General features: G+C 68.7%; 53 protein-coding genes, 1 pseudogene and 1 riboswitch (2 of these 55 running past the window's edge). Of the genes and pseudogenes, 27 read left to right on the top strand and 27 right to left on the bottom strand.

Annotated elements, in window-relative coordinates:
* Positions 1 to 1507, top strand: the 3' portion of a protein-coding gene (locus ABW16_RS16420; protein ID WP_047320256.1) for an AAA family ATPase. 686 nt of this gene lie to the left of the window's left edge; the window shows 1507 of its 2193 coding nt (coding positions 687–2193); its start codon lies beyond the left edge, outside the window; its stop codon occupies positions 1505 to 1507.
* Positions 1508 to 1593: 86 nt separating this feature from the next.
* On the opposite strand, the gene ABW16_RS26920 is transcribed toward ABW16_RS16420, so the two are convergent.
* From ABW16_RS26920 to ABW16_RS16410, 3 genes and pseudogenes are all read right to left on the bottom strand, one after another.
* Positions 1594 to 2049 (bottom strand): SRPBCC family protein, encoded by a 456-nt coding sequence (locus ABW16_RS26920; RefSeq protein ID WP_047320285.1) that lies wholly within the window; start codon positions 2047 to 2049, stop codon positions 1594 to 1596.
* A pseudogene (locus tag ABW16_RS28020) lies at positions 2038 to 2394 on the bottom strand (bleomycin resistance protein); the annotation flags it as partial. The pseudogene ABW16_RS28020 and the gene ABW16_RS26920, both read right to left, overlap by 12 nt.
* A gap of 163 nt (positions 2395 to 2557) precedes the next feature.
* The gene (locus tag ABW16_RS16410) at positions 2558 to 3121 is read right to left on the bottom strand and encodes a TetR/AcrR family transcriptional regulator (RefSeq protein WP_047320255.1); all 564 of its coding nucleotides are present in this window, start codon (positions 3119 to 3121) and stop codon (positions 2558 to 2560) included.
* Positions 3122 to 3165: 44 nt separating this feature from the next.
* Here ABW16_RS16410 and ABW16_RS16405 point away from each other — a divergent pair, with 44 nt between their 5' ends.
* Genes ABW16_RS16405 through ABW16_RS16395 form a run of 3 tightly spaced genes read left to right on the top strand, consistent with a single transcriptional unit; the run spans position 3166 to position 5580 of the window.
* On the top strand, positions 3166 to 3996 hold the full coding sequence (locus tag ABW16_RS16405) for a mycofactocin-coupled SDR family oxidoreductase (protein ID WP_047320254.1): 831 nt from the start codon (positions 3166 to 3168) through the stop codon (positions 3994 to 3996).
* Positions 3993 to 4796, top strand: a complete 804-nt coding sequence (locus ABW16_RS16400; protein WP_047320253.1) for a mycofactocin-coupled SDR family oxidoreductase — start codon at positions 3993 to 3995, stop codon at positions 4794 to 4796. Before ABW16_RS16405 ends, ABW16_RS16400 begins: the two co-directional genes overlap by 4 nt.
* A 34-nt stretch (positions 4797 to 4830) precedes the next feature.
* Positions 4831 to 5580 carry a carboxymuconolactone decarboxylase family protein gene (locus tag ABW16_RS16395; RefSeq protein WP_082134155.1) on the top strand — a complete coding sequence of 250 codons (750 nt, stop codon included), beginning with the start codon at positions 4831 to 4833 and terminating at the stop codon, positions 5578 to 5580.
* A gap of 2 nt (positions 5581 to 5582) precedes the next feature.
* Here ABW16_RS16395 and ABW16_RS16390 read toward each other — a convergent pair whose 3' ends face one another.
* Positions 5583 to 6863, bottom strand: a complete 1281-nt coding sequence (locus tag ABW16_RS16390; RefSeq protein ID WP_047320251.1) for a cytochrome P450 — start codon at positions 6861 to 6863, stop codon at positions 5583 to 5585.
* 180 nt (positions 6864 to 7043) lie between these two features.
* Between ABW16_RS16390 and ABW16_RS16385 the strand changes: the two genes are divergently transcribed.
* Both ABW16_RS16385 and ABW16_RS16380 read left to right on the top strand, forming a co-directional pair.
* Positions 7044 to 7586 carry a TetR/AcrR family transcriptional regulator gene (locus tag ABW16_RS16385; protein ID WP_233424795.1) on the top strand — a complete coding sequence of 181 codons (543 nt, stop codon included), beginning with the start codon at positions 7044 to 7046 and terminating at the stop codon, positions 7584 to 7586.
* A gap of 75 nt (positions 7587 to 7661) precedes the next feature.
* The gene (locus ABW16_RS16380) at positions 7662 to 8501 is read left to right on the top strand and encodes a mycofactocin-coupled SDR family oxidoreductase (protein ID WP_047320249.1); all 840 of its coding nucleotides are present in this window, start codon (positions 7662 to 7664) and stop codon (positions 8499 to 8501) included.
* Between the two features lie 112 nt (positions 8502 to 8613).
* Here ABW16_RS16380 and ABW16_RS16375 read toward each other — a convergent pair whose 3' ends face one another.
* From ABW16_RS16375 to ABW16_RS16355, 5 genes are all read right to left on the bottom strand, one after another.
* Positions 8614 to 9252, bottom strand: coding sequence for an LON peptidase substrate-binding domain-containing protein (locus tag ABW16_RS16375; RefSeq protein WP_047320248.1), 639 nt, complete (start codon positions 9250 to 9252; stop codon positions 8614 to 8616).
* Complete coding sequence (locus tag ABW16_RS16370; RefSeq protein ID WP_230987363.1) at positions 9252 to 10442, bottom strand: glutamate--cysteine ligase; 1191 nt, start codon at positions 10440 to 10442, stop codon at positions 9252 to 9254. The genes ABW16_RS16375 and ABW16_RS16370 overlap by 1 nt, the downstream gene beginning before the upstream one ends.
* Positions 10399 to 11109: a superoxide dismutase[Cu-Zn] gene (gene sodC / locus ABW16_RS16365; protein ID WP_047320246.1), complete on the bottom strand. Its 711-nt coding sequence runs from the start codon at positions 11107 to 11109 to the stop codon at positions 10399 to 10401. The genes ABW16_RS16370 and sodC overlap by 44 nt, the downstream gene beginning before the upstream one ends.
* A 9-nt stretch (positions 11110 to 11118) precedes the next feature.
* Positions 11119 to 11589: a LytR C-terminal domain-containing protein gene (locus tag ABW16_RS16360; protein ID WP_047320245.1), complete on the bottom strand. Its 471-nt coding sequence runs from the start codon at positions 11587 to 11589 to the stop codon at positions 11119 to 11121.
* Positions 11590 to 11654: 65 nt separating this feature from the next.
* On the bottom strand, positions 11655 to 11963 hold the full coding sequence (locus tag ABW16_RS16355) for a DUF3263 domain-containing protein (RefSeq protein WP_024440118.1): 309 nt from the start codon (positions 11961 to 11963) through the stop codon (positions 11655 to 11657).
* Between the two features lie 176 nt (positions 11964 to 12139).
* Between ABW16_RS16355 and ABW16_RS16350 the strand changes: the two genes are divergently transcribed.
* The 6 genes from ABW16_RS16350 to ABW16_RS16325 all read left to right on the top strand — a co-directional run bounded on the left by ABW16_RS16350 (position 12140) and on the right by ABW16_RS16325 (position 19972).
* Positions 12140 to 12733: a peptide deformylase gene (locus tag ABW16_RS16350; RefSeq protein ID WP_047320244.1), complete on the top strand. Its 594-nt coding sequence runs from the start codon at positions 12140 to 12142 to the stop codon at positions 12731 to 12733.
* Positions 12734 to 12743: 10 nt separating this feature from the next.
* Positions 12744 to 13730, top strand: a complete 987-nt coding sequence (locus tag ABW16_RS16345; RefSeq protein WP_047320243.1) for an N-acetylglutamate synthase, CG3035 family — start codon at positions 12744 to 12746, stop codon at positions 13728 to 13730.
* An 18-nt stretch (positions 13731 to 13748) separates the two neighbouring features.
* A complete protein-coding gene (locus tag ABW16_RS16340; RefSeq protein WP_047320284.1) occupies positions 13749 to 14552 on the top strand; it encodes an exodeoxyribonuclease III in 804 nt (267 codons plus the stop codon).
* A 107-nt stretch (positions 14553 to 14659) separates the two neighbouring features.
* The gene (locus ABW16_RS16335; RefSeq protein ID WP_047320242.1) at positions 14660 to 15148 is read left to right on the top strand and encodes a hypothetical protein; all 489 of its coding nucleotides are present in this window, start codon (positions 14660 to 14662) and stop codon (positions 15146 to 15148) included.
* A gap of 40 nt (positions 15149 to 15188) precedes the next feature.
* Positions 15189 to 19700, top strand: a complete 4512-nt coding sequence (locus ABW16_RS16330; protein WP_200900676.1) for a cation-translocating P-type ATPase — start codon at positions 15189 to 15191, stop codon at positions 19698 to 19700.
* Complete coding sequence (locus ABW16_RS16325) at positions 19697 to 19972, top strand: hypothetical protein (protein WP_047320241.1); 276 nt, start codon at positions 19697 to 19699, stop codon at positions 19970 to 19972. Before ABW16_RS16330 ends, ABW16_RS16325 begins: the two co-directional genes overlap by 4 nt.
* A 2-nt stretch (positions 19973 to 19974) precedes the next feature.
* Here ABW16_RS16325 and ABW16_RS16320 read toward each other — a convergent pair whose 3' ends face one another.
* Positions 19975 to 20178, bottom strand: coding sequence for an Rv1535 family protein (locus ABW16_RS16320; RefSeq protein ID WP_047320240.1), 204 nt, complete (start codon positions 20176 to 20178; stop codon positions 19975 to 19977).
* 229 nt (positions 20179 to 20407) lie between these two features.
* Positions 20408 to 20576, bottom strand: a riboswitch (M-box (ykoK) riboswitch).
* 211 nt (positions 20577 to 20787) lie between these two features.
* The gene (locus ABW16_RS16315) at positions 20788 to 22545 is read right to left on the bottom strand and encodes an MFS transporter (RefSeq protein WP_047320239.1); all 1758 of its coding nucleotides are present in this window, start codon (positions 22543 to 22545) and stop codon (positions 20788 to 20790) included.
* A 247-nt stretch (positions 22546 to 22792) separates the two neighbouring features.
* Here ABW16_RS16315 and thiC point away from each other — a divergent pair, with 247 nt between their 5' ends.
* The 3 genes from thiC to ABW16_RS16300 are packed head-to-tail and all read left to right on the top strand — an operon-like array spanning position 22793 to position 25931.
* Entirely contained in the window at positions 22793 to 24445 is a 1653-nt protein-coding gene (gene thiC, locus ABW16_RS16310; protein ID WP_047320238.1) for a phosphomethylpyrimidine synthase ThiC, read from the top strand.
* Entirely contained in the window at positions 24445 to 25284 is an 840-nt protein-coding gene (thiD, locus tag ABW16_RS16305; protein WP_047320237.1) for a bifunctional hydroxymethylpyrimidine kinase/phosphomethylpyrimidine kinase, read from the top strand. The genes thiC and thiD overlap by 1 nt, the downstream gene beginning before the upstream one ends.
* A complete protein-coding gene (locus ABW16_RS16300) occupies positions 25281 to 25931 on the top strand; it encodes an alpha/beta hydrolase family protein (protein ID WP_047320236.1) in 651 nt (216 codons plus the stop codon). The genes thiD and ABW16_RS16300 overlap by 4 nt, the downstream gene beginning before the upstream one ends.
* A gap of 11 nt (positions 25932 to 25942) precedes the next feature.
* Here ABW16_RS16300 and ABW16_RS16295 read toward each other — a convergent pair whose 3' ends face one another.
* Positions 25943 to 26944, bottom strand: a complete 1002-nt coding sequence (locus ABW16_RS16295; protein ID WP_047320235.1) for a beta-ketoacyl-ACP synthase III — start codon at positions 26942 to 26944, stop codon at positions 25943 to 25945.
* A 93-nt stretch (positions 26945 to 27037) separates the two neighbouring features.
* On the bottom strand, positions 27038 to 27217 hold the full coding sequence (locus ABW16_RS16290; protein WP_047320234.1) for a hypothetical protein: 180 nt from the start codon (positions 27215 to 27217) through the stop codon (positions 27038 to 27040).
* 106 nt (positions 27218 to 27323) lie between these two features.
* On the opposite strand from ABW16_RS16290, the gene ABW16_RS16285 reads away from it, so the two are divergent.
* Positions 27324 to 28808 (top strand): flavin-containing monooxygenase, encoded by a 1485-nt coding sequence (locus ABW16_RS16285; RefSeq protein ID WP_047320233.1) that lies wholly within the window; start codon positions 27324 to 27326, stop codon positions 28806 to 28808.
* An 82-nt stretch (positions 28809 to 28890) separates the two neighbouring features.
* Here the strand turns inward: ABW16_RS16285 and ABW16_RS16280 are convergent, their stop codons facing one another.
* From ABW16_RS16280 to thiO, 7 genes are all read right to left on the bottom strand, one after another.
* Positions 28891 to 30177 carry a TetR/AcrR family transcriptional regulator gene (locus ABW16_RS16280; protein ID WP_082134152.1) on the bottom strand — a complete coding sequence of 429 codons (1287 nt, stop codon included), beginning with the start codon at positions 30175 to 30177 and terminating at the stop codon, positions 28891 to 28893.
* 131 nt (positions 30178 to 30308) lie between these two features.
* The gene (locus tag ABW16_RS16275) at positions 30309 to 31766 is read right to left on the bottom strand and encodes a M28 family peptidase (protein ID WP_047320231.1); all 1458 of its coding nucleotides are present in this window, start codon (positions 31764 to 31766) and stop codon (positions 30309 to 30311) included.
* Positions 31763 to 33262 carry a M28 family metallopeptidase gene (locus tag ABW16_RS16270; protein WP_109519631.1) on the bottom strand — a complete coding sequence of 500 codons (1500 nt, stop codon included), beginning with the start codon at positions 33260 to 33262 and terminating at the stop codon, positions 31763 to 31765. The genes ABW16_RS16275 and ABW16_RS16270 overlap by 4 nt, the downstream gene beginning before the upstream one ends.
* A 36-nt stretch (positions 33263 to 33298) precedes the next feature.
* The gene (locus ABW16_RS16265) at positions 33299 to 34057 is read right to left on the bottom strand and encodes an SGNH/GDSL hydrolase family protein (RefSeq protein ID WP_047320229.1); all 759 of its coding nucleotides are present in this window, start codon (positions 34055 to 34057) and stop codon (positions 33299 to 33301) included.
* A 79-nt stretch (positions 34058 to 34136) separates the two neighbouring features.
* Entirely contained in the window at positions 34137 to 34898 is a 762-nt protein-coding gene (thiG, locus tag ABW16_RS16260) for a thiazole synthase (protein ID WP_082134151.1), read from the bottom strand.
* Complete coding sequence (gene thiS, locus ABW16_RS16255; RefSeq protein WP_047320228.1) at positions 34891 to 35088, bottom strand: sulfur carrier protein ThiS; 198 nt, start codon at positions 35086 to 35088, stop codon at positions 34891 to 34893. Before thiS ends, thiG begins: the two co-directional genes overlap by 8 nt.
* The gene (thiO, locus tag ABW16_RS16250) at positions 35085 to 36101 is read right to left on the bottom strand and encodes a glycine oxidase ThiO (RefSeq protein ID WP_047320227.1); all 1017 of its coding nucleotides are present in this window, start codon (positions 36099 to 36101) and stop codon (positions 35085 to 35087) included. Before thiO ends, thiS begins: the two co-directional genes overlap by 4 nt.
* A gap of 61 nt (positions 36102 to 36162) precedes the next feature.
* On the opposite strand from thiO, the gene thiE reads away from it, so the two are divergent.
* On the top strand, positions 36163 to 36831 hold the full coding sequence (gene thiE / locus ABW16_RS16245) for a thiamine phosphate synthase (protein ID WP_047320226.1): 669 nt from the start codon (positions 36163 to 36165) through the stop codon (positions 36829 to 36831).
* Between the two features lie 103 nt (positions 36832 to 36934).
* Here the strand turns inward: thiE and ABW16_RS16240 are convergent, their stop codons facing one another.
* Positions 36935 to 37396: an NUDIX hydrolase gene (locus tag ABW16_RS16240; protein ID WP_047320225.1), complete on the bottom strand. Its 462-nt coding sequence runs from the start codon at positions 37394 to 37396 to the stop codon at positions 36935 to 36937.
* Positions 37397 to 37561: 165 nt separating this feature from the next.
* On the opposite strand from ABW16_RS16240, the gene glnX reads away from it, so the two are divergent.
* Genes glnX through ABW16_RS16225 form a run of 3 tightly spaced genes read left to right on the top strand, consistent with a single transcriptional unit; the run spans position 37562 to position 42116 of the window.
* Positions 37562 to 38881 (top strand): protein kinase G-activating protein GlnX, encoded by a 1320-nt coding sequence (gene glnX, locus ABW16_RS16235; protein ID WP_047320224.1) that lies wholly within the window; start codon positions 37562 to 37564, stop codon positions 38879 to 38881.
* Positions 38878 to 39864: a glutamate ABC transporter substrate-binding protein gene (locus ABW16_RS16230; RefSeq protein WP_109519630.1), complete on the top strand. Its 987-nt coding sequence runs from the start codon at positions 38878 to 38880 to the stop codon at positions 39862 to 39864. The genes glnX and ABW16_RS16230 overlap by 4 nt, the downstream gene beginning before the upstream one ends.
* Positions 39864 to 42116, top strand: coding sequence for a serine/threonine-protein kinase PknG (locus ABW16_RS16225; protein WP_047320281.1), 2253 nt, complete (start codon positions 39864 to 39866; stop codon positions 42114 to 42116). Before ABW16_RS16230 ends, ABW16_RS16225 begins: the two co-directional genes overlap by 1 nt.
* A 55-nt stretch (positions 42117 to 42171) precedes the next feature.
* On the opposite strand, the gene ald is transcribed toward ABW16_RS16225, so the two are convergent.
* Positions 42172 to 43287 carry an alanine dehydrogenase gene (ald, locus tag ABW16_RS16220; RefSeq protein WP_047320222.1) on the bottom strand — a complete coding sequence of 372 codons (1116 nt, stop codon included), beginning with the start codon at positions 43285 to 43287 and terminating at the stop codon, positions 42172 to 42174.
* 48 nt (positions 43288 to 43335) lie between these two features.
* Complete coding sequence (gene fgd / locus ABW16_RS16215) at positions 43336 to 44346, bottom strand: glucose-6-phosphate dehydrogenase (coenzyme-F420) (protein ID WP_047320221.1); 1011 nt, start codon at positions 44344 to 44346, stop codon at positions 43336 to 43338.
* Between the two features lie 43 nt (positions 44347 to 44389).
* Here fgd and ABW16_RS16210 point away from each other — a divergent pair, with 43 nt between their 5' ends.
* The gene (locus tag ABW16_RS16210; RefSeq protein WP_047320220.1) at positions 44390 to 45145 is read left to right on the top strand and encodes an MBL fold metallo-hydrolase; all 756 of its coding nucleotides are present in this window, start codon (positions 44390 to 44392) and stop codon (positions 45143 to 45145) included.
* A gap of 219 nt (positions 45146 to 45364) precedes the next feature.
* The gene (locus ABW16_RS16205) at positions 45365 to 45760 is read left to right on the top strand and encodes a heme-binding protein (RefSeq protein ID WP_047320219.1); all 396 of its coding nucleotides are present in this window, start codon (positions 45365 to 45367) and stop codon (positions 45758 to 45760) included.
* 10 nt (positions 45761 to 45770) lie between these two features.
* Here the strand turns inward: ABW16_RS16205 and ABW16_RS16200 are convergent, their stop codons facing one another.
* Positions 45771 to 46685, bottom strand: a complete 915-nt coding sequence (locus ABW16_RS16200) for an SAM-dependent methyltransferase (RefSeq protein ID WP_047320218.1) — start codon at positions 46683 to 46685, stop codon at positions 45771 to 45773.
* Between the two features lie 25 nt (positions 46686 to 46710).
* A complete protein-coding gene (locus tag ABW16_RS16195; protein WP_047320217.1) occupies positions 46711 to 47391 on the bottom strand; it encodes a potassium channel family protein in 681 nt (226 codons plus the stop codon).
* A gap of 156 nt (positions 47392 to 47547) precedes the next feature.
* Here ABW16_RS16195 and ABW16_RS16190 point away from each other — a divergent pair, with 156 nt between their 5' ends.
* A complete protein-coding gene (locus ABW16_RS16190; RefSeq protein ID WP_047320216.1) occupies positions 47548 to 49044 on the top strand; it encodes a potassium/proton antiporter in 1497 nt (498 codons plus the stop codon).
* A gap of 66 nt (positions 49045 to 49110) precedes the next feature.
* On the opposite strand, the gene ABW16_RS16185 is transcribed toward ABW16_RS16190, so the two are convergent.
* Both ABW16_RS16185 and ABW16_RS16180 read right to left on the bottom strand, forming a co-directional pair.
* Entirely contained in the window at positions 49111 to 50223 is a 1113-nt protein-coding gene (locus ABW16_RS16185) for an alkaline phosphatase family protein (RefSeq protein WP_047320215.1), read from the bottom strand.
* 44 nt (positions 50224 to 50267) lie between these two features.
* Positions 50268 to 50792, bottom strand: a complete 525-nt coding sequence (locus ABW16_RS16180; RefSeq protein WP_233424793.1) for a hypothetical protein — start codon at positions 50790 to 50792, stop codon at positions 50268 to 50270.
* 455 nt (positions 50793 to 51247) lie between these two features.
* Between ABW16_RS16180 and ABW16_RS16175 the strand changes: the two genes are divergently transcribed.
* The 4 genes from ABW16_RS16175 to ABW16_RS16160 form a co-directional block, all read left to right on the top strand.
* On the top strand, positions 51248 to 52789 hold the full coding sequence (locus ABW16_RS16175; protein WP_109519629.1) for an acyl-CoA synthetase: 1542 nt from the start codon (positions 51248 to 51250) through the stop codon (positions 52787 to 52789).
* Positions 52790 to 52929: 140 nt separating this feature from the next.
* A complete protein-coding gene (locus tag ABW16_RS26465) occupies positions 52930 to 55905 on the top strand; it encodes a PGRS repeat-containing protein (RefSeq protein WP_052956944.1) in 2976 nt (991 codons plus the stop codon).
* A 38-nt stretch (positions 55906 to 55943) separates the two neighbouring features.
* Positions 55944 to 57128 carry an acyl-CoA dehydrogenase family protein gene (locus ABW16_RS16165; protein ID WP_047320214.1) on the top strand — a complete coding sequence of 395 codons (1185 nt, stop codon included), beginning with the start codon at positions 55944 to 55946 and terminating at the stop codon, positions 57126 to 57128.
* Positions 57129 to 57198: 70 nt separating this feature from the next.
* A protein-coding gene (locus ABW16_RS16160; RefSeq protein WP_047320213.1) for an isocitrate lyase/PEP mutase family protein crosses the window boundary here: on the top strand, positions 57199 to 57230 show its start. Its footprint extends 730 nt past the window's final position; only the first 32 of its 762 coding nucleotides appear in the window; the start codon lies at positions 57199 to 57201; the stop codon falls past the right edge of the window.

The raw sequence follows: 57230 nt of genomic DNA, 5'->3' as shown, positions 1-57230 counted from the left end.
CAAGCTCGCCGAATGGCTCAAGTTGGCGCTCGACGAGCCACAGCTGTTGAAAACCCTGCGCGCCGGAACGAATCTCGGTGTGCTGGTGTCGGGTCCGGCCGGGGTGGGCAAGACCACCCTGGTCCGTGCGGTGTGTGAGGGCCGGCGGCTGATCGAGTTGGACGGACCCGAGATCGGGGCGCTGGCCGCCGATGAGCGGCTGGCCGCGGTGCGTTCCGCGGCGGCAAAGGTCTGCGACGGTGGCGGGGTGCTGCTGATCGCCGACGTCGACACCCTGTTGCCCGAACCATCGGAGCCGGTGGCAACGCTGATCCTCGCCGAGCTGCGCAACGTGGTGGCCACCGAAGGGGTGGCGTTCATCGCGACGTCGGCGCTGCCGGATCATGTCGATCCCCGACTGCGGGCGCCGGACTTGTGCGATCGCGAGATCCGGCTGAGCCTGCCCGACGGTGCGACCCGGGCGGCACTGTTGGCCACCCTGCTTATCTCGGTTCCCACCGCGGACCTGACCTTGGGTGAGATCGCCGAGCGCACACCGGGTTTCGTGGCCGCAGACCTTGCTGCACTCGTTCGAGAGGCGGCACTGCGGGCGGCGTCGCGGGCCAGCGACAACGACGAGGAGCCCAAGCTCACCCAGGAGGACCTGATCGGGGCGCTCAGCGTGATCCGCCCGCTGTCGCGCTCGGCGGCTGCGGAGGTTTCCGTCGGCTCGGTCACTCTCGACGACGTCGGTGACATGGTGGCCACCAAACAGGCGCTGACCGAAGCGATCCTGTGGCCGCTGCAACACCCGGACACCTTTACCCGGCTGGGCGTCGACCCGCCGCACGGTGTGCTGCTCTACGGCCCGCCCGGCTGCGGCAAGACCTTTGTGGTGCGCGCCCTGGCGGGGTCTGGTCGGGTCAGCGTGCATGCCGTCAAAGGCGCGGAGTTGATGGACAAGTGGGTGGGCAGCAGTGAGCGGGCGGTGCGGGACCTGTTTCAGCGGGCCCGTGATTCGGCGCCGTCGCTGGTGTTCCTCGACGAGATCGACGCCCTGGCACCGCGGCGCGGCCAGAGCTTCGACTCCGGGGTGACCGACCGGGTGGTGGCCGCGCTGCTCACTGAGCTCGACGGCGCCAACCCGCTGCGCGACGTGGTGGTGGTCGGCGCCACCAACCGTCCCGAGCTGATCGATCCGGCCCTGACCCGGCCGGGCCGGCTGGAGAAGCTGGTGTTCGTCGAGCCGCCGGATGCCGATGCCCGCCGACAGATCCTGCGGGTGTCCGGGAAATCCGTTCCGCTGCACGAGGACGTGGACCTCGACGCGCTGGCCGCGGACCTGGACGGCTACAGCGCCGCGGACTGCGTGGCACTGCTGCGCGAAGCGGCCCTCACGGCAATGCGGCGCAGTATCGATGCTGCCGATGTCACCATGGCCGACATCGCCGCGGCGCGCGAAAGCGTCCGTCCCTCACTGGATCCCGCTCAGATCGACGCGTTGCGCTCGTTCGCCGACAACCGCTAGCCCCCCTCCCGCGAGCGTGCGTGTCCTCGGCCGACACGCCGCGCAAACTGCCGAGATTACGCACGCTCGCGCCGTAGCAGGCGGGATCACGAGTCCTCGACCAGGGTGGCCAACCGAGACAGCGACGCTGCGAGCGTATCTGCGGTGGTGGCCCGGGCACGGGCCAGACGCTTCGGGTCGGACAACGCCGACCAGTCGTAGGTGTGCGTGACTCGGGTGCGTGCCGGACCCAGCGGCTCGAGCTCCCATCTCCACAGGTGCCCCGCAGGCAGCTGGCCAGGGTCCGCCGGGCGCCAGGCGATACGCCGACCCTCCTCGAACTCCACCACGTGGTTCTCCCGGACCCCGCCCATGGTCAATGTCATGGTGAAGACGTCTCCGACAGCACGAACCCGTTGGCCGGGTGCGGCTTCGGCCAGGTTGGCGTTGCCGTCCCAGCGCGGCTGCCGTGCCGGATCGGCAATGAACTCAAAGATCCGCTTTGCCGGCGCCGCGATCACCCTGCTGGCGCTGACAGTCTTCGCCGGCAGCGGCGAGCCGATGCGGTGCAGGGTGCCTTCGGGGTCGACATAGGCGAATTCCCGGAGCTGGTAGTCGGTGTCGGTCGGTTCGACAAAGCGTCCCGGCACGCCCGAGGCCGTCCACTGGGCGTACAGCGCGTCGGCGTCGTCGACATAGAAATACACGCTGGCGGCGGTGCGCAGCGGATCGTGCTCGGCCCACTCGGAAAGGTGCAACGAGACCGAACCGCGATAAGCGAAGCCGTAACGGGCCGGTCCCTGGTAGGCGCGGGTCGTGAATCCGAGCCGGCGGTAGCGGTCCAGCGCAGCGTCGAGGTCTCGCACGGCAATGATCGGTGCGACCGAGGTGAAGGCGACATCACCCATGGCCAGAGCGTACGTCGGCGACGACCGGCGCTCAGCTCGGCGGTCGACAGCTGCCCAGCAGCGCGCGCCGCAGTTGCGACGTCGTCGATCCGTTGCAGCACGCCATGGCGCGGTTGACGCTTCGGCGGATCGCCGCGGCGGTGCGGCCGTCGGCGCCTGCCGCTTAGCCACCGCCGTTCTGGTAGCCCTGCGTGAGCCGGTAGACCGCCCGATCGAGGCTGGGCAGGATGTCGGTGATGGCGATCTCGCCGACGGCGAATCGCGCCGACAGGCCGTAGACCAGGTTGGAGACAACGACATCCAGGTCGTCGATGAACTGCTCGTCGACGTCGGCAAGCAGCGCCAGCGCGGCGGGAACCACCACATCGAGTCCGCGCCGGACCAGCGTCTCACCGCCGGGTGCGGAGCGGGCGCGAACGTAGGCCGTCAACATGGCCGGGTGTCGCTCCCATGGCTCGAAGATCGTACGGAACAAGCCCATCAGCGCCGCGTAGAGCGATTCGCCGGGGCCACGCGAATGCGGCGCGACACCGGAGTAGCGGTGCTCGGCCATCCAGGCGTCCAGCGCGGCCAGGATGAGCTCGTCGCGGGTGGCGTAGCGCTTGTAGATCGTGGCCAGCGAAACCCGGGCGCGCCGGGCGACTTCGCGTAGCTGCACGGCGTCGTAGCCCTCGGTCTCCAGGATCTCGACGACGATGCCGAGGATCCGCTCTTGCGCGCTGTCCATCGCACCCCTTGTCGCCGGTGAGTAACACGGTTACTCTACCTGCTATGGGCTCACTGGATGGGAAAGTCGCGTTCATCACCGGTGCGGCGCGCGGGCAGGGCCGCAGTCACGCGGTACGGCTGGCCGCCGACGGGGCCGACATCATCGGCGTCGACATCTGCGCCGATATCGCCTCCAGCGGCTATCCGATGGCGACCCGCGACGAGCTCGACGAAACCGTCGGGCTGGTCGAGGCCGCCGGCGGCAAGATGCTCGCCTCGGTCGCCGACGTCCGGGACTACCCCGCCCTCAAGGCAGCGCTGGACGGCGGGGTCGCGCACTTCGGGCGCCTCGACATCGTCTGCGCCAACGCCGGGATCGCCGCGATGGCCTTTCGTGAGCTGACTGACGACGAAGATCTGCAGATGTGGACCGACGTGATCGACGTGAACCTGGTCGGTTCTTTCCACACCGCCAAGGCCGCGATACCGCACCTGATCGCAGGCGGGCGCGGTGGATCGATCGTGTTCACCAGTTCGACGGCCGGACTGAAGGGCTTCGGCGGCCTGCAGGGCGGCGGCCTGGGCTACGCCGCCTCCAAGCACGGGATCGTGGGGTTGATGCGAACTCTTTCCAATGCCCTTGCCCCCCATAGCATCCGGGTGAACACCGTGCACCCGACCGCCGTCAACACCATGATGGCGGTGAACCCGGCGATGACGTCGTTCCTGGAGCACTATCCCGACGGTGGGCCGCATCTGCAGAATCCGATGCCCGTCGGCATGCTCGAACCGGAGGACATCAGCGCCGCGATCGCCTATCTGGTCTCCGACGCCGCGAAGTACGTCACCGGGGTGACCTTCCCCGTCGACGCCGGGTTCTGCAACAAGCTATGAGTGGGCGAGTAGCCGGCAAGCGGGTGCTGGTGACCGGCGCCGCCCGGGGCATGGGCCGCAGTCACGCGGTGCGGCTGGCCGAAGAAGGCGCCGACCTCATCCTGGTCGACGTTTGCGCGTCCCTGCCCGACATCGAATATCCGCTGGCCACAATCGAAGACCTCGACGAGACCGCCGGGCTGGTGCAGCAACACGGCCGCCGCGCCGTCACCCACGTCATCGATGTGCGCGACGCCGCCGCCCTGGCCGCCGCGGTCGACGACGGTGTCGCTCGATTGGGCGGCCTGGACGCCTCGGTCGCCAACGCCGGGGTGATCACCGGCGGGACTTGGGACACCACCACCGCCGAACAATGGCGAACCGTCGTCGACGTCAACCTGATCGGGGCGTGGAACACCTGCGTGGCGGCATTGCCGCACCTGGTGGAGCACGGCGGCAGTCTGGTCAACATCAGTTCGGTGGCCGGGCTCAAGGGCAGCCCGCTGCACACCCCCTACACCGCGTCCAAACACGGCGTCGTCGGCATGAGCCGTGCGCTGGCCAACGAGCTTGCCGCAGTGAATGTTCGGGTCAACACGGTGCATCCCACCGGGGTCGAGACCGGGATGCGGCCGGACACGCTGCACGCTCTGCTGCACGGTGCTCGTGCCGACCTCGGACCGATCTTTCAGAATGCGTTGCCGATCGTGATGACCGAGGCCCGCGATGTCAGCAACGCGGTGCTGTTCCTGGTCTCCGACGAGTCCCGGCACGTGACCGGGCTGGAATTCAAGGTGGACGCCGGTGTCACGATCCGCTGAGGCAGGGCGAGGCGCGCGCGCCTTCGCGGAGCTGATGACCATCCCGGCCCCCGATGCGACGCCGGCGGCCGCGACCATGCTCGACTTCGTCTTTGACCAGGTGTGGCAGCGGCCGGGTCTGAGCCGCCGCGACCGGTGGTTCATCGCGCTGCCCTGCCTGGCGGCGGCCGACACCGAGGCGCCGCTGCGGGAACACGTCTATGCCGCCCTCGGCAGTGGTGACGTGACGATCGATGAAATACGCGAAGCCGTATTGCATTTCGCGGTGTACTCAGGATGGCCGAAGGCATCGCTGTTCAACATGATCGTCGACGAGCAGTGGGCACGCATCCATGCCGAGCGCGGCGAGCCGGTACCGCCTCCGGCACCGCTGCTGCCGCTGTCCACCCCGAGCGATCCCGAGGCCCGGCTGCAGTGCGGCGAGCAGACCTTCCGCGACGTCAACTGCCTGCCCTACACACCGACCCGCGACGACCCGTACTCGGGCGCGGGCATCCTGAATTTCGTCTTCGGCGAGATGTGGCTGCGCCCCGGTTTGGGCATGAAGCAGCGGCGGCTGGTGACGGTTGCCTGCGTGGCGTTTCAGGACGCGCCGTACCCGATCATGAGCCACGTCTACGCGGCCCTGAAGAGCCGCGACGTGTCGTTCGACGAAATCGATGAGGCGGCTTTGCAGTTCGGTGCCTACTACGGCTGGCCTAAGGCGTCGCGGCTGATGCAGGTGATCGAAGAACAGAAGCAGCGCGTCACACAGGAGTGGACCTGCGAGGGAAGCTCCACCTAGCGCTAGCTCACCGGGTCGAATTCAATGTGCAGCTCGGTCAGGCCGCGCAGCAAGAACGTGGGCTCATAGGAGTAGCGCCGCTGGCCGGCGGGACCGTGGTGAGCCTCACTGATCCTGATGTCACGCATCCGATCCAGCATCCGGTGAACCGTGATGCGGCCTTCGACCCGGGCCAGCGGGGCGCCGGCGCAGGTGTGGATGCCGCGGCCGAACGCGATGTGCTCGCGCACGTTCTTTCGGTCCAGCCGGAACTCGTCGGGGCTTTCGAACTTGCGCGGGTCCCGGTTCGCCGCACCCAGGCACAGCATCAGCACGGTGCCGGCCTTGATCGATACCCCGCCCAACGTGGTGGTCTTGCGGGCGAGGCGAAAGTCGATCTTGGTCGGACTCTGAATTCGCAGCGCCTCCTCGATAAATGCGGGGATCAGCGCGGGGTCCTCCCCCAACGTCTGCTGGAGCTCTGGTCGATCACCCAGGGTTTGCACGGCCGCACCCAGCAGCTTGGTGACGGTCTCCTGACCGGCGCCGAACAGGAAGGTGGCCGGGTGAACCACCTCAAGCAGCTCCGGCGTGGACCCGTCGGGGTAGGTCGCGGTGGCCAGGCTGCTGAGAACGTCCCCGCGAGGCTGGCGCCGCCGCTCGGCGAGATAGCCACTGAACTTTTCGTCGAGGTAGTGCAGGGGATTGAGCCCCACCGGTGTCCCGTCCAGGGACCCGACGTGTTGTCCTTCCCGATGCCCGGCGCCCAGCGCACTGCGGAACTCGGCGCGGTCCTCCTCGGGTACCCCGAGCAGATCGGTGATGGCCAGGGTCGCATACGGTTTGGCGTAGTCGAAGAGGAACTCACAGCGGCCGTCGGCGATGAATTCGTCGAGTTGAGTATCGGTCAGTTGCCAGATGAACTCCTCGTTCTCCTTCAGTCGCTTCGGGGTGAGCAGCCCGCTCAGCAGCGAGCGGGCCCGAGTGTGCGCCGGCGGGTCCATCACCACGACGTGTTCGAAGATCGGGAACTCGTGGCGGTGCGCTTCGATCTGCTCGGTGATGTCGTCGCCCTCCGGCTCGAACGGCAGCGGCGGGAACGGCCCACCGATGGCGTTCACCGCAGAGAACGCATCGTGGTTTTTGAACGCGGCGAGCACTTCGTCGTAGCCCGTGACGGTGACGACACCGTGGTGCGGCTCGGCGAACACCGGCCCGCGTCCGCGCAGGTATTCGTAGTAGGCGTAGGGATCCTGCGTGACGGCTTCGTCGGAGAAGTAGTCGACCGCCGCGAGATCCACCATCACCCGATCCGCCCTTCGCTCGCGCCACGACCTCATCGCGCTGATCGATCGATCAAATTGCTAGAATGCGTCATGCCTACCATGCGCGGCGCCGGACGGTCAAGCAATCGCAACCCGGGACTGGCCTGAATGGCGGCTCCGCGCAAGGCCAAATCGGCCGACAACGCCACCCGGCGCCGGCTGATCGAGGCGACGGCGCGACTGATGCGCGACGAAGGCTACGCCGCGGCGACGTCGCGGCGGGTCGCCGCGGAGGCCGGGGTGCGGCAGGCGCTGGTCTACTACTACTTCCCCACCATGGATGACCTGTTCGTCGAGGTGCTGCGGGCCGGCGCCGACGTCGCGCTGGACCGGATGCGCGCCGCCCTGACCGACGACGATCCGCTGCGCGCATTGTGGGCGATCAACAGCGATACACGCTTGACCAGCTTGAACACCGAATTCATGGCGCTGGCCAACCATCGCAAGGCCATCCGGACCGAACTCAAGGCCTATGCCGAACGAGTGCGCGACATCGAAACAGCGGCAGTCACGGTGGCCCTGCGCGCCAACGGCGTCGACCTGGAGGAATATCCCCCGGTCGCGGTCTCGATGCTGATCGCGCAGACCGCCCGCAACCTGTGCAACGAAAGCGCCGTCGGTGTCACCCGCGGGCACGAGGAACTGCGCGGACTGATCGATCGCCAACTGGGCCGACTGACACCCCCGACAACCGCTTCCTGACCCTCGATGGTTGACAACGCGGCCCCTTGGTGCCACCGTTGCTGATCGATCGACCAATAAATCGGAGGTGCGGACATGAGCGGAAGAGTCGAGGGCAAAGTCGCCTTCATCACCGGCGCGGCGCGCGGCCAGGGCCGCAGCCACGCCGAACGGCTCGCGCAGGAGGGCGCCGACATCATCGCCGTCGACATCTGCGGCCCGATCAGTGCCAACAGTCCGATCGCACCGTCCACACCCGACGATCTCGCCCAAACCGTGGACCTCGTCAAGGGTTTGGGCCGGCGGATCGTGGCCGAGCAGGTCGATGTGCGCGACTTCGACGCCCTGCAGGCCGCGGTGGACAACGGCGTTGAACAGCTGGGCCGACTGGACATCATCGTCGCCAACGCCGGGATCGGCAACGGCGGCGCGACCCTGGACAAGACCTCCGACGCCGACTGGACCGACATGATCGATGTGAACCTCTCGGGAGTGTGGAGGACGGTGAAAGCTGGTGTGCCACATCTGCTTTCGGGAGGGCAGGGCGGATCGATCATCCTGACCAGCTCGGTGGGAGGACTCAAGGCCTACCCGCACACCGGCCACTACATCGCGGCCAAGCACGGCGTGGTCGGGCTGATGCGCAGCTTCGCCGTCGAGCTGGGGCAACATTTCATCCGGGTCAACTCGGTTCATCCCACCAACGTCAACACGCCGATGTTCATGAACGAGGGGACGATGAAGCTGTTCCGCCCCGACCTGGAAATCCCCGGCCCCGACGACCTCAAGGCCGTGGCGCAGTTCATGCACACACTCCCGGTCGGCTGGGTCGAGCCGGTGGACATCAGCAACGCGGTGTTGTTCCTGGCCTCAGACGAATCCCGTTACATCACCGGGCTTCCGCTGACCGTCGATGCCGGCAGCTGCCTGAAGTAGGCAGGTCCCCTATCGCGAACGTGCACAGTTGCACGTCAGGAAGCGGCGTGTCGTGCGCAAACACGCACGTTCGCGCGAGGGGGGAGCGCGAGGGGGGAGAGGGGAGGGCAGATCAGCGCGGGATGTCGAATTCGACTCGGGCCGCGACGGTCTCGATCGCCTCGTGCAGCGCCGCCATGCGGTCGGACAGCGACGGCGCCGCCAGCACCGCGTAGCGGTCGGCCTCCCCCATCGGGACCCGGCAGGCCAGCGAGTACAGCCGCTGCACCGGATCCAGCGAGCGCAGCCGCCGGCCACCCAGCAGGCTGTTGCGCCCCGGCACCACCCACTGCCGGCGGGCCTGGGCCATCCGCTTGTGCAGCGCCACAATGCGGTCTTCGAGCGCACTGAACTGCTTGTCACTCACCGGTTCTGACGGCTCGTCGGGCCACACCTCTACGATCGCCCGCGGGTAGGGATCGTCGGCGAGCCAGTCCCGCACCCGGATCCGCTCCCCGGTCAGGCAACGCAGCGCGTACCGGCCCGACCCGAGTTCAGCGCACTGGGTGATGCTGGCCATCGCGCCGACGTCGTTGCGCTGTTCACCGCCGCCCACCTCACGGCCGCGGGCGATCAGCACCACCCCGAAGCGGGGATCGCCGCTGCGCATCAGGTCGCCGACCAACACGGTGTAGCGCAACTCGAAGATCCGCAGCGACAGTTCCTCGCCGGGCAGCAACACCCACTCCAGCGGAAACATCGGCAGTTCCATCACGAGATATCGAGTTCGGCCACCAGTGCATCGACCACGGCACGCAGATCGCCGTCGTGTTCCTCGGCGACCCGGCGCTGGCGCTGGTACGACGCGCCCGTTCGGTATATGTCGGCGACAGCCGCCAACTCGTCGGCGCAGTGCAGCCGCGCGGCGACCGGTTCGAGCCGGTTGAGCAGGTCATCGAGGTCCTCGGTGACCAGCCGCTCGTTGCTGTCGGCGTCCAGGATGATCTCGGCATCCAGACCGTAGCGGGCCGCCCGCCACTTGTTCTCCTGCACATGCCAGGGCGGCATGGTGGGCAGAGCTTCATCGGCTTCCAGCCGCCGGTCCAGATCGACGATCAGGCAATGCGTCAACGCCACCAGGGCACCCAGCTCGCGCAGATTGGACACCCCGTCGCAGACCCGCACCTCGATGGTGCCCAGATGCGGTGACGGCCGGATGTCCCAACGGATCTCGTTGGTGTGGTCGATGATCCCGGTCTTCTTCTGGTCGTAGACGAAACCCTCGAACTCCTGCCAGGTCTGGAATTGGAATGGCAGACCCGCGGTAGGCAACTGCTGGAACATCATCGCGCGGTTGCTGGCGTAACCCGTGTCGTGACCGTCCCACCACGGCGACGACGCCGACAACGCCAGCAGGTGCGGATAGTGCTGCAGCAGCGACGAGATGATCGGCATCACCTTGTAGGACGAGGAGATACCGACGTGGACGTGCACGCCCCAGATCAGCATCTGCCGACCCCACCACTGGGTGCGTTTGATCAGTTCGGCGTAGCGCGGCGCGTCGGTCAGCTTCTGTGCCGACCACCGCGCGAACGGGTGGGTGCCGGCGCCGAACAGCTCCATGCCCCGGGCGTGCACGATCGGCCGGGCCGTGGACAGCGTCTGGCGCAGGTCCTCGATGGCCTCGCCGGTGTTGTCGCAAATGCCCGTGACGAGCTCGACGGTGTTGCGCAGCAATTCCTTGTGCACGCGCGGGTTTTCACCCAGCTCGGACAGGACCGCGCTCGCTTCGTTGCTCAGATCGCGCGTCTGGGCGTCGACGAGAGCCAGCTCCCACTCCACGCCGAGGGTGGGACGGGCGCTGCGAGCGAACTCGATTCGGGCTTCGGATCTCGCGGAAGCCCTGCTGTTCGGCGGGCTATCCGGCGCCGATGACACCACACGCAATCCGCTTCCCGGCATCTCCGGTGGTCAGCGTGGTCTGATCCGGGCCGGGCGTGCCGTTGACCTGGGTGTAGCGGTCCGCCGGGATGTTGGCGAAGTTGTCGTCGTCAGCGTGGATGATGATCGAGGTCCCGTCACCGGCAAGCAGTTCAGCTTTGGTGAACGCGTCGGTGGTGGTGACCAACAGCCCACTGCCGTCGGAGCGCACCTGCAATGACGTCAGGTCCCCACTCTGCGGGTGCTCGCTGTGGCCGGGCGCCTGGAAGTGCCCGCCGGCCGACAGGAAGCCGCCCGGCGCCCCACCGGTGGGGGCCACCGACTCGCCCTCGCATTTACCGATGGCGTGGATGTGCAGGCCGTGGAAACCGGGCGACAGCACACCGGTGCTGGTGGTCCGCACGGTCACGGTGGCGAACTCCTTGCCGCCGGCTTTGCTGAACTCGAACGTCGCGGTGGCGACCTGGCCGCCATCGGGGGTCGTCAGGTGCGCGACGAGACTGTCCGAACCACTCGAACCACCCGACTCGGACTCCGAGGCCGACGGCGCCGCCGACCCGGTCCAGATGGCCGGCGTGGTGCCGGGCGCGTCGGAGGGCAGCTGGTTGGGGGGACTGCATGCCGCGAGCAACGCAACCGGGGTGGCGAAGACGACGGCGGTAAGAGCTCTGCGGTGACCTGTGACCATGCGAGGAGCTTAACCCGCGACCACCACGATGACGCCCGGTGGTTGCTCGGCCACGTCGGGGATGCGCGGCTCGACGGCGGCTCCCAGCACCTGGGCGACCGAATGGGCCGCGTCCTGCTCTCCCTCGGCGTCGCCGAAGTAGACGGTGGTCTGGGTGACCTCGGGCAGTTCGAGGTTGCCGATCTCGGTCACGTTCCACCCGGCTTCGCGCAGCCGGTCGGCGGTGTGCCCGGCCAGCCCCGCCTGTTCGGAGATGTTGAAGACCCGCACGTCGGACTTGCGGGCGGGGCGTTCGGGCTTGGCCGGCGCCGAGGCGGTGGTGACGGGTTGGGCCGTCGTCGAGTGATCGGCGTCGTCGTCGGTACCCGAGGATCCGAGGGCTTGAAATCCGACGAGCAGGAAGACGGTGCCCAAGAACAGCAGCACCATCACCATGGCCCGGAGCGGGAGTCGGGAGGAGTCAGGAACGTGGTCGTTCATTGCGCCCACTGTATCGAGGAGCGGGCCATAACCTATAAACGCCCAGCAATCAAGGTGTCCGGCAATCAGGTGATGTCGAAACCGAGCCGGCGTGCGGCGCGCGCCTTCTGGCGACTGGACCGCAGCCTGCGCAGTCGTTTGACCAGCATCGGGTCGGCGGCCAGGGCCTCAGGCCGGTCGACAAGCGCGTTGAGGACCTGGTAGTAGCGGGTCGCCGACAGTGCGAAGCGCTCCTTGATGGCCTCTTCTTTGGCGCCCGCGTACTTCCACCAGTCCCGTTCGAAGGACAGGATGTCGTGTTCGCGACGGCTCAGGCCGTCGGTGGGTTCCGAATCGTCCCCTGAGCGATTCGCCTGCGCCATGGCGCCGTCCATATCGTTTCCTGGACCCTTCCGGAAAGTTCTCTCGCTGCAAACGTTCGCTTGTTTTCGGCGGCCTGCTCCTGAGCGAATATTGAATCACGGCAGGCTGTGTTGAACCGGGAGCCGGCCCCGCGAGTCGCCATGGCCACTGCACTTGACATCGAACGGCCACTTTAAGCTTTTCGGTCATGGCCGTCCTACCCATCCGCATTGTGGGCGATCCCGTCCTGCACACTCCGACCAGCCCGGTGCCCGTCGGCGATGACGGCTCGTTGCCGGCTGACCTGGGTGAGCTGATCACCACGATGTACGAGACCATGGACGCCGCGAACGGCGTCGGCTTGGCCGCCAACCAGATTGGCGTGGGGCTGCGGGTCTTCGTCTATGACTGCGCCGACGACCGCCGCTCCACCACGCGGCGCCGCGGCGTGGTGGTCAACCCGGTGCTGGAGACCTCCGAGCGGCCCGAAACCATGCCCGACCCCGATGATGACGACGAAGGCTGCCTGTCGGTGCCCGGCGAATCGTTTCCGACCGGCCGGGCGCAGTGGGCGCGGGTCACCGGACTGGACGCCGACGGCAACCCGGTCACGTTGGAGGGCACCGGGCTGTTCGCCCGGATGCTGCAGCACGAGACCGGCCACCTCGACGGGTTGCTCTACCTGGACATGCTGGTGGGCCGGCACGCCCGCGCCGCAAAACGGACGGTCAAGGCCAACGGCTGGGGGGTCCCCGGCCTGTCGTGGACGCCGGGCGACGTACCCGACCCGTTCGGTCACTGACGAGCCGTTGATGTCCCAACCGCCCGAACTCCCCGCGATCGGGGTCCGGGTGAGCCTGCGCTACCTGCGTCCCCCTGGTTCCGAGCCGCCGATGGGTGACGTGATCGGGCATCTGGTGGCGGCCGGGCCGCTGGTACGGGTCCGCTCGGCCGACGGGGTGACCCATGAGTGCCGGCACGCCGACGTGTTGTACGTGCGCCGGCTGACCGACCGGCCGGTGAAGAACTCAACGATTCGCTCCGTCGAGCATGCCGCCGCGCTGGCCTGGCCGGGCAGTGAACACCGATGGCTGGACGGCTGGTTGCTCCGGGCGGGCCCTGGCGCCGGCCTCGCGGCCAATTCCGCTGTGCCCCTGGACATGTTCGCCCACGCGAACACCATTCCGGCGATCACCGACTGGTACGCGCAGCGCGGTCTACCGCCGTACCTGGCGGTGCCGGAGCGCCTGCTGCGGTTGCCGGAGGACATCCCGACGCGATACGAGACCCGCACCCTGGTGGGCGAGGTGACCGCCGGCCCGGCCCCGGGCGACGTGCTCACGGCGGCCGAACCCGACGCCGACTGGCTGGCGGTGTTCGGCCAGGACGTGCCTGTCGAGGTGCTGACCGCGGTGGTCGACGGCGCGGTGGTCTTTGCCTCGATCCCCGGAGTGGCGGTCGGTCGGGGCACCGTCACCGAGGGCCAGGACGGCACCCGCTGGCTGGGGCTGACGGCGGTTCGGGTGGCCGACGACCGCCGTCTGCAGGGCTACGGGCGCGCGATCTGCGCCGCGTTGCAGGCCTGGGGCGCCGACCGCGGCGCGACCCGCGGCTACGCCCAGGTGTCGACCGGTGGTTCAGCGAGCCTCGACGAAGGAGAGGCGAGGCTGGGACCGCCGTTCAGACCCGCCGACCCGGCGGCGTTCGAGTTCTTCGAAGCGGTCGGATTCGCCGGCCAACACCGCACCCGCTATCTCGATGCCCGATCGCTTTCCGGCGGGTCGCCGCCGTCGAACTAGGGTGGCTGCGTGACTGCGCTGCGACTGGCCACCTGGAATGTCAACTCCATCCGCTCTCGGGTGGACCGGGTGACCGATTGGCTGGCTCGCGCCGAGGTCGACGTGCTGGCCATGCAGGAGACCAAGTGCAGCGACGCACAGTTTCCGACATGGGCGTTTCACGAGCTGGGCTACGAAGTGGCGCATGTGGGCCACAACCAGTGGAACGGGGTGGCGATCGCCTCACGGGTCGGCCTGGACAACGTCGAGGTCGGGTTTCCCGGCCAACCGGCCTGGGCCAAGGCTGACGCCGATCCCACCGTGGAGGCGCGCGCGCTGGGCGCCACCTGCGGCGGGGTGCGGGTATGGAGCCTCTACGTGCCCAACGGACGCGCCCTGAACGACCCGCACTACACCTACAAGCTGGATTGGCTTGCGGCCCTGCGCGATACCGCCGAAGGGTGGTTGCGCGACGATCCGTCGGCGCCGATCGCCCTGGTGGGCGACTGGAACATCGCTCCGCAGGACGACGACGTATGGAGCATGGAGTTCTTCGAAGGTGCGACGCACGTCTCGCAACCGGAGCGCATGGCGTTCCAGGCGATGGCCGACGCGCAATTCCTCGACGTGGTACGGCCCTTCACGCCCGGCCCCGGCGTCTACACCTACTGGGACTACACCCAGCTGCGGTTCCCGAAGAAGCAGGGCATGCGCATCGATTTCATCCTGGGCTCCCCCGCGCTGGCGACGCGGGTCGCGCACGCCGAGATCGTCCGCGAGGAACGCAAGGGCAAGTCGCCGAGTGACCACGCTCCGGTGCTGGTCGAGATCCAGCAAGACTGACTACCCGCGGTTCTATGAATTCGGTGTGGATTTCGGGCCCGATCGCGAAATCGCGCATAAGATAGGCGGATTATCCAATTTGCTCATTTGAAGGGCAGGGAATACCCATGAACGCCGTCGCAGGGACGGTAAGGAAAGTGGCCGGAGCGGCGAACCGCGCGGTCACTATGACCACTGAAGCGGCCGGAGCGATCGGCGGTGCCGCAGTCAACGGGGTAATCGGCGGCGTGAAAGGTGCGGCCGGCGGCGTGCAGCGTGGGCTGCGCACCGGCAGCCACTCCACCCCCGCGGCCGCACTGACCCTGGGCGCCCTCGGCGTGGCCGGGCTGGTCGAGTGGCCGGTGCTGGTCGCGGTGGGCGGCACCGCACTGGTGCTCAAGCAACTGACCAACCGGTCCGATGACAGCAAGGCGCCGGCCAAGGCTCCAGCCGCGCCCGCGCGGCCCCTCAAGGCGGCGCCGCCGGCGAAGGCGACGAAACCGGTGAAGTCGACGAACTCCTCGACGTCGTCGCGTCGCAGCGCGCAGCCGAAGAAGACCGCGGCACGGCAATCACGAAGCGGCGCCAGCAGCACCCGCACCCGCACCCGCCACTAATCGGGTACGAGTGAGTTTAGGACGTGCCATCAGGCACTCTTTGCCGCTGCGCGCAGCGAGTTTCGGTGTCCAACTGACCTCAGCGCTGATCGATGCCTCGGTCCAGACCGCTGCCGGGGTGGCCGGCGCGATCCTGCCGAACGGCGACGGCGGCCCGGTGCTGTCCCGGCGGTGTTTCCGCGGCGAGGGCCGAGCCTGGGTCGAGATCCGTGGGCTCGACGGCCCGGCCGGCGCCGAGCTGGCAACCGCCGTACTGGGTGCTGCCCGGGCGCTGCCCGGCGTGGTCTCGGTCCGCTTGAACCACCCGTTGTCGCGCCTGGTGGTGGGGCTGGACCCCACCGCCGACGACGTCGTATCGGTGCGCGAACTGTGCCAGGTGGTGTCCGACACCGAGAGCCGGCACAGCCCGGATCGGATTCGGCGGTCCAGCTTCGACTCTCCTGCGTCGAGCCTCGCTAACCGCCGGGCGAAACCCCGCGGACATGCACCGGTGAGCCTGCCCGGTGACGGGATGACCGAGATGCTGCGCGCTTTGACTGTCGGCGCCAACATCGCCGGCTTGGGCGCGGCGACAGTGGGCCGGCTGCTGCGGCTGCCGGGCCTGCCACTGGGCCTGGAGGCCGGCGTGGTCGTCGTCGACTACCAGCCTCGACTGCGCCGACTGCTGGAAGACAGCATCGGCAAACAGACCACCGATGCGCTGTTGGCACTGGCCAGCGCCGGCGTGCACACCCTCAACACCGCGCCTACCGCGCTGGCGGTGGACCTGTCGGTAGAGGCGATGCGCGCCGGGGAGGAACGCGCCGAGGCGCGGGCCTGGCGCCGCCGAGAACCGGAGCTCGCCGAGCACGCCGAGCATCCGCCGGTCGCCGTCCCGGAGCGGCCGGCGCCGCGGCCGCCGGGTCCGGTGGAGCGGCACTTGACCCGCAGCGCCTGGGCGCAGGTCGTGGGCGCCGGGGTGATCGGTGCCGCGACCCGCAACCCGGATCTGGCCGGGACGGCCGCCGCGGTGACCGCGCCGAAGGCCACCCGCACCGCACGCGAGTCGTTCGCCGCCACCCTGGGCCGCGGCCTGGCCGATCGGCACGACACCGTCGTGCTGCGGCCGGGCAGCCTGCGTGAGCTCGACCGCGTCGACACGGTGGTCATCGATCCCCGAGTGCTGTGTGGGGAGACGCTGCGGGTGATGCAGGTGCGCGGCGCCGACGACGACGAACTGCGCGCCGCGTGGGCGCAGGCTCAGGCCCGGCTGAACGACGCCGACCTGACACCGGGATGGCATCGCATCGGCCCGCGCTCCGGTGTGCAGGCATCGTTCCAGCCCGCACTGCTGCCTCTGGCGTCCGCGGTGGTGACCGAGGCCCGCCGCGCCGACGTCGAAGTGGTCTCGGTCGAAGCCGAGGCGCTCGGCGAGCTGCGTCCGATCTTCGACGAAATCCGGCCCCTGGACGGCGCATCGATCGACCAGGCGCTGGCCGCCGCCGTCGCCGCCTACCAGGCCGACGGCCATGACGTCGCGGTGCTGTCCTCGGTGGCGGTCGAGGCCTTGGCCGCGGCCGACGTGGCACTGGGCGTGCTGCCGGGACAGGGCGTCCCGCCCTGGTGCGCCGACGTACTGCTGACCGACCTGGCTGCGGCGTGGCGGGTGCTGCATTCCTTGCCCGCCGCCCGCTCCGCCAGCCATCGCGGCGTCGAGATCGCCACCGGCGCTACCGCATTGGGCTCGCTGCTGATGCTGCCCGGGGTACGCGGCAGCGGACCGGGTCCGGTGACCACAGGCGCGGCGGCCGGCGCACTGTCGGGTTACTGGCTGGCCCGCCGGGCCGTGGACGCCGCGGTGCCCCGGCCGGCAGCCGTGCACGAGTGGCACGCGATGTCCGTCGACCAGGTACGGGCGGTGTTGCCGCCGCCGGAGCTGGCGGAGCCGGCCACGCCCCACCATGCGCCGGCCGCGGCGGCCGCGCTGGCGGCAGTGGATCTGGCGCGCCGCGGCGCCCAGCGGACCGCGCCGCCGAGAATGCTGCGGCAGTTCGCCCAGGCCGTGCGCAGTGAACTGTCCGACCCCATCACGCCGGTGCTGGCGCTGGGGGCCGCGGCCAGCGCGGTGCTGGGTTCACCCGTCGACGCGATGCTGGTCGGTTCGGTGCTGGGCGGCAACGCGATGCTGGCCGCCGCGCAGCGACTCATCGCCGAGCGCCGGCTCAACGTCCTGCTGAACGAACAGATTCCGGCGGCGCGCAAGGTCCTGCCCGACGGCAGTCACTGCGAGATCCCGGCCGAGGAGCTGCTCCCGGGAGATGTGATCGAGGTGCACGCCCACGAGGTGGTGCCCGCTGATGGCCGGTTGATCGAAGCGACCGATCTGGAGGTCGACGAGTCGTCGCTGACCGGTGAGTCGCTGACCGTGGTCAAGCAGGTTGAGGCCACTCCGGGTGCGGATCTGGCAGATCGGGAATGCATGGTCTACGCGGGGACCACCGTGGTGACCGGAACCGCGGTGGCACTGGTGACCGCGAGCGGCGGCGACACCCACGGACGACGGGCAGCCGAACTGGTGGCCGGCGATCAGTCCGCGATCGGGCTGCAGCATCAGCTGAGCCTGCTCACCAGTAAGGCATGGCGGATCAGCCTGGCCGGCGGTGCGCTGGTGACCGGCCTGGGCATGGCCCGCCGGATCGGGTTGCGTCAGGCGGTGGCCAGCGGCATCGCGGTCAGCGTCGCGGCCATCCCCGAAGGGCTGCCGCTGGTGGCCACCCTGTCCCAGCAGGCGTCGGCCCGACGGTTGACCAAAGCCGGTGTGCTGGTGCGGGTGCCGCGTTCGGTGGAGGCACTCGGCCGCGTCGACGTGGTCTGCTTCGACAAGACCGGAACGCTGAGCCGCAACCGGCTGCGGGTGTCGCAGGTGCACCCGGCGGCGGGCTTCACCGACGACGACGTACTGCGCTTTGCGGCCAGCGCGGCCCCGGTGTCCAACGGCACCCGCCACGTGCACGCCACCGACACCGCCATCGTGGAGGGCGCCGCCGCAGCGGGAGTGGCCGGTGCACCCGAGGGTCCCGCCGCGGCACATCTGCCGTTCCGCTCCGGCCGCCCGTTCTCGGCCTCGGTGCGGGGAACCGAACTGACCCTCAAGGGCGCCCCGGAAGTGGTGCTGGCGTGCACCGGGGCCGGCCCGGCCATCAAGAAGTCGGTGGCCGCCCTGGCTGCCGAGGGCCTGCGGGTGATCGCGGTGGCCCGCCGGGACTTGACCGCCGCGCAACGCATGGCGCTGGGTGCGGATCCCGAGCCCGACGAGATCGCCGAGTACTGCCGCGACGGACTGACCTTCGTCGGCCTGCTCGGCCTGTCCGACACTCCACGCGACGAGGCCGCCGAACTGCTCGCCGACCTCAAGCGCCGCCGAATTCCGGTGCGGCTCATCACCGGCGACCACCCGCTGACCGCCACCACGATCGCGCGGGAGATGGGCCTGGAGGTCGACAGCGATCAGGTGATCAGCGGTGCGCAGTGGGATGCGTTGTCCCGCAAGGGCCAAGAACTTGCGGTGGCCGAGCGCGTGGTGTTCGCCCGGATGTCTCCGGAGAACAAGGTGCAGATCGTTCAGACTCTGGAGCGCACCGGCAAGGTGTCGGCGATGGTCGGCGACGGCGCGAACGACGCGGCGGCGATCCGGGCCGCCACGGTCGGGATCGCGGTGGTCGCGCACGGCAGCGAAGCGGCCAGCACCGCCGCCGACGTGGTGCTGCTCGACGAGCGGATCGACACCCTTCTCGACGCGCTGGACGAAGGCCGTGAACTGTGGCAGCGGGTGCAGGCCGCGGTGGCGGTGCTGCTGGGCGGTAATGCCGGCGAGGTGGCGTTCGCGATCATCGGTAGCGCACTGACCGGCCGCTCACCGCTGAACGCGCGCCAGCTGCTGCTGGTCAACATGTTGACCGACGCACTGCCGGCCACCGCGCTGGCGGTCAGTTCGCTCAACGAGCAGGCCGCCGCCGGCGGGCACGGCCCCGACGAGCGTGCCCTGTGGCGCACGGTGGCCGTACGCGGTGTGACGACGGCGTCGGCCGCAGTGGGCGCCTGGGGGCTGGCCTCGGTCACCGGGCGTCCGCAACGGGCCTCGACGGTGGCGCTGGTGTCGCTGGTCGCCACCCAGCTGGGCCAGACGCTGTTGGATTCGCGGGATCCGCTGGTGGTGGCAACCGCTGTCGGCTCGCTCGGCGTGATGGGGACGTTGATCACCATCCCGGGTGTCAGCCAGCTGCTGGGTTGCACCCCGATCGGGCCGTTGGGCTGGGCTCAGGCGCTGGGGACGGCAACGGTGGCCACCGTCGGCGCGGCTGTGGTGCCCCGGATGCTGTCGGGGTTGCAGGAGAACGCGACCAGGCCCAGGGAGTTCATCGTCCCCGGGCCGCGGCCACCGAACCGCCCGCAGCCGTCCAACGGTCAGTCCGCGCCGCGGCTGCGGCTTGTGCACAATGAAGACACTGACTCTCGCCGCGGAACGGTCGCGGCCCGATCATCCGGCGATCCCTCGCCACCAGGAGGCTCATGATGGCGGACAAGCCGCGGCGCAGCGCATCCCAGCGGGAGGCAGTGGCCCACATTCGCGAGGCAGAGGGGTTCGCTGTCGAATTGCCGCTGTTCGGCAAGGTGACGGTGCCGCGGCCCGAGCAACTGGCCTACTACGGCGGGCTGGCGCTGCTGGCCGCCTTCGAGATCATCGACTGGCCGGTGGCCCTGGCGGTGGCTGCCGGCCACATTCTGGCCAGCAACCACCGCAACGAGGTGCTCGAACAGCTCGGTGAAGCCCTGGAGGATGTCTGACCTCAGTTGTTGACGGTCAGCACTCCGACGCGCCACAGGAGTGCATACATCTGGTGCAGCGGGCCACTAAGCAACCGGGTGGTCATGTCGACCAACGGGTCCGAAGCAGGCGCCACAGGCGCGGCAGGGCGGCGGTCCAGCTTCTTCGCCGTGCTGATAGCACGCGGGGCCGGAGCCGTGATGTCGGTGTAGGCGATTGCAACCATGATGGCCTCCTAGTCGCGTAACGGCGCTACGCGCTCAGCTGGGGGCCGGACTCGTGGCTCAGCTGGAGGCGGTCTGCGACCGTTCGGATGGGGACGGAACAGATGTCAGATATCGGCTCGGACTATCACCGGAACTCATTCGTCCCTCACCTCCTCTCGGTCGCGGGCGCGCAGGAGCGCGCCGGTTTCACCGCATGCTTTGGGAGGCAGCCCCGACGACTGTCGGGAGACCGCACCCCTCTCGTCAGAGCTTTGGCACTGCACGGCGTGTCCCGATACGGGAAGCCACTTGGGCTCAACCCTTAAGCCGGGAAGAGCTGTCCTGACCCGGGGCGTCTTTCGACGTTCGGGGTCAGTGGCCTATGTCCGTGCAGACGCCTCACCTAACGAGGTGCTTGCACGGTCCATAGTGCACCACCGACGGGGCGCGGTCAACTCCACCCCATTCGGGCGTGGCGAGCGCCTCTGACGTGCAACGATGCCGTCAAACCCCCTGCGCACGAGGTGTCACACCAGTCACTTTGGTACCAGAACGAGACCGTTACGGCCCGGTTCTGCGACCGACGCGCAGCGCCGGAACGAAGCCGAACAGCGCCCTGGAGACGCGGTTTAGTCCTTGAGGTTCAGCGGCTCGACGGCGTAGCGCCCCGGCGTCCGCCACGACGCGAGCGCGCCGAGCAGCATCATCACGGCCGCGGCGGCGAACACCACCGCCAGGCCGGCGTGGAACGGCCCGGAGATCAACTGCGGGAAGAAGCTGTGCCCGGTCAACGTCTCGGCGTCGACACCCGGCGCAGACAAAGCACCGGAGGGCCCCAGCAGCTCGGCGATGGGGTTGTAGCCCAGGAACGCCGCGAACAGGCTGCCCACCGGCGGGGTGTTGGCCACCTGATCGGCGACACCGGCAGAAACGCCCTGCTGCTGCAACCCGGCGCCCAGGGCCGCCGGCAGCGTGTGGGCCAGTCCGATCACCATCAGCGAGAAGAAGATTCCGATCGACAGCGACGTACCGGCGTTGAAGAAGGTGGCTCGCACGCCCGACGCCGCGCCACGCTGGTCGGCCGGGACACTGGACATCACCACGGCACTGTTGGGCGCGGTGAAAATCCCGCCACCCAGGCCGTTGAGGAAAACCAGCGCCGCGAACACCCGATAGTCGAAGTCCACCGGCAGCAGCACCAGCCCCACGAACGTCGCCGCCATCAGCACCATGCCGCCGACCGTGAACGGACGGGCACCACGGCGGTCCGACAACGAACCCGCCACCGGGCCGGCCAACAGGAACCCCGCCGTCATGGGCAGCAGATAGATACCCGCCCACAACGGCGTCGACTCGTAGCTGTAGCCGTGCAGCGGCAACCAGATGCCCTGCAGCCAGATGATCAGCATGAACTGCATTCCGCCGCGCCCGACCGCCGACAGCAGCCCGGCCAAGTTGGCCATCCCGAACGCCGGAATCGCGAAGAGCCGCACGTCGAGCAGCGGGGCGGGAACGCGCAGCTCGATGAAGCAGAACAGCACCAGCAGCGCCACACCGAGCCCCAGCGAACCCAGCACGGCCGGACTGGTCCAGCTGGTCGGCGACGAGCCGTGTGGCTGAATGCTGTAGGTGATGGCGGTCAGCACCACGGTCAGACCCAACCCGAGCGTCGCGGTGCCCGCCCAGTCCAGCTTCGCCGGCGACCGCTCACCGAGTTCGTACAGTGAGCGCAGCGACCAGACGGTGCCCAGCACTCCGATCGGCACCCCGACCCAGAACACCGCACGCCAGTCCCATTCCGACAGCACGCCGCCGATCAGCAGACCGACGAAAGACCCGGCGACCGCGGCCACCTGGTTGACGCCCAGCGCCATGCCGCGCTGATTGGCCGGGAAGGCGTCGGTGAGGATCGCCGAGGACGACGCCATCAGCATCGCCCCGCCGACACCCTGCACCACCCGCCAGGCGATCAGCCACTGGGCGCCGCGGCCCATGTCGAACGGATCGATCGACAGCGCGATCGCCGCGACGGTGAACACCACGAAGCCCAAGTTGTAGATGCGCACCCTGCCGAACATGTCGCCGAGCCGGCCGAAAAACACCACCAGCACAGCCGACACCAGCAGATAGCCCATCAACATCCACAGCAAGTAGCTGACGTTCGCGGGCTCCAGCGGGTTCAGTCCGATGCCCCGGAAGATCGCCGGCATCGAGATCAGCACGATCGAGCCGTTGATGGTGGCGAGCAGTACGCCCAGGGTGGTGTTGGACAGCGCGACCCACTTGTAGCGCGGGTGGTCGCGGTCGTAGCGCAGTCGTCGGCGAGCGGTGGCGACGGCGCCCGGGTCTTGGACGTCGGTGTTCACCTGCTCTATCTGCGCCGTCATCACTCTCCCAGCTAACTCTGCCCCGAGCACATATGTTAGCTAAGCAAACGATCAGTTACCTAATTCTCGTCGGGCACCCTCGGCGCCTTACGCCGACTGCTGTGCTGCGATAGCGTGGCAGTGCACGAATCGCCAGTGCAGAAATCACCAAGAACCGCGGGAGCGCAACCAGTGCGCTGAGAGGACGGCCGGGGCCGTCGACCGTACGAACCTGACCGGGTCATGCCGGCAAGGGAGAGGAAGAACTATGACCGACGTCTTGAACGTCCAGGTGAAGCCGCAGGTCACCACCGGGCCCATCCCCTACAGCGAGAAGGCCTACCGAGAGATCGAAGCTCCCGGCGGCGTGACCATGAAGGTGCCGTTCCGGCGCATCAACCTGACCACCGGTGAGCACTTCGACGTCTACGACACCTCCGGTCCCTACACCGACCCCCATGCCGACATCGATCTGCACCGCGGCTTGCCGCCGCGGCCGGGTGTGGTGACCGACCGCGGCACCCAACTGCAGCGCGCCCAGGCGGGCGAGATCACCGCCGAGATGGCCTTCATCGCCGCCCGCGAGGGAGTTCCCGCAGAACTGGTCCGCGACGAGGTCGCCCGCGGGCGGGCGGTGATCCCGGCCAACCACAACCACCCCGAGCTGGAGCCGATGATCATCGGCAAGGCGTTCAAGGTGAAGATCAACGCCAATATCGGCAACTCCGCGGTGACCAGTTCGATCGCCGAAGAGGTGGACAAGCTGGTGTGGGCGACCCGGTGGGGCGCCGACAACGTCATGGACCTGTCCACCGGAAAGGACATCCACGAGACCCGGGAGTGGATCCTGCGCAACTCGCCGGTGCCGATCGGGACCGTCCCGATCTATCAGGCGCTGGAGAAGGTCAACGGCGACCCGACCAAACTGACCTGGGAGCTGTACCGCGACACCGTGATCGAGCAGTGCGAGCAGGGCGTGGATTACATGACCGTGCACGCCGGGGTGCTGTTGCGGTATGTGCCGTTGACCGCCAAGCGGGTCACCGGCATCGTGTCGCGCGGCGGCTCGATCATGGCGGCGTGGTGCCTGTCGCGCCATCAGGAGTCCTTCCTGTACACCAACTTTGAAGAACTGGCCGACATCCTGGCCAGCTACGACGTCACGTTCTCCCTCGGCGACGGGCTGCGGCCCGGTTCGATTGCCGACGCCAACGACGAAGCCCAGTTCGCCGAGCTGCGCACCCTGGGTGAGCTGACCAAGATCGCCAAATCCCGTGGCGCGCAGGTGATGATCGAGGGTCCGGGCCACGTCCCGATGCACAAGATCGTGGAGAACGTGCGGCTGGAAGAGGAATGGTGCGACGAGGCGCCCTTCTACACACTGGGACCGCTGGCCACCGACATCGCACCGGCCTACGACCACATCACCTCGGCGATCGGCGCGGCGATCATCGCTCAGGCCGGCACGGCGATGCTGTGCTACGTGACCCCCAAGGAGCACCTGGGGCTGCCCGACCGCAAGGACGTCAAGGACGGGGTGATCGCCTACAAGATCGCCGCGCACGCCGCCGACCTGGCCAAGGGACACCCGGGAGCCCAGGATCGCGACAACGCACTGTCCAAGGCACGCTTCGAGTTCCGCTGGTATGACCAGTTCGCACTGTCCCTGGACCCGGACACCGCACGCGAGTACCACGACGAGACGCTGCCCGCCGAGCCGGCCAAGTCCGCGCACTTCTGCTCGATGTGCGGTCCGAAGTTCTGCTCGATGCGGATCAGCCATGACGTGCGCGACTACGCCAACGAGCACGGCCTGCAGACCCAGGACGACATCGACGCCGCGATCCAGAAGGGAATGGACGAGAAGTCAGCCGAGTTCGCCGACCACGGCAACCGGGTGTACCTGCCCATCTCCTCCTAGTGGATTTCCTGCCACTGGCCCCGCCGGGGGCGACACCGGTACGGATACTCACCGTTGCCGGATCGGACTCCGGCGGCGGCGCGGGCATTGCGGCCGACATGCGCACGTGTGCGTTGCTCGGGGTGCACGCCTGCGTCGCGGTCACCGCTGTGACGGTGCAGAACACCGTGGGAGTCAAGAGCTTTCATGAGGTTCCCGCCGACACCGTCGCCGCCCAGATCGCGACGGTGGTGCCCGACATCGGGATCCAGGCCGCCAAGACCGGGATGCTGGCGTCGGCGCAGATCATCACCGCGGTGGCCGCGACATGGCAAGAACTCGGGCTGACAGTCCCCCTGGTGGTGGATCCGGTGTCGGCCTCCATGCACGGCGATGCGCTGCTGGCGTCGTCGGCGCTGGATGCGCTGCGCGACACTCTGTTTCCGCTCGCAACCCTGGTGACACCGAACCTGCACGAGGTGCGGCTGCTGGTCGGGATCGAGGTGGTCGACGCCGCATCCCAGCGCGCGGCCGCGCGGGCGTTGCATGCCCTGGGACCGCGGTGGGCGTTGGTCAAGGGCGGGCACCTGCCCTCGGCGGAGCACAGTCCGGACCTGCTCTATGACGGCACCGATTTTCTGGAATTCCCCGGACCGCGGGTGGCCACCGGCGACGACCACGGCGCCGGCGACACGCTCGCGGCGGCCTCGGCGGCCGCGCTGGCCCACGGGTTGTCCGTTCCGGACGCGGTGGCGTTCGCCAAGCGCTGGGTGACCGAGTGCCTGCGCGCCGCCTACCCGTTGGGCCACGGGCACGGACCCGTCTCGCCGTTGTTCCGGTTGGGGCTGGACGCCTCGTGAGCCTGGAGGAAATAGCCGGTTTGGACGGGCTAGCGCATCGCCCAGACTGGGGGCACCTCCCGCTTGCGGGGGACACGCCCGCGGGAGTGGTGTTGCTGACCCACGGCGCCGGAGGCGACCGGGATTCACCGATGCTGCAACGACTTTGCGACGAGTGGTCGCGTCGCGGTTTCCTGGCGATCCGCTACAACCTGCCGTTTCGGCGGCGTCGTCCCAAAGGCCCGCCGTCCGGGTCGGGCACCGCAGATCGGGAGGGCATCACCGCGGCGATCGGGTATGCCCGCGCGTTGGCCGAGGGTCCGCTGATCGTCGGTGGGCATTCCTACGGCGGCCGGCAGACCTCGATGGTGGTGGCAGCCGGCGACGTTGCGGTCGACGTGCTGACACTGTTTTCCTATCCGCTGCACCCGCCGGGCAAGCCGGAGCGCACCCGCACCGAGCACCTGCCCCAGATCGGCGTACCGACGGTGTTCACGCACGGCAGCTCGGACAGCTTCGGCACCTGCGCAGAGGTTCGCGCTGCCGCCGCGCTGATTCCCGCGCCGCACGAGGTCGTCGAGATCACCGGTGCTCGCCACGATCTGGCGTCGAAGACGTTGGATGTACCGGTGCTGGCGGTCGACGCCGCGCTGCGAATGCTGGGCTGAACCCGCGCGGGTCAGGGCAGGACGACGACGCTGGCCGCGTAGCTCAAGCCCGACCCGTAGCCGAGCAACAGAGCCAGCTCACCGGATTTGGCGATGCCGGCGGACAGCAGCTGCTCCATCGCCAGCGGGATGGACGCCGCGGAGGTGTTGCCGCTGTTCTCGATGTCATTGGCGATGACGACATCGGAGCGCAGCTCAAGGCTCTTGGCGATCAGCGCATTGATCCGGCTGTTGGCCTGGTGCGGAATGAACACGTCGATATCGTGGGCTTGCAACCCGGCCGCCGCGATGGCGCGTTTCCCCACGTCGCTCATTTCGTATGCTGCCCAACGGAATACCACGTTGCCGTCCATGCGCAGGAAGGGCCGGGGACCGTCCGGCTGCTCGGTGTAGCTGATCCAGTCGATGTCTTGGCGGATCGCCTCACAGTTCTCACCGTCGCTGCCCCAGACCGTCGGGCCGATACCGTGCGCCGGCGCCTCACCGACGACGACCGCGCCCGCTCCATCGCCGAAGATGAAGCAGTTCGAGCGGTCCGACATGTCGATCGTCGGGGAGAGCACTTCAGAACCGATGACCAACGCGGTGTTGAGGGTTCGTGCACGGAGTAGATCGGCTGCCACCCCGAGGGCATAGCCGAACCCGGCGCACCCGGTGGCCACGTCGAACGCCGGCACGCCCCGTGCGCCGAGGCCGACCGCGACAGTGGGCGCACACGACGGGGTTTGACGGAAGTTGCTACTGGTCGCGACGATCACCGCGTCCACCCCGGACCCGTCGAGCCCGGCATGGCTTAACGCGTTGCGGCCGGCCTCGATGGCCAAACCCGCCACGGTGTCGGTCCGCTCGGCGAACCGGCGCGTCTTGATTCCGGTGCGGGAGTAGATCCATTCGTCGGAGGAGTCGATGCGCAGACAGATCTCGTCGTTGGTGACCACCCGCGCCGGGCGAGAAGCGCCGACACCGAGCAGGCCGACCGGCCGCGTTGCCGCAGGATGGCGAATCTCGCTCAAGAAGACGTCTCTCGGTGGTAGGCCAACAGCTGACTCAAACGTCTCACCATAGCGCTCCCGGTGCGCCGGAGACGGCCCCGCAACGGCGAGCGCTCAGCGGTCGTAGTCGTCCTCACCCGAGGGCACACCCTGGTGCTGCTCGACCACATCGGCGATGTCGGCGTTGTCGCCGGGGGTGATCTCGGGGCCCGGAGTCTCGTCGTCGGCCTCGACGGCAGGCACTGCCTGGCCGGCCAAGTCTGCGTCGCTGGCTTCGGCATCGCGGCTGGTCATAACGGCCCTCTCGAAATCGTGAACAGCGTGCAAGCCCCATTGTCTCCCATCGTCCGGGGGCCGAGGAGCTTCGCTGGTTACCGGTGAGTCAGGTACCTTAATTTTCATGAGTATGGAGCAGTTCGACGTCGTCATCGTGGGTGCGGGCTTCGGCGGCATGGGCGCGGCCATCGAGCTGAAGAAGCTCGGCTATGACGACATCGTGCTGCTCGACCGGGAAGCGGATCTAGGCGGAACGTGGCACGTCAACCGCTACCCGGGCCTGGCTGTCGACATCCCGTCGACCACCTACGCGTACTGGTTCGAGCCCAATCCGTACTGGTCGCGGATGTTCGCGCCCGGCGAGGAGATCAAGCAGTACGCCGAGCATGTCGCCGACAAGTACGACGTGCGCCGCCACATGCGGTTCAACACCACGGTCGCCGGCGCCCACTGGGATGAGGACGCCGAGCGCTGGCTGGTGGCCCTGGCCGATGGCAAGACGCTGAGCGCCCGGTTCCTGATCACCGCCACCGGTTTCCTGTCCCAGCCGCGCAACCCGGACATCGCCGGGATCGACAGTTTCGCCGGGAAGGTGGTGCACACCGCCGCCTGGGACCACGACTACGACTTCACCGGACGTCGGGTCGGGCAGATCGGCACCGGCGCAACCGCGGTGCAGCTGATTCCGGAGCTGGCCAAGACCGTCGCGGACCTGACCGTGTTTCAGCGCACCGCGATCTGGGTGGCGCCCAAGATCGACTTCCGGATCCCGGCGTGGCTGCAGAAACTGTTCGCCCGGGTCCCATTAACCCAGCGGGTCATGCGCTTCATCAGCGACTACCTGCTGGAGTTCATGACGGTGACCGCGGTGTTGAACTATCCCGCGTTCCGGCGGCTGTCGATCGCCGGGATGGACGCGTGCAAGATCCACCGGTTCGTCCAGATCCGCGACAAAGAACTGCGGGCCAAACTGACCCCGACCTACGACATCGGCTGCAAGCGGCCCAGCTGGTCCAACGACTACTACCGCAGCTTCACCAAGCCGCATGTGCACCTGGAGACCACCGGCATCGAGCGGATCGAGCCGGACGGCATCGTCACCGTCGACGGCCGCAAGACCGTCATCGACACTCTGGTGCTGGCCACTGGGTATGACCTGTGGGAGGCAAACTTCCCGGCGATCGAGATCGTCGGGCGGGACGGGCGCAACCTGGGCAAGTGGTGGCGGGAGACCCGGTTCCAGGCCTACCAGGGCCTGTCGATACCGCATTTCCCGAACTTCCTGAGCCTGGCCAGCCCGTACGGGTTCTCCGGCCTGTCGTTCTTCAACACCATGGAATACCAGATGCGGCACATGGGCCGGCTGTTCGGCGAGGTGCGGCAGCGCAACGCGACGACGTTCGAAGTCACCGAGGCCGCCAACACCCGGTTCCTGGACGCCATGACCAAAAGGCTGGACCACACGGTGTTCTACGCCGGGGACTGCACGACGTCACGGTCCTACTACTACAACCCCAGCGGCGAAGCGACCCTGCTGCGGCCCACCACGGTGCGCAATGCGGTGCGCGACGGCTCGCGCTTTCCGCTGGAGGACTACGAAATCGCCTGATAGATCAGGCGATTCAGCGAGGCTCGACGCAGGAGAGCCGAAGCTGGGACCGCCTCATGAACCGGGCGATTCGGCGGCCTCCTCAGTTGTCGTCGACCCCGGCGAACACGATGGACTCCATCAGCTTGCGCAGGCAGGCCTGCGCGTAACCCGGTCCTCCGGCCAGGAACCCCTGGCCCGGGATCTCGCCGCCTCGGGCAACCCGGCCCAAGTCGTCCACCAATGCCGCCAAGGCATGCACCAAGAACTTCGCGTGCATCGCGTCCAGATCCGGCCTGACCGCCATCAGCGGCCGGGCCCAGGTTTCGATGAACGCGCGCTCGGAATCGCGCAGCAGTTCACGCTCCGCCGGCGCCAGGTTCACCCGCTCGGTGTCATAGACCGACGCCAACTCGGGGTTGGCGAACACCGTGGCCACATATGCCTCGATCAACCGGCGCAGCGCTTCGTCCGGTTCGGCGAAGACACCGGCGATAGCCGCCATCTCCCCGGCTATCCGGTCCACGGCACGCTGTAGCCCCGTCGTCAAGATGTCGCTCTTGCTCGAGAAATAGCGGTAGACGCCGGATGCCGGGACACCGACGGCGTCCGCGATCTCGGTGACGCCGGTCTCGGCATATCCCTGCTTGCCGAACAACAGGACCGCCGAGTGCAGCAGCGCCTCATAGGGTCCGGCGTCCGGCGTGAAGATACGCCACACCGACGGCCGATTGACCCCGATGTCGTCGGCTCGGGGCAGTTGGGCGGCGACCACGGACTGCGACGCCCTGATGAGCAATGGCTTGATCTCATCGTCGGGGAGCTGCAGCCGGTGTCCGATGATGCTGCCGGCGACGCTGACCAGAGCCACCGTCAGGGTCCACTGCTCCAAGGAGTTGAGTTCCGGACGCATGACGCTGATCGGCCGTTTCAGGCGCGCACCGACCGTGTGCATCTGCGTCATGAGCTTGGCCTGGTCCTCAGGCTGCAGGTAGCGGCCCTGCCACCGGAACAACCCGCTGGCCTCGCGGTTGAGGATCGATGAGGTGATGAGCCCGTCGACGGCCTGTTCCAACACCGCCGGCGCGTCGCTTTGAACCTCGGCATCGGACAACTCGTCGACGAAAGCAGTGCAGTCGACCAGCTGCTGACCGAGCGAGCCGACGACGACCGAGAACATCTCGTACTTGCTGGGGTAGTGCCGGTACAGCGCCGGCGCGGAGATCCCGACCTTGGAAGCGATCGCTTCCATGCTGGTCGCGTGGTAGCCCTGTGCACTGAACGTCTCGGCGGCAGCACGCGTAATCTGCGCCTTACGGTCCTTGGGGCGCCGCTTTATGCGGGCACCAGTGCGTCCGCCAGGGTCGTTCGTGGCACCAAGCGTGGTCACCCACCCCCCCGATCAAATCAGGCCAGCTCTGTCACGTGCACAGCATTATTAACACAGCCGGGTCAACGGGCTACAGCGGCCTCAATATAAAGCCAGCCCGTCGGTATACCGACGCCCCACCCCGTGCGGGACTACGGGCCCAGCGGTGCCCGGTGACGCTTGTCGCGGGCCGGGACCCCGTTGGGACCGCCGATGGACTGCGCATAGTTTGCCACCGCAAAGGCCACCGCGGCGCCGGTTAGCGCCAATGCGTGCTGATTGATCTGTTCGACCGTGTCGCCGGGGCCGCGGTAGTTCGGGTCGAAAGCCGCGCCGGGCTTTCCACCCCACAGTCGGGCCTGGGCGGTGGTCTTGAGTTGGGAGGCCCCGGTGGTGATGCCCCCAACGGGCACGCCGGCCACTACGAACGGGCTGTAGTCGGTGTCACTGCTCAGCGGCATGTCTGCGGGCCGCACGCCCACCAGGTTGAGGTAGCCGGCCAGGGTGCGTTCGATACCGGCCGATCCCACCGGCACGTCGGCGGGGCTGATGTCACGGCTCGGCAGCGCGGACTGGTCTCCGTCATAGGTGAAGAAACCGGGATTCGGGGAGGCGAGCATGTCGAAGTTCAGGTACAGCGCGATGTCGTTGAGCTGGTCGCGGTCGAGGCCGAAGACGTAGTCGCTGGAACCACCGAGCTGTTGTTCCTCGGCGCCCCAGAACGCAAACCGGACCGCGTTGGTCACCGCCGGCTCCGGACCCAGCTGCAGCGCGGTCTCCAACACCGCGGCCACCCCGGAACCGTTGTCGTTGATCCCCGGGCCGCCCGGCGCACTGTCGAGGTGCGCGCCCACCATCACGACGTCGCTCTGCGAGCCGGTTTTCGTCTGCGCCACGACATTGCGGGACGTGACCTTCACGGTGTGGCCATCCAGGACCAGCCGCACCGTCCCGGTCGCGCGACGCAGCGCGCTGTCGCCGTCGCGGCCGGCGACGGCTACCGGCATCGTGAGTTGGTCGTAGTACTCCGGCGGGAACAGTCCGGCGGGCGCTCCGTTGCGGCTCGGCAGGCTCACCACGACCAGTGCGGCAGCTCCATGCTCGGCCGCCACGTTCTGTTTGACCACCACCGAGCAGCCGGCGTCGCTGACCACCGCGATCCCGCCACGGGGCACTTTCGGCGGGTAGTCGGCCGCCGCGCACCCCGAAGACCGCGTCGGGCGGATCACCGGGCCGCTGACCCCGCCGGCCGGAGTACGCACCAGCAGCGAGGCCTGATCGACCGGATATCCGTTCCCGGCGACGGTCAGGGTGGGCTTGCCGGCCGAGATGGTGTCCAACCGGGTGAGCTCCGGCGTCGCCACTTCGAAGCCCTTGTCACGCAGGGCGTCGGCCACGTAGTCGGCACTGGCGTCGAAACCCGGCGTGCCGTCGGCCCGATTCCGTTGGTGTGCGTCGGCGATCTCCTGCAGTCGCTGCAGGTGCCCAAGCATGGCCGCAACGGTGACCTGCCCGGCCAGCCGATTCGACAGCGGCGGCTGGACGGGTTCCGGCGAGCAGCCTGCCAGCACGCCAACAGCGACCAGCAGGGCTCCCGCCGGACGGATCATGGCTGGGTGACGACGTGGCGGGTGCGATCGTCGCGCACCGGAACTCCGTTGCGGCCGCTGATGTCCTGGGCGTACAACCCGACGGAGTAGGGCACCCCGCCGCCGTTGATGGCCAGTTCGTCGCGGTCGATGTTCTCGATGGTGTCGCCCTTTTGGTGATAGTTCGGGTCGAAGGGCTCGTCGGCGGCGCCGCCCCACAGTTTGGCCTCTTCGGGCGACTTCTTCACCTCCGCACCGGAGAACAACCCGCCGGACGGGATACCGGCCTGGGTGAACCCGTCGTAGTCGGATCGCCCGTCGAACGAGGTGTCCTGCGGCTCCTTGCCGGCGGACTTGAGGTAGGCGACCATGGTCCGCTCGATGCCGGCCGAACCTTCCGGCACCACCGGCTGGCCCCGCTTGTCCGCCGGCAGCGACTGGTCGCCGTCGTAGGTGAAATAGCCCGGATTCGGCGAACCCAGCATGTCGAAGTTCAGGTACAGCGCGATGTTCTTGAGTTGTTCCACGTCGAGCGACTCGACGTACTTCCGCGAACCGATCAGGCCGAGCTCCTCGGCGCCCCAGAAACCGAATCGCACGGCGTTGTGCACCTGCGGCGAATCTCCCAACTGCAACGCGGTTTCCAGCACCGCGGCGACACCGGAGCCGTTGTCGTTGATGCCCGGACCCTCCGGAACGCTGTCCAGGTGGGCTCCCAGCATGACCACGTTCTCGGTCGATCCACTCTTGGTCTGCGCGATCACGTTGCGGGACGGGATGTCGTCGGTGTGCGCGTCGAGCTTGACCGTCATCGCCCCGTGCCCGTCGCGCAGCATCGCGCCGTCAGCCTTGGTCACGCTCACCACGGGAACCTTGACCTCGGTCTGCTCGCCGAGGGTGCCGCCCATCTTCGGTTCGTCGACGCTGTCGGCGACCACCATCGCCACCGCACCCAGCTCGACGGCGACAGCCATCTTCTCCTTGAACGGGCAGGTGCCGCGGTCGACCAGTACGACGGCGTCCTTGACCGTCAGCCCCTGGTAGTCCTCGGCGCTGCAGCCCGGGCTGTCGTCGGCCGGCGCTGCGACCAGCGGGCCGGTGACACCGTCGGGCGGGGTGCCGACGCTGTACATCAGCGCACGGGCCTCTACGGTCTTGTCGCCCAGATGCACCGAGCCCGGTTCGGACTTGAACACCCGGGCGGTGAATTCCGGGGTCTCGACGTCGAAGCCGTGCTCGCGCAAGGTGCTGGCCACGTACTCGACGCTGGCGTCGTAGCCCGGGGTGCCGATGGCACGAGTGCCGTTGTGGGCGTCGGCGATGTCCTGCAGCTTCTGCAGGTGGGCCATCATGGCGTCGACAGTGACCTTGTCGCGCAGGCTGCTGGCGAACTCAGCGGCCGCGGCGGGATCTGCTCCCTGCTCGGTGCTTTCCGGGGTGCGACTGCAGCCGGCGCCGAACAGCGCACCGACCAACACGACGCCGAGGGCGGGGATTAACTTCGACTTGTACTCCACCGCCCCCACGTTAGTGGGTGCACGGCGGGCGCGAAGTCAGGCCCGGCCGCCCCACTGCACGGCGACCAACTCGGCGACCGCGGCCATACCGGCGGCGTTGGGGTGAAAGGGCCACGGCCGCCACGGCAACGGCAGGCCCGCGCCCACCGTCCAAGGCCGCGCCGACCACGGGTGGTGCTCCCGGCTGGCCTGTGCGGCGCGGACGAGCTCACAGCCGGTGGCTGCGGCCGCCGCGGCGGTGTGGCGCTCCAGCCCGTCGGCGACGTGACGGGCCAGCGTCACGACGTCCTCGGGCAACCGCCCGGCCCGGACCCCGGCGGGCGGCAGCAGGGTCAGATAGTCGACGAAGAGCACCCGGGCCCGCGGTGCGCGACTGCGCACCGCGGCGCCGACCGCCCGCAGCGCTGCTTCGACCTCACCCAGTGCCTGCTCGCGCTGCCCGGGATCCAGCAGGCCGGCGACGGCGGGCAGACGCCGCAAGACCCCCGGCAGCGTCGCGGCCGCCAACAGCGGCACGTAGCCGACATCATTGCCGCCGATGGTGATGGTCACCAGGGATTCCGAACCGTCGAGCGTCTCGATCTGCGGTGGCACGCCGTGTTGGCGTTCGCTCAGCAGATGGGCGGTGGTGGCACCGGAGAACGTGACGTCGACCAGTTCGAGGTTCAGTGCGTGGGCGACCAGGTGCGGGTAGTTGTGCGCCGAGCGGCCCGACGCCCGGGGCGCGCCCGCGACACGTGGCCGGATTCCGGGGCCGGCCGCCATCGAACTCCCCAGGGCGACATAGCGATTCATACCCGGCGACTTCCGCCGAGTGTGAATCTGGCGACGCGACACGCCGCCGAAGCGTCGCGATTTCCACACTCGGCGGGCATCACAGGGCGGGGCTCGACGCCTGCGCCCAGAACCGCTTCGGGATACGTCCGGCGCGCCGCGCCAGATATCCTGCGGTGACAGCGGCCGCCATGGCAGCGGCCATCGCCGGCGGGTCGGCCGCCCGGGTCACCGCGGTGGCCAGCAGCACGGCATCGCATCCCAGTTCCATGGCCAGCGCGGCATCGCTGGCGGTGCCGATGCCGGCGTCGAGTACCACCGGCACCCCGGCGGCCGCAACGATCATCTCGATGCTGTGCGGGTTGGCGATGCCCAGCCCGGTGCCGATCGGCGAGCCCAACGGCATCACGGCGGCGCATCCGACGTCCTCGAGCCGGCGCGCCAGTACCGGGTCGTCGTTGGTGTAGGGCAGCACCACAAACCCGTCGTCGACCAGTTGTTCGGCGGCACGCACCAATTCGATGCCGTCGGGCAGCAGGGTGCGCTCGTCGCCGATCACCTCCAGCTTGACCCATTCGGTACCGAGCGCCTCACGCGCCAACTGGGCGGTCAGCACCGCTTCGGCGGCGCTGCGGCAGCCGGCGGTGTTGGGCAGCGGCGTGATTCCCAGCCGACTCAGCAGATCCAGCATGCCGGTTCCGCCTTCGGCGTCGACGCGGCGCATCGCGACCGTGGTCAGCTCGGTGCCGGATGCCACCAACGCCTCTTCGAGTGCCGTCAGGCTTTGCGCCCCACCGGTTCCCATGATGAGCCGGGAGCTGAACTCCCGCCCGGCGATGGTCAGCTTCGCGTCATCAACCACCTTGCACCGCCGTCACCACATCGAGACAGGCACCGTCGGCCAGCGCGGTGGTCCAACGCGATTTCGGCAGCACCGCGTGGTCGACCGCCACCGCGATGCCGCGGTCGGGATAACCCATCGAAGCCAGCAGCGTCGCGACCGTAGTCGCCTCGGCCACTTCCACCTGCTTCTGGTTGACATTGATGATCATTGCTGTACTCCAACCGGAAGTAGTTCGGACACAACCTGTTCGGCGGTCCACGGCGCCAGCAGGAACCCGTTGCGACCGTGCCCGGCAGCGACATAGGTCCGTTCGTCGAGACGGTGCACCAGCGGCAGATTGTCCGGTGTCATCGGCCGCAGGCCCGCGGCGCATTCAGCCAGCTCGTACTCCCCCAGCGCCGGCACCAGCGCGCAGGCGTCGTCGAGCAGGTCCCGCACCCCGGAGACCGCCGGCGCGGTGTCCCGGCCGTGCTCGTACTGGGTGGCCCCCACCACCACGCCGTCGGGGCGCGGCACCAGGTAGACCGCGCGGCCGTGCACCCGGGCGCGGATCACCCGCTGCGGCGGCGGCAGGCAGCCCTTGCGCCAGCGCAGCCGCAGCACCTCCCCCTTGACCGGCCGGATCGGCAAGCCGGGCCACAGCTCCGGGGCGTCGATGCCGTTGGCGATCACCACGGCGTCGTCGGCGGCCACCTCGGCGAGATCACCCACCGGCGGGGCCCAACGCACACCCAGTTCCTCGCAGGCGTCGACCAGGGCGGTGACCACCGCGCGGTTGTCGACCGCCAGTTCGGTGGGGGCCCGGAATCCGTGCCGCACATTGCCGGCCAGCAGGGGTTCGATGTCGCGAGCGGCGGACTCCCAGACCACCGGGTGGCCCTGCGCGGACAGCCAGTCGGCGACGGTGCGCAGGTCGGCGACGTCGGCCCGGTCGGCGGCCACCACCAGCGATTCACGCGCGGTGACGACCTGGGCCGGCAGCCCGTCGAGGAAGTCGTGCCACAGCTCCAGCGAGCGCAACCCGAGCCGCAGTTGCCGGTCCTCGCCCGGCCATCCCTCACTGTGCGGGGCCAGCATGCCGCCGGCCACCCAGGAGGCGCCGTACTGGGTGGTGCGGTGGACTCGCACCGTCCAGCCGGCCCGGGCGGCCTGCCGCGCCACCGACAGCCCGATGACGCCGCCGCCGATCACGGCCAGCGAACCGAGCGAGGGTCCGGGCATGCGCTGCTCCCTTCCACCTGCTCGCGTGTCAACACACCAAGCTAGCCGCTAGCGTCGCGGTGTGCACAAACGCTCTGACCGTCTCGCCCGACTCGCTGATGCCCGGCTCTACCTGTGCACCGACGCCCGCCGGGAACGCGGTGACCTGGCCGAGTTCGCCGACGCCGCCCTGGCCGGTGGCGTCGACATCATCCAGCTGCGCGACAAGGGTTCGCCGGGCGAGCAGCGGTTCGGTCCACTCGAAGCCCGCGGCGAATTGGCGGCGTGCGAGATCCTGGCCGACGCCGCGCGCCGGCACGGGGCACTGCTGGCGGTCAATGACCGCGCCGACATCGCCCGTGCCGCCGGCGCCGACGTGCTGCACCTGGGCCAGGACGATCTGCCGCTGCCGGTGGCGCGCGAGGTCATCGGGCCCGAGGTGCTGATCGGCCGATCCGCCCACGACCGCGACCAGGTCGCCGCGGCCCTGGCCGAGCCGGTCGACTACTTCTGCACCGGGCCGTGCTGGCCCACCCCGACCAAGCCGGGCCGATCTGCGCCGGGCCTGGAGCTGGTGCGGTTCGCCGCCGACCAGCACCACCCCAAGCCGTGGTTCGCCATCGGCGGCATCGACATCGAGCGGTTGCCGCAGGTGGTGGCGGCCGGTGCCCGCCGGGTGGTGGTGGTGCGGGCGATCACCGCCGCCGAGGATCCGCAGGCCGCGGCGGCAGCGCTACGGGCGGGGCTCTGAGCCTGACCGCGCCGAACGTGCACTGAGCGCGAGATTTGCCCGGGCATTTTTCGGAATGCGTACACGTTCGCCGGGGCGGGGGGTGACCGGGTGACCGCCCAGGTCAATACCCGCGCAGCAAGTCCCAGCTGGCGGCGAAACCCGGGTGCAAGGGCAGCCCGGCAACCTCGTGTTCGGAGACCCACCGCAGTTCGGTGCTCTCCCCATTGGGCACCACCGGAAGCAATTCGTCGGCGTCGGCGACCACGGTGGTGTAGGTCCAGGTGGTGCCGCTGGCCGACGCGGTCACGACGGCCGCGCGCACGACAATCCGATCGGCGGGCAGGCCGGCCTCCTCCTGCGCCTCGCGGATGGCAGCCTCTTCCGCGGTCTCATGACTGTCGCGGGCACCGCCGGGCAGCGCCCACGTGCCGCCCTGGTGACTCCACCAGGCGCGATGCTGCAGCAGTACGGTGCGGGAGCCATCGGGGCGGGGTGCCCGCAGTAGCAGGCCCGCCGCACCGTGTCGGCCCCAGAAGCGGACGCCGGTATCGGAAAACGCCCACCCATCGCCGTCACCACGCACGCTTGGAAGCGTATCGGGGCGGGCAAGGTCTCGGTTCTGGCGAGATCACGCGACGTTTTCGACAACAACCGCTCCGAGAGGCCGCGCAGACACCACCCACGCTCTTAGAATCCCTTTATTATCGTTGGTGCCGCGAGCAGCCACAGGGATGGAGCCTGAACAGACGTGACCGTTGAGTTGGCGCACCCGTCAACCGAGCCGGCGGGGTTACGGTCGCCGACCGAACCGGCCCGACCCCGCTGGTGGTTCTTCACCACCACCCCCGGAAAAATTCTGGCCATCGGACTCATCCTGGCCGCCCTCGGCGGCATCAGCGCCTTCGCCACCGCCACCGCGATCAACAACCGGCAGAACACCCTGACCACAGTGCTCGACCACACCGAGCCGCTGGCCTATGCCGCCGGGCAGCTCTACACCACGCTGTCGGTCGCCGACGCCGCCGCAGCCACCGCGTTCATCGCCCAGGGCGAACCGCGGGCGGTGCGGGAACGCTACGAACAGGCCATCACCGACGCCGCGGTGGCGGTGACCCGGGCCTCCGGCGGTTTGGACGACGAGCCGCTGCTGCAGCTGCTGGGCCGAATCAACGCCGAGCTCGCCGTCTACACCGGGCTGATCGAGACCGCCCGGACCAATAACCGCTCGGGAGATCCGGTCGGCTCGTCGTACCTGTCGGAAGCCTCCGAGCTGATGCAGCACACCATCCTTCCCGACGCCCAGCGCCTCTACCAGGCCACTTCGGCGACCGTGGACCTTCAGACCACCGCATCGACTCGGGTGCCGGCCCCGGTGATCCTGGTGGTGGCGACCACCGTGCTGTTCGGCGCGTTCGCGCACCGCTGGCTGGCCCGGCACACCCGGCGCCGGATCAACCCCGGCCTGGTCGCCGGCGGGCTGGCGATTCTGCTGATGGTCATCTGGGTCGGAACGGTGCTGGTGATCTCCACCGCGGGCAGTCGCAACGCCAAGGACACCGGCGCTGAATCGCTCAAGGCGATCACCAACCTGGCGATCACCGCCCAGCAGGCGCGTGCCGACGAGACCCTGTCGCTGATCCGGCGCGGTGACGAGGAGACCCGCAAGCAGACCTTCTACCAGCGCATCGACACCATGCAGCAGCAGCTGGAGGGTTACCTGGACCGCGGCGACGCCGTGGACAAGGCGGACCTGGCCAACGCCGGGCAGCTGCTGGCCCGGTGGCGCCAGGCCAATGATCGGATGAACGCCTATATCAGCGTCGGCAATTACCGGGCCGCCACCCAGGTAGCGCTGGGCGGCAGCGGCGACGACTCGACTCCTGCGTTCGACCAGCTCGACGCGGCCCTGGACAAGGCCTTGCAGCACAGTCGCAATCAGCTGCGCGGCGATGTCCTCAACGCCCGCCGGGTACTGTCGGTGGCCCCGGTAGGGGGCGCGGTACTCAGCATGGGTGCCGCGATCGCGGTCGCGCTCGGGTTGTGGCCTCGACTGAACGAGTACAGATGATGAACCACCGTCGGCCTCGACTGCTGCTGTGCGCACTGAGCGCGGCAGTGGTGCTGTCCGGCCTGACCGGCTGCGGCCGCACCGAGTTCGTGACGGCGACCGCGATGCCGACGCTGCCGCCGCCCACCCCGGCCGGCATGGAGGAGCTGACGCCCGAGGCGCCGCGGCCTCCCGAACCGCGCACCGAGGACTGCGACGCCACCGCCAGTCTGCGCCCGTTCCGCAGCAAGGCCGAGGCCGACGCGGCGGTGGCCAAGATCCGCCAGCGCGGCCGGCTGATCGTCGGCCTGGACATCGGCAGCAACCTGTTCAGCTTCCGCGACCCCATCACCGGTGAGATCACCGGCTTCGACGTCGACATCGCCGGGGAGGTGGCCCGCGACATCTTCGGCACCCCGTCGCAGGTCGAATACCGAATCCTGGCGTCGGCCGAACGGATCGCGGCGTTGCAGAAGTCCGAAGTCGATATCGTGGTCAAGACCATGAGCATCACCTGCGGCCGCCGCGAGCTGGTGAACTTTTCGACGGTGTATCTGGTCGCCAATCAGCGGCTGCTGGTGCCGCGGGACTCCGCGATCCGCCAGGCCGCGGACCTCTCCGGCAAACGGGTCTGCGTGGCGCAGGGCACCACCTCACTACGGCGAATCCGCAACATCTCACCGGCGCCCATCATCGTTTCGGTGGTGAACTGGGCCGACTGCCTGGTGGCGCTGCAACAGCGCCAGGTCGACGCCGTGAGCACCGACGACTCGATCCTGGCCGGGCTGATGGCCCAAGACCCGTATCTGCACATCGTCGGGCCGAGCATGGACGAAGAGCCCTACGGCATCGGGATCAACCTGAACAACACCGGGCTGGTGCGTTTCGTCAACGGAACCCTGGAGCGCATCCGCCGCGACGGCACGTGGAACACCTTGTACCGCAAGTGGTTGACGGTGCTGGGGCCGGCGCCGGTGCCACCGACACCGAGGTATTCGGACTGATGGCCGACCGCGACGACGACGCACCGGACCAGCCCGCAACCGAGCTGGAAGACGACGGCCCGGCCACCCAGCGGGCGGACGTGCTGGCCGAATCGTCGTCGGTGCGCCGGCCGATGTCGACCCAGGCGATCTTCCGCCCCCGCGAGAGTTCGAGCTCCCCAGGCTCGGCCGAATCCCACGACACGACGGTGGTGCGCACCGTCGCCCCGCGGCGGCGGTTGGGCGGCGGACTGGTGGAGATCCCCCGGGTTCCCCCGATCGACCCCCTCGCCGCGCTCATGGACGACCCGGAAGTGGCCGAGTCCAAGCGATTCTGCTGGAACTGCGGCCGGCCGGTGGGCCGCTCCACGGGGGACGCCAAGGGCGCCTCGGAAGGTTGGTGCCCGCACTGTGGAAGCCCGTATTCCTTTCTGCCGCAGCTGAAACCGGGCGACATGGTGGCCGGGCAGTATGAGATCAAGGGCTGCGTGGCCCACGGCGGCCTGGGCTGGGTGTACCTGGCGGTCGACCACAACGTCAACGAGCGGCCGGTGGTGCTCAAGGGCCTGGTGCACTCCGGCGACGCCGAGGCGCAGGCCATCGCGATGGCCGAGCGGCAGTTCCTCGCCGAGGTGACCCACCCGTCGATCGTGAAGATCTTCAACTTCGTCCAGCATCAGGACTCCCACGGCGACCCGGTCGGCTACATCGTGATGGAGTACGTCGGCGGCCAGTCGCTCAAACAGCGTCGCGGCACCCGGCTGCCGGTGGCACAGGCTATCGCCTACATGCTGGAAATCCTTCCCGCACTGGGTTATCTGCATTCGCTGGGCCTGGTCTACAACGACCTCAAGCCGGAGAACATCGTGCTGACCGAGGAGCAGCTGAAGCTGATCGACCTCGGCGCGGTGGCACGCATCAACTCGTTCGGCTACCTCTACGGCACCCCCGGTTTTCAGGCGCCCGACATCGTCCGTACCGGGCCGACGGTGGCCACCGACATCTACACCGTGGGCCGGACCCTGGCCGCGTTGACGCTGAAGCTGCGCACCCGTGATGGCCGCTACGTCGAGGGGCTGCCCGACGACGACCCGGTGCTGAAGAAGTACGACTCCTACCGCCGGCTCCTGCGCCGGGCCATCGATCCCGACCCGCGCCGGCGGTTCACCTCCGCCGAGGAGATGTCCGCGCAGCTGATGGGTGTGCTGCGCGAAGTGGTCGCGCGCGACACCGGGATACCGCGGCCCGGGCTGTCGACGGTGTTCACCCGGTCACGGTCCACGTTCGGTGAGCACCTGCTGGTCGCGCACACCGATGTCTACCTGGACGGGCACGTGCACTCCCAGAACCTGACGGCCCGGGAGATCGTGACCGCCCTGCAGGTGCCGCTGATCGACCCGGGTGACGTCGCCGCCCCGCTGTTGTCGTCCATGGAGCTCAGCGAGCCGGTACAGACGCTGGATTCGCTGCGCGCCGTGCGGAACAGCTCGCTGGAATCCGACGGCATCGACCTGTCGGAGTCCATCGGACTGCCGCTGATGGAGGTGCGCGCACTGCTGGATCTCGGCAACGTCACCAAAGCCACCAGCAAGCTCGACGAGCTGGCCGAGCAGGTGGGTTGGCGATGGCGGCTGGTCTGGTTCCGCGGGGTGGCCGAGCTGCTCACCGGCGACTACGAGGCCGCCCGTAAGGATTTCACCGAGGTGCTCGACATGTTCCCCGGCGAGCTGGCACCGAAGATGGCCCTGGCCGCCACCGCCGAGCTGGCCGGAACAGAAGACGAGCGCGGCTTCTACGAGTCGGTGTGGCGTACCGACGACAGCGTGATCTCAGCCGCCTTCGGTTTGGCCCGCGCCCTCTCGGTAGAAGGCGACCGGACGGCAGCGGTTCGCACCCTTGACGAAGTGCCTGCTACCTCAAGGCATTTCACCACCGCACGGTTGACCAGTGCGGTGACGCTGCTGTCCGGACGTTCGTCGAGCGAGATCACCGAGGCCCAGATCCGGGACGCCGCACGCCGGGTGGAGGCGCTGCCGGACACCGAACCACGGGTATTGCAGATCCGGGCGCTGGTCCTGGGCGCGGCCATGGACTGGCTGACCGAGCACGAGGCGAGCACGAACCACATCCTCGGATTCCCGTTCACCGAGCACGGGCTGCGGCTCGGGGTGGAGATGGCGCTGCGTGCCCTGGCCCGGCTGGCGCCCACCCAGGAGCATCGCTACCGGCTGGTCGACACGGCCAACGCGGTTCGGCCGATGAGCACGTTCTGATAGTTGCTGCGATGGAGAGCCTTCACGCGATTGCAGGTGCAGCATCGCGGTTCTGCTACGCCAGGACCGCCTCCGGTTCGGTGAACGGCAGGCTCAGAGCGTCGGCAACCTGCTGATTCAACAGCGCGCCATCATGAGTGGTGAGTCCGCGCGCCAACGCGACATCGGCTTGACACGCCCCACGCCATCCGGAGTCGGCGACCCGGACCACATACGGCATGGTGGCGTTGGTCAGTGCGAATGTCGAGGTACCCGGAACCGCGCCGGGCATATTGGCCACGCAGTAGAAGAGCGTGTTGTGCACGGTGTAGGTCGGGTCGTCGTGCGTGGTCGGTCGCGAATCCTCGAAGCAGCCGCCCTGATCGATGGAGATGTCCACGACCACCGCACCCGGTTTCATCTGCGCCACAACCGAATTGGAGATCAGCTTGGGCGCTCTGGCACCAGGCACCAGCACCGCGCCGATAACCAGATCGGCTCGCTCGACTGCGGCCTCAAGGTCCAATGCCGATGAATACTGCGTGTGGACGCGGCCGTCGAAGGTCGCATCCAGCTCCCGCAGTCGCCTCAGGTCAACATCCAAGATGGTCACATCCGCACCCATTCCGACAGCGACCCGTGCTGCGTTATAGCCTGCCGTGCCGCCCCCGATCACCACGACCTCAGCCGAACGGGCGCCCGGCACACCGCCTATCAGGACGCCGCGGCCCCCAGCCGGCGTCATCAGGTAGAACGCGCCAACCTGTGCCGCCAGCCGGCCCGCCACCTCGCTCATTGGCGCGAGCAAGGGCAGCGAACCGTCGTCGGCGCTTACGGTCTCGTACGCGATTGATGTGATGCCCGCATTGAGCAACGCCGCGGTGCACGCCCGGGACGCGGCCAGATGCAGATAGGTGAACAAGACCTGGTTCGACCGCATCATCGGGTACTCGTGCTCGATTGGTTCTTTTACCTTGAGCACCAGATCGGCCTCGGCCCAGATGCTTTCCGCACCTGAACTGATCTCTGCGCCGGCGGATTTGAACTCCAAATCACTGATTGACGACCCCGCACCGGCACCGGCCTGCACCAAGACGCTGTGCCCGCGGCGGACCAGCTCCGAGACACCGGCAGGTGTGATGGCCACCCGGAACTCGTTGTTCTTGACCTCGGCTGGGATGCCGACCCGCATCAGGGGCTCCTTGTTGGTCCGTGAGTTACCACCTGCGAGGCCGCACCATCAGCCCAGCCGGCGCAGCCGCGGCTCCAGGTCGGTCTTGAACAGCTCCAGGAAACGGCGCTGGTCGTGGCCCGGAGCATGGAACACCAGGTGGTTCAGGCCCCACTTCACGTACTCGCCGACCTTCTCCACCGCCTCGTCCGGGTCCGACGCGACGATCCAGCGTTTGGCGATCTGCTCGATCGGCAGCGCGTCGGCCGCCTTCTCCATCTCGATCGGGTCGTCGATGGAGTGCTTCTGCTCGGCGGTCAGTGACAGCGGCGCCCAGAATCGGGTGTTGTTCAGCGCCAGGTCGGGATCCGGGTCGTAGGAGATCTTGATCTCGATCATCTTGTCGATCGCGTCGGCGTCTCGCTCCGCGGCGGCCGCACCTTCCAACACCGCCGGCATCAGCTTCTCGGTGTAGAGCTCCTCGCCCTTGCCGGAAGTGCAGATGAAGCCGTCCCCGGCACGCCCGGCGTACTTCGCCACCGCCGGCCCGCCGGCCGCGATGTAGACCGGCACTCCCGACTCGGGGACGTCATAGATCGAGGCGCCCTTGAGCTTGTAGTAGTCGCCGTCAAAGTCCACCCGGTCACCACGCCACAGTTCGCGCATCAGCCGCACCGACTCACGCAGGCGTCCGAACCGCTCCTTGAACTCGGGCCACTCGCCGGTGAAGCCGGTGGCGATCTCGTTCAACGCCTCCCCGGTGCCGACGCCCAGAAAGATCCGCTGGGGATACAGGCAGCTCATCGTGGCGAAAGCCTGCGCGACGACGGCGGGGTTGTACCGGAACGTCGGGGTCAGCACGGAGGTGCCCAGCACGATCTTGCTTGTGCGCTCTCCGACCGCGGTCATCCAGGCCAGCGAGAACGGGGCGTGGCCGCCTTCGTGGCGCCAGGGCTGGAAGTGGTCGCTGACGGTAGCGCTGTCCATGCCGTGCGCTTCGGCGGCGACGCCGAGCTCCACCAGTTCCCGCGGTCCGAACTGCTCCGCCGATGCCTTGTACCCGAGTTTTAGTTCCGCCATTCCACCTTTTCTACTCTCCCGCCGCCTTTCTAAACTCACGGGCATGGGTGAGAAGCTCGTGGAGCTCGTTCCGGTGACCGAGCGGGTGTATTTGGCCCGCGGCGAGGCCGTCAATTGGCTGCTGGTCACCGATGACACCGGCGTGATGTTGATCGACGCGGGCTACCCCGGCGATCGCACCGACGTGTTGGCGTCGCTGGGCGCCCTGGGCTATCGCCCGGCCGACGTGCGGGCGGTATTGCTCACCCATGCCCACGTCGACCATTTCGGTGCGGCGATCTGGCTGGCAAAGACCCACGGCACTCCGGTGTACTGCCATGCCGACGAGGTCGGCCACGCCAAACGCGAGTACCTGGAGCAGGTTTCACCGCTGGCGCTGGCTCCGCGGCTGTGGCGGCCGAGCTGGGCACTGTGGAGCGCGCACGTGGTGCGCAGCGGCGGCCTGAACCGTGAGGGCATCCCGTCCGCGCAACCGCTGACCGGGGAGATCGCCGCGGGGCTGCCCGGTTCGCCGGTCGCCATCCCGACTCCGGGCCATACCCGCGGACACTGCTCCTATCTGGTCGACGGCGTGCTGGCCAGCGGGGATGCGCTGATCACCGGCCACCCGGTATTGGCCCATACCGGGCCGCAGCTGCTGCCGGCGCTGTTCAGCCACAGCCAGGATGACTGTCTCCGCAGCCTCAGTGCGCTGGCTCTGCTGGAGACCGAGATCCTGGCACCCGGTCACGGCGACGTCTGGCTCGGACCGATCAAAGAAGCCGCTGACGCCGCGATCGACCGTGCGAGCAAACATTAAGGTCACGATCGGATAAGCGCCGACCTCGGCGATTAAGAGCGTCTCTTACCGAACCGCTCCGCAGTTGTGGAGCATTTGCCGTTTAATCGTGCGGCAAGTGCAGGAACGGTTGCCACGAGCACCCCTGGCTGTGCTCCAGGACACAGGGCGTGCACTCGGGCCGCGCGTACCTTGGGCTCCGGACGGGAATTGCATTCACCACCCGGAAGGAAAACATCCATGTCGAAAGCCCACGGCTTCACCATGATTCGCAGATTCGGCCTCGGCGTCGGACTGCTGTGCGCCACCGCCGCCACCCTGGTCGCCGCCCCCTCGGCGTCTGCGGCACCGGACTGCAGTCCGGCCGGGGTATCGAGCACCGTGAACTCGGTGACCGGTTCCGCACAGCAGTACCTGGCCGCTCACCCCGGCGCCAACGCCGTGGTGAATCAGGCCATCAACTCCCCGCGGCCGCAAGCCGCGGCTGATGTGCGCAGCTACTTCACTGCTCACCCCCAGGAGTACTACGAGCTGCGCGGAATTCTGGCGCCCATCGGTGAGACCCAACGGCAATGCCAAACCACCGGCCTGCCGCCCGAGTTGGCTTCTGCCTACGCCGAATTCATGGCGGGCTAACGCCCCCTGGTCAGATACGGGTGGCCGCGACGTAGCGGATGGCCGCCGGAGCACCATCGAGCTCACGGTCGGACAGCCCGGGCAACCTCGCCGCCGCGAACAGGTCAGCGATACCGGATTGAGTTGTGGCCCAGCCGCTTTCGGTGAGATGCCGCACGACATCGGTGTGCTCTCCGGAATAGAACGGTCCGGGTCCGGTAAGACTCAGGCCGCGTCGGCGCCACCGCTCGACGAGTGACTCGTGGTGCACCGCCTGCGGGCGGCTCGGTGGCACCGCGTGATCGGCGGCGAGTCGGCTGCCCGGGGCGCTGAGCTCGGTGACACCGTCGAGCAGGCGGTTCTGCGCATCCGAGGGGACATACCAGACCAGCAGGCCCTCGATCACCCAAGCGGTGGGCGCGGCGGCGTCGAAACCGACCCGCCGCAGGGCCGCCGGCCAGTCGCCGCGTAGGTCAACGCCGACCGCGCGACGGTTGACGCTCGGCGTGGCGTCCCAGGCCCGCATGGTGGTGGTCTTGAAGTCGACGACGTGTGGGTGGTCGACCTCGTAGACGAGGGTGTCGGGTGGCCACCACAGCCGGTAGGCGCGGGTGTCCAGCCCCGAACCCAGCATCACCGCCTGGCGGATGCCACCGCGGGCGGCGTCGGTGAAAAACGCGTCAAAGAAGTGGGTTCGTGCCGCTGAGAACTCCGCAAAACGAGGAAACCCCCCGTCTTTGCCGAGCCGACTGATGTCCAGGTCACCGTCGGCGACCCGGATGCAGAACTCCAGGCCCACCTTGTGCACCAACGGCGCCGCGAACGGGTCGTTGATCAGGCCCCGCGACACCGCCGCCGCGCGTGCGGCCGCCAGCACGGTGGCGATGACGCCGGCACCGCTGGCCAAGCTCCCGGCGTCATCCTGCTCGTTCGGCGCCGTATTCACAGGTCCCCACCGCGGCGGCACGGCGTCAATACAACCTTCTGCCGGCGGGCGCACCGTGCACCATCGCCCGGACCTGGTCGTCCAGCCCGCTGGCCGCGGCGAACAGCATCTCGTCGCCGGCCTGCAGCGCCTCGGTCGCCCGCGGCAGGATCACCCGGTCGCCCCGCTGCACCGCGACCAGCGCGGCGCCCTCGGGCAGCACGATGTCGCAGACCTGCCTACCGATCAACGGGTTGTCGTCGGGCAGGGTCAGTTTCGTCAGGCTGGCCTGCCCGCGCCGCAAGCCCATCAACGGCACCAGGTGGCCGACGTCGATAGCGCCCTCCACCGCGGCGACCATCGCCCGCGGGGTGGAGACCGCCACGTCGATCCCCCACTCTTCGGTGAACAGCGACTCGTTGCGGGCGTTGTTGACCCGGGCCACCACCCGGGCCACCCCGAACTCCGCCTTGGCCAGCAGCGCGGTGGCCAAATTGGCCTTGTCATCACCGGTGGCGGCGATCACCACATCGCAGATCTCGATGCCGCATTCCCGCAGCGCGCTCAGCTCGCAGGCGTCGGCCAGCAGCCACTCGGCTTCCGGGACGGTGTGGGGCTGATAGTGCGCCGGGTTGCGCTCGATCAGCAGCACCCGGTGGCCGTCGCCGATCAGTTCTCGGGCGACCGATCGCCCCACCGCGCCGGCGCCGGCGATCCCGATGCGCATGGCGACTCCCCTCATCCCCGGGCTGCCCCGGCCACTCCGGGCGTAACACGATCGTGACAGCGCTACTGATTTACTGACACATAACACGAACCCGCTGACTTTGAGCGAATCACACGGGCGGGTCCGACCGCCACCAACAGCCCGAACGGGGATCAGATGAGCCTGGAACAGCTCTACCTGGCTCTGTTGATCGGAGGCTTGGTACTGCTGGCAAGCATCATCGCCACCCGTGCGGCGGATCGGGTCGGGTTGCCCAGCCTATTGCTGTTCCTGCTGGTCGGGGTGGTGATCGGCAATGACGGGCTCGGCCTGGACTTCTCCGACGTGCAACTGGCCAGTGACCTGGGCACCACCGCGTTGGCGGTGATCCTGGTCGAAGGCGGTTTGACGACCCGCTTCGCCAACATCCGCCGGCTGCTGGCGCCGGCGGCCGTACTGGCCACCGTCGGCGTTGGGGTCAGCATGGCGGTGATCGCGGTGGCCGCGCACCTGCTGCTGGGCATCAGCTGGCAACTCGCCTTCCTGCTCGGCGCGATCGTCTCGCCCACCGACGCCGCGGCGGTGTTCTCCATCCTGCGCGTGCTGCCGCTGCCGCGGCGGGTGGCCGGCCTGTTGGAGGCCGAGTCCGGTTTCAACGACGCGCCGGCGGCCATCGTGGTGCTGATGCTGAGCACCACGCCGCTGGTGATCAACCCGGTCCACGCCATCGGCGGGGTGGTCTACGAGCTGGCGGCCGGCTCGGCGATCGGCCTGATCGCCGGCCTGCTGGGAGCGATGATGCTGCGCCGTGCGGCACTGCCGGCGTCCGGCCTGTACCCGCTGGCGACCTTCGGGCTGGCGATGGTGGCGTTCGCCGCCGCGGCCTCGGTGCACGCCAGCGGATTCATCGCCGCGTATCTGTCGGGTGTGGTGCTGGCCAACTCCGGCCTGCCGCACCGCGCGGCCATCCGCTCGTTCGCCGAGGGCCTGGGCTGGCTGGCGCAGATCGGTCTGTTCGTGTTGCTGGGCCTGTTGGTGAGCCCCAGCCAGTTGTCCGGCGAGCTGGTCCCGGCGCTGCTGATCGGAGCGGTCCTGCTGCTGTTGAGCCGGCCGCTGTCGGTGGTGGCGTCGCTGATCTGGTTCCGGGTGCCGTGGCGAGAGCAGATCTTCCTGTCCTGGGCCGGCCTGCGCGGCGCGGTTCCGATCGTGCTCGCGACGTTCCCGATCGTCGAGGGCGTACCGGACAGCTACCGCCTGCTCAACATCGTGTTCATCCTGGTGGTGGTCTACACGGTGGTACAGGGTCCCAGCCTGGGCCTTTTCGCGCACTGGCTGCGACTGATCCCGCGGGACACCACCCGCGAGATTCAGGTGGAGGCGGCGCCGCTGGACGTCTTGGAGGCCGAGCTGCTGACGATGACCGTGCAGCCGGGTTCGAAGCTGCACAACGTCTCAGTGCTCGAACTCCGCCTGCCCGACCCGAGCGTCATCACCTTGATCATCCGCAAGGGCGACACCTTCGTCCCCCAGCCCGACACCCGCATCACCGTCGGCGACGAGCTGCTCATCGTCACCACCAGCAAGACCCGCCTGTCGGCCGAACGCCGCCTGCGGGCGGTCAGCCGGCGCGGCAAGCTGGCGCACTGGTTCGACGAGTACGGCGACAAGGAGTAACGCTCCCGGCGATGACTCTGCGCGTAGGGCGGAAAAGTTCGAGTGGAGTACGCCCTGGACGCAGAGTCAGCGAAAGACGATCAGCGGGATGGCCGTCTCGGCCGGGGTGAGCCCGCCGTGGAACCCGACCAGCTGCACCGTCTGCGGCGGCTCGTGTTCGGTCGCCAGGATGGCGGTGTCGCCGGTACAGGTCACGACAATGTCGCCGATGCGTGCCAGGTGGCCCTCGCGCACCGGCCCGAAAACCCCGGAGGCAATGGCCTGTTCGCGGGTCTGCACCACGGCCCGCCCGGCCAGCCGCTCCGTCCAGGCCGCCAGCACGTCAGCCGTGGCACCGGGCTCGGTGTGCAGGTAGCGCACCCGCGGCTCGCCGGCGACCACCCGGATTCCGGCACGCAGCGCCGGGTCGGCGTCCAGGTCGATGCGAGCCTCCTCGGGCACGTTGAGCCCGCCGTGGTCCGCGGTGACTACCAGGGCCGCGTCGCGGGGCAGTTCCTCGAGGAGATGCCGCAGCAGCGCATCGACTTTGGCGGCGGCGGCGTGCCAGTGCGGTGAACCGATCCCCGACACGTGCGCGGCGTGGTCGAGTGCCGCGGTGTAGCCATAGACCAGGCCCGGCGAAGCCAGCTCGGTGACGACCCGCTGGGCATAGGGCTCGCCCTTGACCACCGGGCAGAACTCCGCGCCTCGGTAGGCGGACTCGGTCAGCCCACTGCCGATGAACATCTCCGGCAGTACGGCACGGGCCCCCACGCCGGCGTCGCGCAGCCGCTCGAACCAGGTGGGCACCGGCTGCCAGGCCGCCGGCGGCGGATCGTCGGCCCAGAAGATGTGCGTGAGCACCTCATCGGTTCCGGGAACATTGACGGTGAAGCCCAGCACGCCGTGCTCGCCCGGCAGTACGCCGGTACCCAGCGAGACCAGGCTGGTGGGTGTGGTGGAGGGGAAGGTGCACGACAGCTCGCTCAGTTGGCCGGTGGCGCCGGCCAGCACCGAGGCCAGCAGAGGCGCATCCTGCGTCAATTGCGGCAACAACTGATAGCCCAGCCCGTCGACCAGCACCACCACCACCCGCCGCACGTCCCCGACGCGCTCACGCAGACCGAGTGTGTCGATCGCGCCCGGAACCCCCAGCAGCGCGGCCGCGGACGGCAGGATGTCGCAGATCGAACCGGGCACCGGTTCAGCCTGCCATCGATCGGCGCAGCGCTGCAGCCCAGGCGCTAGTGGACGACGTCGCCCTCGGCTTTCGGCAGATCGGCACCGGGCTTGGTGGCGCTGGTGTTCGCCTTGGTCTTGTTGTTATTGCCGCCCGGGGCACCTGAGCCGTTACCGCCACCGCCGGAGCCGCCGCCACCATTGCCGCCGCTGGGCATGCTGAGCTTCGGGAAGCTGGTGGAGTTGTTGGAGTTTTCGGAGTTTCCGGTTTGATGCTCGCCGTTCGCGGGAGCCGGGGTGGTGTCGGAGGGACTGTCCGAGTTGGCCTCGGTGGGCGTGCCCGCGGTGGCCGGCTCCGGACTGAGTTGCCCGGGTGCGCCATGCAACACCTGATCGAGCTGTGCCAGCGGGTCCTGAAGAACGCCGGAGGCGTCCAGATCCACCGAGCCGGCAGGAATGTCGACCACATCAACTGGGTCGGGGCCGGCGCTGGCCGCGCCGATCACCGTGTCGAGTAAGTCGTCGAGGTCGGCGTGCGCCGCCGGTGCGACGAGCAAGCAGAGTCCCGCGGACACCATCGTGGCCGTCACACGGGCAGCCGCCCGCTGTCCTCGTCCCGAACCGCCGCGTCGGGGACCACTCATCCGCCAAGCCCTTCTTCAGTAGACGGCCCGGCGACGCTCCGCTCGGGCGAGGCCGAACTTAGTCGTTTCTCGCCCAATTCGGCGAGCCGAAAAGACCCGGAATAACATTGTTCAAAGGCCGTTCACTTTCCGTCACCGCGCTCGTCACCACAGCTACGAACACAGCATTCTCCCTGGTAACGCCCATAATTGAGACCGGCGTCACAAAGGCTCGGCCCGAACACACGGCAAATGATTCAGCTATCCACATAAAAGCCCCCGCGGCTCCTATCTTTTATTGAAGTTCAATCACCTTCTGGATAAAAAAATCAGCGCGATCGATAAATCGCGTCAACGGTGCTCACGGTGTTGGTGCTGCGAACCGCCCCTGCGCCGAGAGCCCGCGGGCTAGCGTTCGTGAGGTGGACGTTCCCCCGATCGATCTCGGCTCCTGGATCTCTCGGCGGGCCGCGGCGACGCCGAACCTGCCGGCCATCACCTACGGCGAAAGCACGTGGACCTACCGAGATTTCGCGGATCGCATCGACCGGCTGGCGGCCGAACTGGCCGCCGGGGGCATGCAGCGCGGGGATCGGGTCGGCTACGCGGGCCTGAACCACCCGGACTTTCTGGTCACGCTGTTCGCCGCCGCACGGATCGGCGCCTCTTTCGTGCCGCTGAACTGGCGACTGACCGCCGACGAGCTCGGCTACATCCTGGGCAACGCGCAGGCGCACACCCTGGTGGCCGACGCTGAGCGCGCCACGGTGATCGATCCGGTGCGTGCGCAGGCCGGGCTGCGCCGGGTGATTGCGCTGGCCCCGGTCCCGGGCTGGGAGGTGCTCGACGAGCTGCTGGCCGGGCGGGCACCACTGACCGCCCCGGTATTCGCCGAGCCCGACGACATCGCGGTGATCATGTACACCTCCGGGACCACCGGGCATCCCAAGGGCGCCATGCTCACCCACGCAAACCTGTTCTGGAACAACATCAATGCCCTGCTGACGTTCGACACCAGCCAGAACGACGTGTCGTTGGTCTGCGCGCCGTTGTTTCACATCGGCGGGCTCAACGTCACCACTCTGCTGACCTTGCAGAAGGGCGGCCGGATCGTGCTGATGCCCACCTTCGATCCCGCCGAAGCGCTGCGACTCATCGCCGAAGAGCGGATCACCACCATGTTCGGGGTGCCGGCGATGTTCCTGTTCATGAGCCAACGGCCGGAATTCGCCGACACCGACCTGTCCAGCGTGCGCAGCTTCGTCTGCGGTGGCGCGCCGGTGCCCGAGCCGCTGATCCACCGCTACGCCGAGCGGGGCATCCCCTTCGCGCAGGGCTACGGCCTCACCGAGACCGCCCCCCTGGCCTTGGTGCTGCGCACCGATGAGGTCGGCGTGAAGATCGGCGCCGCGGGCAACCAGGTGCTGCCACTGTCGGATGTGCGGCTTGTCGATCTCGAGAACCGGCCGGTGCCCGCCGGCGTGCGCGGGGAGATCTGCGTGCGCGGGCCGCAGGTGATGGCCGGCTACTGGCGGAACCCGGAGGCCACCGCGGCGGTGATCGACGCCGAGGGCTGGTTTCACACCGGCGATATCGGGCAGGCCGACGACGAGGGTTATGTCTGGGTGCTCGACCGGGTGAAGGACATGGTGATCTCCGGTGGCGAGAACGTCTACCCGGCCGAGGTCGAAGACGTCCTCTACGGGCATCCGGCCGTCGCCGAAGTGGCGGTGCTGGGCACCCCGCACGAGAAGTGGGGCGAGGCGGTGACGGCCGTGGTGGTGCTGCGGCCGGGCGCGACGTTAGAGCTAGATGAGCTGCGCGAGCATGCCCGGGCCAAGCTTGCGGCGTTCAAACTGCCGATCCGGCTGGAGTTCGTCGACGCCTTGCCCCGCACACAGTCCGGGAAAGTGGTGAAGTACCAGCTCCGCGAGGTGCTTTCCGGCGAACCAGACGGACAGTGACCTCACAGGTTTCTTCGGGGCAATCCGCAGCGAACATCCAGTGGACTGCAGGCTTTGTTAAGTTACGGTAAATTCCCCATCGGAGACCCCTAAATCTGGTTCGGCGTTATGGCCGCGACCGCTGCACCGAGAGGCACCTAATGTCGCGCCAGCGCAAATCCGTTGCACCCCAGCACCGTCGCCGCACTCTGGCAGCGGGCGCCGCGCTGGCCCTGGGGTTGAGCCCCCTGGGATTCGCGCCGACAGCGAGCGCCGACCTGGAAGATCTGCTCGACCCGAGCTACTGGTTGGACCCGGCCAGCTGGTTCAACCCGGGTGATGTCGGCACCGCGGTGTTCGACCCCGACGCCCTGGGCCTTGGGGATCTGTCGACCTGGTTCGACGGTGTGGGCGCGGCCGACTTCAGCTTCTCGACCGTCAGTCTCGATGACTTCGCGCAGAGCATCTACCTGGATCTGCACGCCGGTATGCAGGACTGGATGTCCAGCTCGTTCGGGCAGCAGTTCGGCGACCTGATCAATCCGCTGTTCGCTTCCGATTCCGTGTGCGGGCTGATCTGCAACGGTGTCGACGGCACCGACGTCGACCCCAACGGTGGCGGCGGTGGCTGGCTGTTCGGCGACGGCGGCGCGGGCTATGACTCCGATGTGGCCGGCCTGGCCGGCGGCAACGGCGGCGCGGCCGGGCTCTTCGGCAATGGTGGCGCCGGCGGGATCGGTGGCGATGGCGCCGACGGCGGCGACGGCGGCACCAGCGGCACCCTGATCGGTATCGGCGGGGCGGGCGGCGACGGTGGCGCGGGCCTGGCCGGCGGTAACGGTGGCGACGGCGGCGACGGCGGGGGCGCGGCCGGAAAGTGGTTCTCCTTCGGCGGTGTCGGCGGAAACGGCGGAGCTGGGGGCGATGCGGCGGATGGCACCGGCGGCAACGGCGGCCTGGGTGGCAACGGCGGTTCCCTGGCTGTGGCCGGCGGTGCCCCCGATAGCGGCGTTAAGCACAGTGGCGCGTACCTGTTCAAGATCGGCGGCGAAGGCGGAAACGGCGGAGCCGGTGGTAGCGGGCTGACCGGTGGCGCCGGCGGAAGCGGAGGCAGCGGAGGCTTTTCGACGTCTCAGGTGACTGGGGTCGTCGGCAGCTCCGGCGGACAGGGCGGCGCTGGCGGCGACGGCGACACCGGGGGGGCCGGCGGAAATGGCGGAATGGGCGGCGGCGCCACCTCCGTCTTCGGCCTTACCGGCGGTAGCGGCGGCACGGGCGGAGCCGGCGGAGCCAGCGACGGTGACCTGACCACCGGCGGCGCCGGCGGCACCGGTGGTCACGGCGGTTCCGTCATTGCGATCTTCGGCGGCAATGGCGGGGCGGCCGGCAATGGTGGTGCGGGCGGCGACGCGGGCGGTGACGGTAGCACCGCAGGTGCGGGCGGTGACGGAGGCTTCGGCGGCATCGCTATGACGATCTTCGGCAGCACCGGTGGCGCGGGTGGAGTCGGTGGCGACGGCGGCGCGGTCTCCGGTGTCAACAGTGTCGCCGGTGCAGGCGGCGACGGCGGTGCGGGCGGGATAGGCAGTCTGCTCAGCGGCGGCCAGGCCGGTGCGGGCGGTGCCGGCGGAACGGGCGGCGCCAGCACCGGAACCGGCGGCATCGCCGGTACCGGCGGCGGTGGCGGCAATGCCGGTTCGCTGGGCGGCCTTATCAGCTCGCCCGATCAGTTCGGTGCGTTCATCACTCAGCTCGCGCTCCTCAGCGGGAAGTCCACTGAGGAACTGCAGGCCCAGCTCGACAAGCTCGCCGGGCTGTCCGAAAATCCCCTATCCACACTGACCTCCGCCAGCGGCATTTTCGGCGGCAGTGGCGCCGACGGCGGGGCCGGCGGGGCCGGGGGCATCGCCAGCGGCGCCGGCGGTCTCGCAGGCGACGGCGGCAACGGTGGCGACGGCAGCGGCGGCGGCTTCCTGGGCGGCTCGGGTACGCCCGGCACTGGCGGCGCAGGCGGTAATGGCGGCAACGCCAGCGGCACTGACGCCGTTGCCGGCAATGGCGGAACGGGCGGCGGCGGTGCCATAGCCTCGCCGATCGGCGGCAACGGCGGCGTCGGCGGCGTCGGCGGTGCGGGTGGCAACGGCTCCGAAGGAGCGTTGGCCGGCTACGGCGGTAGCGGTGGAAGCGGCGGCGCCGGCAGCCCGTTCAGCGGCAGCGGTGGTGCCGGCGGTGCCGGCGGGGCCGGGGGCACCAGCGGTGGCGGGGTCGCCGGCCAAGGCGGCGCCGGGGGTGTCGGCGGCACCGGGTTGGGCGGCCTGCTCAACAACTTCAACAACTTGGGCGGAACCCCAGACACGTCGCCCAGCGGCGGCGCCGCCGGTGGCGGTGGCGGTGGTGGCGGTGGCGCCGGAAATGCCGGCACCGGCGGTGATGGTGGCGTAGGCGGAGCGGGCGGTATGGCCAACGGTGGCCAGGGTGGGACCGGTGGCACCGGAGTCAACGGCGGCACCGGCGGCACCGGCGGGGACGGCGCCGCGGGCAGCGGCACCAACTACATTTCCGGCGGCGTCGCCGGCGGCACCGGAGGCACAGGTGGTACCGGCGTCGGTGCGGGCAGCACTGGCGGCAACGGCGGCACCGGCGGAGGCAGCACCACCGTGCAGGGTGGGACCGGCGGAAATGGCGGCATCGGGCTGGATGGCGGTACCGGTGGCAACGGCGGGCAGGGCGGCAACGCCGGCACCAGCGGCGCCGACTACACCACGCCGGCTGGCGACGCGACCGACGCCACCACGCAGCCGGGAGGCGCCGGCGGCGTCGGCGGCAATGGCGGCGCCGGTGGCACTGGCACCGCGGCGGCCAACGGTGGCGACGGCGGTGCCGGCGGGAACGGCGGTAATGGCGCAGGCGCCACCGAGACCGGTCCCGGCGGTGCCGGGGGCGCGGGCGGCGCAGGTGGTACCGGCGGACAGGTCGGCCCGAACGGCGACGGCAGCGGCGGCGTCGGGGGCAACGGCGCCAACGGCGGTGCGGACGGCGCGGCTGGTCAGGCCGGCGGCGTCGGCGGCAACGGCAGCGCCGACGGAACCCCGGGCGCGCCCGGGACGCCCAGCGCGAGTTCCGACAGCGGAAGCTGACCTGATCCAAGCCACCCACCGGGTGGCAGGATGAACGAATGGCAACCGGCAGCACCGCGCCCTTCGACCCGATCGATCCGCTGAGCCTGGACACCCTGCTCTCCGACGACGAAATCGCGCTGCGCGACACCGTCGCCAAGTTCTGCGTCGAACACGTCATGCCGCACATCGCCGAATGGTTCGAGATCGGCGACCTGCCGGCTCGCGAACTGGCCCGGGAATTCGGCAAGCTCGGGCTGCTGGGCATGCACCTGGACGGTTACGGCTGCGGCGGGGCATCGGCGGTGCATTACGGACTGGCCTGCGTGGAGTTGGAGGCCGCCGACTCCGGCCTGCGCTCCCTGGTGTCGGTGCAGGGCTCGCTGGCCATGTACTCGATCTACAACAACGGTTCCGAAGAGCAGAAGCAACAGTGGCTGCCGGGCATGGCCGCCGGTGAACTGATCGGCTGCTTCGGGCTGACCGAGCCCGACGTCGGCTCCGATCCGGCCGCCATGACCACCCGGGCCAAGCGTGACGGATCCGATTGGGTTCTTAATGGCCGGAAAATGTGGATCACCAATGGCTCCATCGCCGACGTCGCGGTGGTGTGGGCGGCCACCGACGACGGCGTCCGCGGTTTCATCGTTCCCACCAACACCCCGGGGTTCACCGCGAACACCATCCACCACAAGCTGTCGCTGCGCGCGTCGATCACCAGTGAACTGGTGCTCGACGACGTGCGTCTGCCGGCCGAGGCCATGCTGCCGAAGGCCCGTGGCGTCAAGGGCGCGTTGGCCAGTTTGTCCGAGGCGCGTTACGGAATCATCTGGGGCGCAATGGGTGCGGCCCGCTCGGCCTGGCAGGCGGCCCGCGACTACGCCACGCAGCGCACCCAGTTCGGCAGGCCGATCGCCGGTTTCCAGCTCACCCAGGCCAAGCTCGTCGACATGGCCCTCGAACTGCACAAGGGGCAGCTGCTGTCGCTGCACCTGGGCCGGCTCAAAGACAGCGCCGGGCTGCGGCCCGAGCAGGTCAGCTTCGGCAAGCTCAACAACACCCGCGCCGCACTGGAGATCTGCCGCACCGCACGAACCATTCTGGGAGGCAACGGGATATCACTGGAATACCCGGTGATTCGGCACATGGTCAACCTGGAGTCGGTGCTGACCTACGAGGGCACTCCCGAGATGCATCAACTGGTGCTCGGTCAGGCGTTCACCGGTCTCGGCGCCTTCCGCTGATACGGGGCGACGGCCCCGGAAGGTAAACCCGGGCTTCCCTGATGAATTCTCACATGGCATGGTTGTGAAAATGACGAGTCGCGAGGTTCTGGGGCAACAGGC

The sequence above is a fragment of the Mycolicibacter heraklionensis genome (assembly GCF_001021505.1).
Classification (GTDB): domain Bacteria; phylum Actinomycetota; class Actinomycetes; order Mycobacteriales; family Mycobacteriaceae; genus Mycobacterium; species Mycobacterium heraklionense.
This window is presented reverse-complemented; position numbering and strand designations above follow the sequence as displayed.

Coding starts and splice junctions, on each gene's coding strand:
- ABW16_RS16410 (WP_047320255.1), bottom strand. CDS start 3,121: ATGGACAGCGCGCAAGAGCGGATCCTCGGCATCGTCGTCGAGATCCTG.
- ABW16_RS16405 (WP_047320254.1), top strand. CDS start 3,166: ATGGGCTCACTGGATGGGAAAGTCGCGTTCATCACCGGTGCGGCGCGC.
- ABW16_RS16400 (WP_047320253.1), top strand. CDS start 3,993: ATGAGTGGGCGAGTAGCCGGCAAGCGGGTGCTGGTGACCGGCGCCGCC.
- ABW16_RS16395 (WP_082134155.1), top strand. CDS start 4,831: ATGACCATCCCGGCCCCCGATGCGACGCCGGCGGCCGCGACCATGCTC.
- ABW16_RS16390 (WP_047320251.1), bottom strand. CDS start 6,863: ATGGTGGATCTCGCGGCGGTCGACTACTTCTCCGACGAAGCCGTCACG.
- ABW16_RS16380 (WP_047320249.1), top strand. CDS start 7,662: ATGAGCGGAAGAGTCGAGGGCAAAGTCGCCTTCATCACCGGCGCGGCG.
- ABW16_RS16375 (WP_047320248.1), bottom strand. CDS start 9,252: ATGGAACTGCCGATGTTTCCGCTGGAGTGGGTGTTGCTGCCCGGCGAG.
- ABW16_RS16370 (WP_230987363.1), bottom strand. CDS start 10,442: ATGCCGGGAAGCGGATTGCGTGTGGTGTCATCGGCGCCGGATAGCCCG.
- sodC (WP_047320246.1), bottom strand. CDS start 11,109: ATGGTCACAGGTCACCGCAGAGCTCTTACCGCCGTCGTCTTCGCCACC.
- ABW16_RS16360 (WP_047320245.1), bottom strand. CDS start 11,589: ATGAACGACCACGTTCCTGACTCCTCCCGACTCCCGCTCCGGGCCATG.
- ABW16_RS16355 (WP_024440118.1), bottom strand. CDS start 11,963: ATGGACGGCGCCATGGCGCAGGCGAATCGCTCAGGGGACGATTCGGAA.
- ABW16_RS16350 (WP_047320244.1), top strand. CDS start 12,140: ATGGCCGTCCTACCCATCCGCATTGTGGGCGATCCCGTCCTGCACACT.
- ABW16_RS16345 (WP_047320243.1), top strand. CDS start 12,744: ATGTCCCAACCGCCCGAACTCCCCGCGATCGGGGTCCGGGTGAGCCTG.
- ABW16_RS16335 (WP_047320242.1), top strand. CDS start 14,660: ATGAACGCCGTCGCAGGGACGGTAAGGAAAGTGGCCGGAGCGGCGAAC.
- ABW16_RS16325 (WP_047320241.1), top strand. CDS start 19,697: ATGATGGCGGACAAGCCGCGGCGCAGCGCATCCCAGCGGGAGGCAGTG.
- ABW16_RS16320 (WP_047320240.1), bottom strand. CDS start 20,178: ATGGTTGCAATCGCCTACACCGACATCACGGCTCCGGCCCCGCGTGCT.
- ABW16_RS16315 (WP_047320239.1), bottom strand. CDS start 22,545: ATGACGGCGCAGATAGAGCAGGTGAACACCGACGTCCAAGACCCGGGC.
- thiC (WP_047320238.1), top strand. CDS start 22,793: ATGACCGACGTCTTGAACGTCCAGGTGAAGCCGCAGGTCACCACCGGG.
- ABW16_RS16290 (WP_047320234.1), bottom strand. CDS start 27,217: ATGACCAGCCGCGATGCCGAAGCCAGCGACGCAGACTTGGCCGGCCAG.
- ABW16_RS16285 (WP_047320233.1), top strand. CDS start 27,324: ATGAGTATGGAGCAGTTCGACGTCGTCATCGTGGGTGCGGGCTTCGGC.
- ABW16_RS16275 (WP_047320231.1), bottom strand. CDS start 31,766: ATGATCCGTCCGGCGGGAGCCCTGCTGGTCGCTGTTGGCGTGCTGGCA.
- ABW16_RS16265 (WP_047320229.1), bottom strand. CDS start 34,057: ATGAATCGCTATGTCGCCCTGGGGAGTTCGATGGCGGCCGGCCCCGGA.
- thiS (WP_047320228.1), bottom strand. CDS start 35,088: ATGATCATCAATGTCAACCAGAAGCAGGTGGAAGTGGCCGAGGCGACT.
- thiO (WP_047320227.1), bottom strand. CDS start 36,101: ATGCCCGGACCCTCGCTCGGTTCGCTGGCCGTGATCGGCGGCGGCGTC.
- ABW16_RS16230 (WP_109519630.1), top strand. CDS start 38,878: ATGATGAACCACCGTCGGCCTCGACTGCTGCTGTGCGCACTGAGCGCG.
- ABW16_RS16225 (WP_047320281.1), top strand. CDS start 39,864: ATGGCCGACCGCGACGACGACGCACCGGACCAGCCCGCAACCGAGCTG.
- ald (WP_047320222.1), bottom strand. CDS start 43,287: ATGCGGGTCGGCATCCCAGCCGAGGTCAAGAACAACGAGTTCCGGGTG.
- fgd (WP_047320221.1), bottom strand. CDS start 44,346: ATGGCGGAACTAAAACTCGGGTACAAGGCATCGGCGGAGCAGTTCGGA.
- ABW16_RS16210 (WP_047320220.1), top strand. CDS start 44,390: ATGGGTGAGAAGCTCGTGGAGCTCGTTCCGGTGACCGAGCGGGTGTAT.
- ABW16_RS16205 (WP_047320219.1), top strand. CDS start 45,365: ATGTCGAAAGCCCACGGCTTCACCATGATTCGCAGATTCGGCCTCGGC.
- ABW16_RS16195 (WP_047320217.1), bottom strand. CDS start 47,391: ATGCGCATCGGGATCGCCGGCGCCGGCGCGGTGGGGCGATCGGTCGCC.
- ABW16_RS16190 (WP_047320216.1), top strand. CDS start 47,548: ATGAGCCTGGAACAGCTCTACCTGGCTCTGTTGATCGGAGGCTTGGTA.
- ABW16_RS26465 (WP_052956944.1), top strand. CDS start 52,930: ATGTCGCGCCAGCGCAAATCCGTTGCACCCCAGCACCGTCGCCGCACT.
- ABW16_RS16165 (WP_047320214.1), top strand. CDS start 55,944: ATGGCAACCGGCAGCACCGCGCCCTTCGACCCGATCGATCCGCTGAGC.